The sequence below is a fragment of the Vibrio sp. ER1A genome, assembly GCF_000733315.1.
GTDB lineage: Bacteria > Pseudomonadota > Gammaproteobacteria > Enterobacterales > Vibrionaceae > Vibrio > Vibrio mediterranei.
The window spans coordinates 1-57671 of record NZ_JPJA01000004.1; the positions used below are offsets into that span (position 1 = coordinate 1).

At 45.3% G+C, this 57671-nt stretch carries 60 protein-coding genes; 23 read left to right on the forward strand and 37 right to left on the reverse strand.

The features are described 5' to 3' along the window. The first annotated feature begins 326 nt into the window (after positions 1-326). Positions 327-875, forward strand: a complete 549-nt coding sequence (locus HW45_RS01250; protein WP_038224114.1) for a gamma carbonic anhydrase family protein — start codon at positions 327-329, stop codon at positions 873-875. Here the strand turns inward: HW45_RS01250 and HW45_RS01255 are convergent. The 4 genes from HW45_RS01255 to HW45_RS01270 form a co-directional block, all read right to left on the reverse strand. After that, the gene (locus HW45_RS01255; RefSeq protein WP_038224116.1) at positions 872-1135 is read right to left on the reverse strand and encodes a DUF1488 domain-containing protein; all 264 of its coding nucleotides are present in this window, start codon (positions 1133-1135) and stop codon (positions 872-874) included. The genes HW45_RS01250 and HW45_RS01255 overlap by 4 nt on opposite strands. 3 nt (positions 1136-1138) lie before the next feature. Beyond that, positions 1139-1966 carry a shikimate dehydrogenase gene (gene aroE, locus HW45_RS01260; RefSeq protein ID WP_038224195.1) on the reverse strand — a complete coding sequence of 276 codons (828 nt, stop codon included), beginning with the start codon at positions 1964-1966 and terminating at the stop codon, positions 1139-1141. Positions 1967-2045: 79 nt separating this feature from the next. Next, a complete protein-coding gene (gene hemF, locus HW45_RS01265; protein WP_038224118.1) occupies positions 2046-2951 on the reverse strand; it encodes an oxygen-dependent coproporphyrinogen oxidase in 906 nt (301 codons plus the stop codon). Positions 2952-2961: 10 nt separating this feature from the next. After that, positions 2962-3519 (reverse strand): L-threonylcarbamoyladenylate synthase, encoded by a 558-nt coding sequence (locus HW45_RS01270; RefSeq protein WP_006072995.1) that lies wholly within the window; start codon positions 3517-3519, stop codon positions 2962-2964. A gap of 183 nt (positions 3520-3702) precedes the next feature. Here HW45_RS01270 and purE point away from each other — a divergent pair, with 183 nt between their 5' ends. Continuing rightward, positions 3703-4188 (forward strand): 5-(carboxyamino)imidazole ribonucleotide mutase, encoded by a 486-nt coding sequence (gene purE / locus HW45_RS01275; RefSeq protein ID WP_006072996.1) that lies wholly within the window; start codon positions 3703-3705, stop codon positions 4186-4188. A gap of 2 nt (positions 4189-4190) precedes the next feature. Further along, positions 4191-5321, forward strand: a complete 1131-nt coding sequence (locus HW45_RS01280) for a 5-(carboxyamino)imidazole ribonucleotide synthase (protein WP_038224121.1) — start codon at positions 4191-4193, stop codon at positions 5319-5321. Positions 5322-5371: 50 nt separating this feature from the next. Here the strand turns inward: HW45_RS01280 and HW45_RS01285 are convergent, their stop codons facing one another. The 4 genes from HW45_RS01285 to HW45_RS01300 are packed head-to-tail and all read right to left on the reverse strand — an operon-like array spanning position 5372 to position 8641. Continuing rightward, a complete protein-coding gene (locus HW45_RS01285; RefSeq protein WP_038224123.1) occupies positions 5372-5944 on the reverse strand; it encodes a DNA topoisomerase family protein in 573 nt (190 codons plus the stop codon). Positions 5945-5980: 36 nt separating this feature from the next. Then, positions 5981-6457: a DUF494 family protein gene (locus HW45_RS01290; RefSeq protein ID WP_006072999.1), complete on the reverse strand. Its 477-nt coding sequence runs from the start codon at positions 6455-6457 to the stop codon at positions 5981-5983. A gap of 2 nt (positions 6458-6459) precedes the next feature. Then, positions 6460-7560 (reverse strand): DNA-processing protein DprA, encoded by a 1101-nt coding sequence (gene dprA / locus HW45_RS01295; RefSeq protein WP_038224125.1) that lies wholly within the window; start codon positions 7558-7560, stop codon positions 6460-6462. Next, positions 7553-8641, reverse strand: coding sequence for a LysM peptidoglycan-binding domain-containing protein (locus tag HW45_RS01300; protein WP_038224127.1), 1089 nt, complete (start codon positions 8639-8641; stop codon positions 7553-7555). The genes dprA and HW45_RS01300 overlap by 8 nt, the downstream gene beginning before the upstream one ends. 115 nt (positions 8642-8756) lie before the next feature. Here HW45_RS01300 and def point away from each other — a divergent pair, with 115 nt between their 5' ends. From def to HW45_RS01325, 5 genes are all read left to right on the forward strand, one after another. Continuing rightward, the gene (gene def / locus HW45_RS01305; protein ID WP_006073002.1) at positions 8757-9266 is read left to right on the forward strand and encodes a peptide deformylase; all 510 of its coding nucleotides are present in this window, start codon (positions 8757-8759) and stop codon (positions 9264-9266) included. Between the two features lie 17 nt (positions 9267-9283). After that, the gene (gene fmt / locus HW45_RS01310; protein WP_031494025.1) at positions 9284-10231 is read left to right on the forward strand and encodes a methionyl-tRNA formyltransferase; all 948 of its coding nucleotides are present in this window, start codon (positions 9284-9286) and stop codon (positions 10229-10231) included. Between the two features lie 90 nt (positions 10232-10321). Then, the gene (gene rsmB / locus HW45_RS01315) at positions 10322-11599 is read left to right on the forward strand and encodes a 16S rRNA (cytosine(967)-C(5))-methyltransferase RsmB (protein WP_038224129.1); all 1278 of its coding nucleotides are present in this window, start codon (positions 10322-10324) and stop codon (positions 11597-11599) included. A gap of 67 nt (positions 11600-11666) precedes the next feature. Next, on the forward strand, positions 11667-13043 hold the full coding sequence (gene trkA, locus HW45_RS01320; protein ID WP_006073005.1) for a Trk system potassium transporter TrkA: 1377 nt from the start codon (positions 11667-11669) through the stop codon (positions 13041-13043). A gap of 9 nt (positions 13044-13052) precedes the next feature. Beyond that, positions 13053-14498: a TrkH family potassium uptake protein gene (locus tag HW45_RS01325; RefSeq protein ID WP_038224131.1), complete on the forward strand. Its 1446-nt coding sequence runs from the start codon at positions 13053-13055 to the stop codon at positions 14496-14498. Here the strand turns inward: HW45_RS01325 and trhA are convergent. Together trhA and HW45_RS01335 are read right to left on the reverse strand one after the other, a co-directional pair. Continuing rightward, positions 14495-15148, reverse strand: a complete 654-nt coding sequence (gene trhA, locus HW45_RS01330; protein WP_038224132.1) for a PAQR family membrane homeostasis protein TrhA — start codon at positions 15146-15148, stop codon at positions 14495-14497. The two genes, HW45_RS01325 and trhA, sit on opposite strands and share 4 nt — an antisense overlap. A 68-nt stretch (positions 15149-15216) precedes the next feature. After that, complete coding sequence (locus tag HW45_RS01335; protein WP_038224133.1) at positions 15217-16017, reverse strand: sporulation protein; 801 nt, start codon at positions 16015-16017, stop codon at positions 15217-15219. Between the two features lie 271 nt (positions 16018-16288). Here HW45_RS01335 and HW45_RS01340 point away from each other — a divergent pair, with 271 nt between their 5' ends. From HW45_RS01340 to HW45_RS01360, 5 genes are all read left to right on the forward strand, one after another. Further along, positions 16289-16486: a hypothetical protein gene (locus HW45_RS01340; protein ID WP_006073009.1), complete on the forward strand. Its 198-nt coding sequence runs from the start codon at positions 16289-16291 to the stop codon at positions 16484-16486. A 116-nt stretch (positions 16487-16602) separates the two neighbouring features. Further along, a complete protein-coding gene (locus HW45_RS01345) occupies positions 16603-16869 on the forward strand; it encodes a YihD family protein (RefSeq protein WP_006073010.1) in 267 nt (88 codons plus the stop codon). A gap of 226 nt (positions 16870-17095) precedes the next feature. Further along, positions 17096-18514 (forward strand): cytochrome c oxidase accessory protein CcoG, encoded by a 1419-nt coding sequence (gene ccoG / locus HW45_RS01350; RefSeq protein ID WP_038224134.1) that lies wholly within the window; start codon positions 17096-17098, stop codon positions 18512-18514. A gap of 61 nt (positions 18515-18575) precedes the next feature. Next, the gene (locus tag HW45_RS01355) at positions 18576-19559 is read left to right on the forward strand and encodes a serine/threonine protein kinase (RefSeq protein WP_038224136.1); all 984 of its coding nucleotides are present in this window, start codon (positions 18576-18578) and stop codon (positions 19557-19559) included. Between the two features lie 51 nt (positions 19560-19610). Beyond that, positions 19611-20210 (forward strand): thiol:disulfide interchange protein DsbA/DsbL, encoded by a 600-nt coding sequence (locus HW45_RS01360; protein ID WP_038224138.1) that lies wholly within the window; start codon positions 19611-19613, stop codon positions 20208-20210. Positions 20211-20255: 45 nt separating this feature from the next. Here HW45_RS01360 and HW45_RS01365 read toward each other — a convergent pair whose 3' ends face one another. Further along, the gene (locus HW45_RS01365) at positions 20256-21140 is read right to left on the reverse strand and encodes an acyltransferase (protein ID WP_038224140.1); all 885 of its coding nucleotides are present in this window, start codon (positions 21138-21140) and stop codon (positions 20256-20258) included. 198 nt (positions 21141-21338) lie between these two features. Here HW45_RS01365 and HW45_RS01370 point away from each other — a divergent pair, with 198 nt between their 5' ends. Together HW45_RS01370 and HW45_RS01375 are read left to right on the forward strand one after the other, a co-directional pair. Then, positions 21339-22325 carry a DUF2860 domain-containing protein gene (locus tag HW45_RS01370; protein ID WP_038224142.1) on the forward strand — a complete coding sequence of 329 codons (987 nt, stop codon included), beginning with the start codon at positions 21339-21341 and terminating at the stop codon, positions 22323-22325. A gap of 143 nt (positions 22326-22468) precedes the next feature. Continuing rightward, on the forward strand, positions 22469-23443 hold the full coding sequence (locus HW45_RS01375; protein WP_038224143.1) for a DUF2860 family protein: 975 nt from the start codon (positions 22469-22471) through the stop codon (positions 23441-23443). Here HW45_RS01375 and HW45_RS01380 read toward each other — a convergent pair. Beyond that, positions 23440-24963, reverse strand: a complete 1524-nt coding sequence (locus tag HW45_RS01380) for a YifB family Mg chelatase-like AAA ATPase (RefSeq protein WP_038224144.1) — start codon at positions 24961-24963, stop codon at positions 23440-23442. The genes HW45_RS01375 and HW45_RS01380 overlap by 4 nt on opposite strands. Positions 24964-25446: 483 nt before the next feature. Here HW45_RS01380 and ilvG point away from each other — a divergent pair, with 483 nt between their 5' ends. From ilvG to ilvA, 5 genes are read left to right on the forward strand one after another with little or no spacing between them, the layout of a single operon-like run. After that, complete coding sequence (ilvG, locus tag HW45_RS01385; RefSeq protein ID WP_038224147.1) at positions 25447-27093, forward strand: acetolactate synthase 2 catalytic subunit; 1647 nt, start codon at positions 25447-25449, stop codon at positions 27091-27093. Continuing rightward, positions 27093-27374 carry an acetolactate synthase 2 small subunit gene (gene ilvM, locus HW45_RS01390; RefSeq protein WP_006073039.1) on the forward strand — a complete coding sequence of 94 codons (282 nt, stop codon included), beginning with the start codon at positions 27093-27095 and terminating at the stop codon, positions 27372-27374. Before ilvG ends, ilvM begins: the two co-directional genes overlap by 1 nt. Before the next feature lie 14 nt (positions 27375-27388). Further along, a complete protein-coding gene (locus tag HW45_RS01395) occupies positions 27389-28342 on the forward strand; it encodes a branched-chain amino acid transaminase (RefSeq protein ID WP_038224149.1) in 954 nt (317 codons plus the stop codon). A gap of 12 nt (positions 28343-28354) precedes the next feature. Continuing rightward, positions 28355-30196, forward strand: coding sequence for a dihydroxy-acid dehydratase (ilvD, locus tag HW45_RS01400; protein WP_038224151.1), 1842 nt, complete (start codon positions 28355-28357; stop codon positions 30194-30196). 5 nt (positions 30197-30201) lie between these two features. Then, positions 30202-31740 (forward strand): threonine ammonia-lyase, biosynthetic, encoded by a 1539-nt coding sequence (ilvA, locus tag HW45_RS01405; protein WP_038224153.1) that lies wholly within the window; start codon positions 30202-30204, stop codon positions 31738-31740. Positions 31741-31771: 31 nt separating this feature from the next. Here ilvA and punR read toward each other — a convergent pair whose 3' ends face one another. Next, positions 31772-32671 (reverse strand): DNA-binding transcriptional activator PunR, encoded by a 900-nt coding sequence (gene punR / locus HW45_RS01410; protein WP_038224155.1) that lies wholly within the window; start codon positions 32669-32671, stop codon positions 31772-31774. Between the two features lie 91 nt (positions 32672-32762). On the opposite strand from punR, the gene punC reads away from it, so the two are divergent. Next, positions 32763-34016: a purine nucleoside transporter PunC gene (gene punC, locus HW45_RS01415; protein ID WP_219906997.1), complete on the forward strand. Its 1254-nt coding sequence runs from the start codon at positions 32763-32765 to the stop codon at positions 34014-34016. A gap of 37 nt (positions 34017-34053) precedes the next feature. Here punC and HW45_RS01420 read toward each other — a convergent pair whose 3' ends face one another. Further along, positions 34054-34830: a transporter substrate-binding domain-containing protein gene (locus HW45_RS01420; protein ID WP_038224159.1), complete on the reverse strand. Its 777-nt coding sequence runs from the start codon at positions 34828-34830 to the stop codon at positions 34054-34056. Between the two features lie 92 nt (positions 34831-34922). Here HW45_RS01420 and HW45_RS01425 point away from each other — a divergent pair, with 92 nt between their 5' ends. Further along, positions 34923-35666, forward strand: coding sequence for an amino acid ABC transporter permease (locus tag HW45_RS01425; RefSeq protein ID WP_038224161.1), 744 nt, complete (start codon positions 34923-34925; stop codon positions 35664-35666). A gap of 57 nt (positions 35667-35723) precedes the next feature. On the opposite strand, the gene glmU is transcribed toward HW45_RS01425, so the two are convergent. The 23 genes from glmU to HW45_RS01535 all read right to left on the reverse strand — a co-directional run bounded on the left by glmU (position 35724) and on the right by HW45_RS01535 (position 55805). After that, positions 35724-37085: a bifunctional UDP-N-acetylglucosamine diphosphorylase/glucosamine-1-phosphate N-acetyltransferase GlmU gene (glmU, locus tag HW45_RS01430; RefSeq protein WP_038224163.1), complete on the reverse strand. Its 1362-nt coding sequence runs from the start codon at positions 37083-37085 to the stop codon at positions 35724-35726. A 153-nt stretch (positions 37086-37238) separates the two neighbouring features. Beyond that, positions 37239-37661, reverse strand: coding sequence for a F0F1 ATP synthase subunit epsilon (locus HW45_RS01435; protein ID WP_006073053.1), 423 nt, complete (start codon positions 37659-37661; stop codon positions 37239-37241). Between the two features lie 18 nt (positions 37662-37679). Continuing rightward, positions 37680-39083: a F0F1 ATP synthase subunit beta gene (gene atpD / locus HW45_RS01440; RefSeq protein WP_006073055.1), complete on the reverse strand. Its 1404-nt coding sequence runs from the start codon at positions 39081-39083 to the stop codon at positions 37680-37682. A 35-nt stretch (positions 39084-39118) separates the two neighbouring features. Continuing rightward, positions 39119-39985, reverse strand: coding sequence for a F0F1 ATP synthase subunit gamma (atpG, locus tag HW45_RS01445; RefSeq protein ID WP_006073057.1), 867 nt, complete (start codon positions 39983-39985; stop codon positions 39119-39121). A 41-nt stretch (positions 39986-40026) separates the two neighbouring features. Then, positions 40027-41568, reverse strand: a complete 1542-nt coding sequence (gene atpA / locus HW45_RS01450; RefSeq protein WP_006073059.1) for a F0F1 ATP synthase subunit alpha — start codon at positions 41566-41568, stop codon at positions 40027-40029. A 13-nt stretch (positions 41569-41581) separates the two neighbouring features. Next, complete coding sequence (atpH, locus tag HW45_RS01455; protein WP_006073061.1) at positions 41582-42115, reverse strand: F0F1 ATP synthase subunit delta; 534 nt, start codon at positions 42113-42115, stop codon at positions 41582-41584. A gap of 14 nt (positions 42116-42129) precedes the next feature. After that, the gene (atpF, locus tag HW45_RS01460; protein ID WP_006073063.1) at positions 42130-42600 is read right to left on the reverse strand and encodes a F0F1 ATP synthase subunit B; all 471 of its coding nucleotides are present in this window, start codon (positions 42598-42600) and stop codon (positions 42130-42132) included. An 82-nt stretch (positions 42601-42682) separates the two neighbouring features. Continuing rightward, the gene (atpE, locus tag HW45_RS01465) at positions 42683-42937 is read right to left on the reverse strand and encodes a F0F1 ATP synthase subunit C (RefSeq protein ID WP_006073065.1); all 255 of its coding nucleotides are present in this window, start codon (positions 42935-42937) and stop codon (positions 42683-42685) included. A gap of 60 nt (positions 42938-42997) precedes the next feature. Beyond that, positions 42998-43804 (reverse strand): F0F1 ATP synthase subunit A, encoded by an 807-nt coding sequence (atpB, locus tag HW45_RS01470; protein ID WP_006073067.1) that lies wholly within the window; start codon positions 43802-43804, stop codon positions 42998-43000. An 8-nt stretch (positions 43805-43812) separates the two neighbouring features. Beyond that, positions 43813-44202: a F0F1 ATP synthase subunit I gene (locus HW45_RS01475; RefSeq protein ID WP_006073069.1), complete on the reverse strand. Its 390-nt coding sequence runs from the start codon at positions 44200-44202 to the stop codon at positions 43813-43815. Between the two features lie 191 nt (positions 44203-44393). After that, the gene (locus HW45_RS01480) at positions 44394-45275 is read right to left on the reverse strand and encodes a ParB/RepB/Spo0J family partition protein (RefSeq protein WP_006073071.1); all 882 of its coding nucleotides are present in this window, start codon (positions 45273-45275) and stop codon (positions 44394-44396) included. A 23-nt stretch (positions 45276-45298) separates the two neighbouring features. Further along, entirely contained in the window at positions 45299-46072 is a 774-nt protein-coding gene (locus HW45_RS01485; protein ID WP_038224165.1) for a ParA family protein, read from the reverse strand. 13 nt (positions 46073-46085) lie between these two features. Continuing rightward, complete coding sequence (rsmG, locus tag HW45_RS01490; RefSeq protein WP_038224167.1) at positions 46086-46721, reverse strand: 16S rRNA (guanine(527)-N(7))-methyltransferase RsmG; 636 nt, start codon at positions 46719-46721, stop codon at positions 46086-46088. Further along, on the reverse strand, positions 46718-48613 hold the full coding sequence (gene mnmG, locus HW45_RS01495) for a tRNA uridine-5-carboxymethylaminomethyl(34) synthesis enzyme MnmG (protein ID WP_038224170.1): 1896 nt from the start codon (positions 48611-48613) through the stop codon (positions 46718-46720). The genes rsmG and mnmG overlap by 4 nt, the downstream gene beginning before the upstream one ends. A gap of 472 nt (positions 48614-49085) precedes the next feature. Beyond that, positions 49086-49523 (reverse strand): FMN-binding protein MioC, encoded by a 438-nt coding sequence (gene mioC, locus HW45_RS01500; protein WP_038224172.1) that lies wholly within the window; start codon positions 49521-49523, stop codon positions 49086-49088. 9 nt (positions 49524-49532) lie between these two features. Then, a complete protein-coding gene (mnmE, locus tag HW45_RS01505; RefSeq protein ID WP_038224196.1) occupies positions 49533-50894 on the reverse strand; it encodes a tRNA uridine-5-carboxymethylaminomethyl(34) synthesis GTPase MnmE in 1362 nt (453 codons plus the stop codon). A gap of 111 nt (positions 50895-51005) precedes the next feature. Next, a complete protein-coding gene (yidC, locus tag HW45_RS01510; protein ID WP_006073083.1) occupies positions 51006-52628 on the reverse strand; it encodes a membrane protein insertase YidC in 1623 nt (540 codons plus the stop codon). Positions 52629-52630: 2 nt separating this feature from the next. Then, on the reverse strand, positions 52631-52888 hold the full coding sequence (yidD, locus tag HW45_RS28595) for a membrane protein insertion efficiency factor YidD (protein WP_081836355.1): 258 nt from the start codon (positions 52886-52888) through the stop codon (positions 52631-52633). Beyond that, positions 52855-53211, reverse strand: coding sequence for a ribonuclease P protein component (gene rnpA / locus HW45_RS01515; protein WP_081836356.1), 357 nt, complete (start codon positions 53209-53211; stop codon positions 52855-52857). The genes yidD and rnpA overlap by 34 nt, the downstream gene beginning before the upstream one ends. A gap of 9 nt (positions 53212-53220) precedes the next feature. Next, on the reverse strand, positions 53221-53358 hold the full coding sequence (gene rpmH, locus HW45_RS01520; RefSeq protein ID WP_004400210.1) for a 50S ribosomal protein L34: 138 nt from the start codon (positions 53356-53358) through the stop codon (positions 53221-53223). A 207-nt stretch (positions 53359-53565) separates the two neighbouring features. Continuing rightward, positions 53566-54303, reverse strand: coding sequence for an amino acid ABC transporter ATP-binding protein (locus HW45_RS01525; protein ID WP_038224174.1), 738 nt, complete (start codon positions 54301-54303; stop codon positions 53566-53568). Continuing rightward, positions 54300-54971 carry an amino acid ABC transporter permease gene (locus HW45_RS01530; protein ID WP_038224176.1) on the reverse strand — a complete coding sequence of 224 codons (672 nt, stop codon included), beginning with the start codon at positions 54969-54971 and terminating at the stop codon, positions 54300-54302. The genes HW45_RS01525 and HW45_RS01530 overlap by 4 nt, the downstream gene beginning before the upstream one ends. Before the next feature lie 69 nt (positions 54972-55040). Beyond that, on the reverse strand, positions 55041-55805 hold the full coding sequence (locus HW45_RS01535) for an amino acid ABC transporter substrate-binding protein (RefSeq protein WP_031493906.1): 765 nt from the start codon (positions 55803-55805) through the stop codon (positions 55041-55043). Between the two features lie 391 nt (positions 55806-56196). Here HW45_RS01535 and dnaA point away from each other — a divergent pair, with 391 nt between their 5' ends. Beyond that, positions 56197-57603 (forward strand): chromosomal replication initiator protein DnaA, encoded by a 1407-nt coding sequence (dnaA, locus tag HW45_RS01540; RefSeq protein ID WP_038224178.1) that lies wholly within the window; start codon positions 56197-56199, stop codon positions 57601-57603. Positions 57604-57671 lie beyond the last annotated feature (68 nt).

Here is a 57671-nt window from a genome sequence, read left to right on the forward strand (position 1 = left end):
ATAGGTTTATATTGTTAAAGAGCTTGTTTCGAGCTTTGCTCAAAACGGACGGCCATTTTAGCGAGATAAGTTGTCGTGTCAACCACTTTTTTCAACTTATTTTGCTAAGCTTCTTAGAAGCTTGAGACCTTCTGACTGGATGCGAACTTTCGTCTGCGTTCCCGTGTCAGCGAGGGGGCATTATAGAGATCGAAATCTTCTTGGCAATACCCAAAATGCATTTTTTTCTGTTTTTTTGTTTGGATGATTATATTTTGCTCTTTAGCTCTATAAATAGCCTTAAATTAGCGCCAAACTAACTAACAAATATCGACTTAGGGAACACTATGACTTCAATACGCAGCTATAAAGGCATCTCTCCTCAACTTGATGACTCGGTCTATATAGATAAGACGAGCGTGATTGTTGGAGATGTACGTTTAGGAAAAGACGCCAGTATCTGGCCTTTAGTTTCTGCTAGGGGTGATGTGAATCATATCGTTATTGGCGAGCGCACCAATATCCAAGATAACAGTGTTCTTCATGTTACTCACAAGAACAGCGATAACCCGGAGGGTTATCCGTTACTTATCGGTAATGATGTAACCATTGGTCATAAAGTAATGCTTCATGGCTGTATTATTGAAGATCGCGTTTTGGTAGGTATGGGGGCTATTATTCTCGATGGTGCAATTGTTGAGTCTGAGGTAATGATTGGTGCCGGAAGTTTGGTACCACCAAATAAGAGACTCGAAAGTGGTTATCTATATGTAGGGAGCCCGGTAAAACAAGCACGAACTCTTACGGATAAAGAACGTGCTTTTTTACAGAAATCAGCTGATAACTATGTTCAGAATAAGAACGACTATATGCACAAGGTGCATTCCATTCGTTAACGAATGACTATCTTACCTTGCTCATCAAAGCTCTCATCTTCTATGAGAGCTTCTGCTATTTCTTCTATATCAAAGCGAACAGAATCAAACATTGGTATAGCTTCTTGTTTAGAGACCTCTTTCTGGTAGGCGAGTTGAGCTAGCTTTTCTAAACTCACCAAACAAACAATAAGCATACCCGACTGGTGTGCATGAAACTCAACCATTCCAGTTGCTTCATCCCACGTCACTTGGTCGGAGAATAGAATAGATTGATTCATTACTTAAGCCTCGAGGTTCTTTCTTAGCTCTCTAAGAATTTGTTTCGTCCCTGGTCTTAGTCCACGCCATAACAAAAAGCTTTCTGCAGCTTGTCCCACCAGCATACCTAATCCATCATAAACACAAAGAGCACCGGACGTTTTTGCCCACTGGTTAAATGTCGTCAGCCCTTGGCCATAAGCCATATCATAGCTGACAGTATTGGCACCGAAGATCGCATCACTAATATCTGGTACTTGTTTATATAAACTAGCAGATGTCGAATTGATTACCACATCATAGGCACAGCCAACACTGTTTATTTCCGCTGCTTGTATAGTTCCAAAAGGCGAAAACAATTCGGCCAGTTGCTGAGCTTTTTCATAGGTACGATTAGTAATGGTTATGGAGCTTGGCTGTTGATCGAGTAACGGCTTAAGTACACCTCGAGCTGCGCCGCCAGCCCCTATAACTAAAATTGAAGCGCCCGCTAATTGCACTTGATGCTGCAACAAGTCTTGAACCAACCCTTCTCCGTCAGTGTTATCACCAATGATTTCACCATCATCCAATTTCTTGAGTGTGTTGACCGCTCCGGCTAGTTCAGCACGCTCGGTTAATCGACTAGCGAACTGGAAGGCATCTTCTTTAAATGGCGCAGTAATATTGCAGCCTCGACCACCATCAGCAAAAAACTGACTAGCAGCTTGAGTGAACTCTCCCTCCTCTGGCTGCAAGCGCCCATATTCAATATGTTGAGAAGTTTGACGTGCGAAGAGTGTATGTATGTAAGGAGACTTGCTTTGTGAAATGGGGTTTCCAAAAACGACGTACTGATCGGGCTTGCTCATGTCCTTGCCTGCTGCGTGCCAAAGTGAATAGTTCGACACTATCACTTCGACACTCATTCGCCAAGCTATGCCTGTCGCTTTACCAGTCTCGCGGCTGAAGGTAGTGCGCGTAAAGCTCGTTTTCTGGTGAGCCTTCTTCTGGTTGATAACTATATTCCCAGCGAGCTAGTGGTGGCATCGACATTAAAATGGACTCCGTGCGACCACCACTTTGCAAACCAAACAATGTACCTCGGTCATAGACCAAGTTAAATTCGACATAGCGACCACGTCGATAAAGTTGGAACTGACGCTCTCTCTCTCCGAATTCTGTATGCTTTCGTTTCTGTACTATCGGTAAATACGCATCGGTATAACTAGAACCAACGGCTTTCATATAGGCAAAGCTGCGCTCGAAACCCCATTGGTTGAGATCGTCAAAAAACAAACCACCGACACCTCGAGTTTCGTTACGATGAGGAAGGAAGAAGTACTCATCACACCATTTCTTGTGTTCGCTATAGACTTGCTCTCCAAATGGCGCACAAATATCCTTGGCCACTTGGTGCCAGTGTTGACAATCTTCTTCAAATGGATAAAACGGCGTAAGGTCAAAGCCACCACCAAACCACCAGATAGGTGCTTCGCCCTCTTTTTCAGCAATAAAGAAACGTACGTTGGCATGGGATGTTGGAATGTAAGGATTTTTAGGATGAATAACTAAAGACACGCCCATTGCTTCAAATTTTCGACCCGCTAATTCAGGTCGGTGAGCTGTCGCGGAAGCTGGCATTTTGTCTCCAAAGACATGAGAAAAGTTAACACCACCTTGCTCGAAGACCACACCATCTTTTAATACTCGACTACGACCACCGCCACCTTGCTCGCGCAGCCATTCATCCTGCTGAAATGTTGCACCACCATCTTCATGTTCAAGCTTTTGGCAAATATCATCCTGGAGCTGTAATAAAAAAGCTTTGACCTGATGTTTATCCACTTGTTGCATCTAATTACCCTCAGCCTTGTCTCAATACTTTTAACGTTCTTGCATCTCGAATTTCACTCGGTTTATTACGACCGCCAGTTTCACCATCAAGAATTTCCGCCAATCGATCACCTAGCTGCGATTTGACTTCTTCGGTTGTCATGCAGGAAGGCATTCCTGACAAGTTGGCACTGGTCGAGGTAATCGGCTTACCATAAGAAAGGCAAAGTTGCTGTACTAACTCGTGATCGGTAACTCGAACCGCAATCGTATCGAATGCACCACTAAGCCATGATGAGACTCTGTCACTCGCTGGCATAATCCAGGTATAAGGTCCTGGCCAAGTATTTTGTACACTTTCGAGCTGCGTCGCTGTCAACTTAGTCTCGTCAACATAAGGTCGAAGCTGTTCATAGTTGGCAGCGATTAGGATCAGTCCTTTCTCTACTGGACGTTGTTTCACTGCCAGTAGTTTTTCAATGGCACTGACATCATCAGGATCACAACCGACACCAAATACTCCTTCAGTCGGATAAGCAATCACTTCACCAGATTTAAGTGCGGCAACTGTACTTTGAAAATTATCCACCGAGCCTTCCTTTTATTAAAACCTAAACAATTAATTTACATTTCAACGGCACTATGCGGAAAAGCGACATGAGAATCCAGAAAAAAACACAAAAATCACTCACGCAAACGTTTTCCTTAGAAAAAAATCCTCGTATAATGCGCGCAAATTAGTCCATTTGCACACGCCTTGAAGGAGCTTCGGATGAAAGTCGGCATTATTATGGGTTCAAAATCAGATTGGCCAACCATGAAACTAGCAGCAGAGATGCTTGATCAGTTTGGTGTAGATTATGAAACCAAGGTTGTTTCTGCGCACCGCACGCCTCAACTATTAGCAGACTATGCAACGACTGCAAAAGAGCGTGGCATCAAAGTTATTATTGCGGGAGCAGGCGGTGCGGCGCACCTTCCGGGCATGGCGGCAGCATTTACCAGTGTTCCTGTCCTCGGAGTTCCTGTACAGAGCCGAGCACTAAAAGGCATGGATTCTTTGCTGTCTATTGTGCAAATGCCAAAAGGCATTGCAGTTGGCACACTCGCTATTGGTGAAGCCGGTGCAGCAAATGCGGGAATCTTAGCAGCGCAAATCATTGGTGTTCATAATGATGCCGTGATGGAGAAAGTCGAAGCATTCCGCAGCCAACAGACCGAAACCGTTCTTGCTAACCCAGATCCGTCTGAGGACTAATAATGAAACACGTATTGGTACTTGGTGCAGGTCAGTTAGCACGAATGATGTCGCTGGCTGGCGCGCCTCTCAATATCAAGATCTCTGCCTTTGACGTGCGCAGCGAAAACATTGTGCACCCCTTAACTCTGGAAGTGCTTGGGCAAGGTCTACAGCAAGCCATATCGCAAGCTGACGTTATTACTGCAGAATTTGAACATATTCCCCTCGATGTCCTAGCTACCTGTGAAGCAAGTGGGAAGTTTTTGCCATCGACAGAAGCGATTAAAGCCGGTGGTGATAGACGAATTGAAAAAGCGCTGCTTGATAATGCTGGGGTTAAGAACGCAACCTATGCGGTTATTACCGAACGTAGCGATCTTGATACCGCTATCGCCACCGTAGGTTTGCCTATGGTACTTAAGAGTGCGTTAGGCGGCTATGACGGCAAAGGACAATGGCGACTCAAAACATTAGAGAATATAGAGCAAATCTGGACTGAAATGGCTCAGTGCATTGCGGATTCAGATAATCAAGCCATCGTGGCTGAAGAATTTGTGCCGTTCCAACGTGAAGTATCGCTTGTGGGTGCTCGCAACCAACACGGTGATATTGCGATTTATCCACTGGCAGAAAATGTACACACTGACGGAGTACTTACTCTGTCTACTGCTATCGATGAGCCTGAGCTACAAGCACAAGCTGCGCAAATGTTTACCGCTGTCGCCGAGTCTCTCGAATATGTCGGTGTATTGGCACTGGAGTTTTTCGATGTAAACGGCCAACTTCTCGTTAATGAAATTGCGCCGCGCGTACACAACTCAGGACACTGGACTCAGCAAGGTGCCGATACGTGTCAGTTCGAAAACCACCTACGTGCAGTTTGCGACATGCCTCTTGGTTCCACGGAAGCCGTTAGAGCCACCTCTATGGTTAATATCCTTGGTGAAGACTCCGTTCCTGATGCTGTTTACGCTCTAGCTGGATGTCATGTTCATTGGTATGGCAAAGAAAAACGTGCTGGACGCAAAATGGGGCATATTAATGTGTCGGCAGCAAGTCAACGCGAGCTAAAAGCAACACTCGTTCAGCTTGCAGACTTACTGGATGAGTCAGCCTACCCTGCTCTAAAACCCGCAGCACTTGCGCTGTAAGTATTAGCTAGCCTAAATACAAAAAAACGGCTCCAATTAGGAGCCGTTTTTTATTCCTGTACTTTCTGGCACCGTCTCGATGCACATTCCAACACCGTTCCTGCTGCGCGTTTTTTCTCAACCAGCAACGTGTAGCCACAATACTGACACACTCCGGGAACCGGAACATGATTCACGGCAAACTTGCACTTAGGGTAACTGTCGCACGCAAAAAACACTTTTCCAAAACGTGATTTACGCTCTTTTATCGCCCCTTTGCTGCACTCTGGACAGCTAACGGAGTCTTTTGCTTCTTGCTCTGGCTCATCTTGTTTATTTGGCGACTGAATGAAATGGCAGTCTGGGTAATTGCTACACCCAATAAACATACCAAAGCGTCCTTGACGTAACAGCAATTCTGAACCGCAATCGGGACAAGCGACACCAAGCTCTTTGATAATATGCCCATCATTTTGATGCAAAGGTTTAATATAATCGCAGCTTGGATACTGATCGCAGCCTAGAAACGGACCGTGTTTGCCATTCTTAAGTAGCAACTTGCCTGAATGACACTGTGGACAAGGCTCATGATCCAACGCATGTTCATGAGCCGAGAAAAGTTGGTTATCGATTTTACCACTCATGGGTGTCTCTTAACTTATCGCCAAATTTGGCTTAGCTTAGTGGACTACACCCCTCTCTGCGGTGTAGATCAGTTCTTCCATGAGAGTGTAAGCGTTTTCGTTGCCAGGAACATTGAACAAAACCATCAAAATGATCCATTTTAGGTCGTCCAATTCAAAATCATTGGTTTCCAGTCCCATAACACGATCAATAACCATTTCACGAGTTTCAGCTGTCAACACACCTATCTGCTCCAAGAACAACAGCAAGCCACGGCTTTTCACATCCATACGTGACATTTCTTGCGCCGTATAAATGCGTGTCGATGTCGCGGCGCTGGTTGCAATGGCCGATTGATTATCCGCATTTTGCAGTTCGGCTAAATCCTCTAGCCATTCTAACGCTTTATAAATATCTTTTTGCTTAAAGCCTGCTCGCAGCAGTTCATCCTCAAGTTCGTCTTGGTCTACCTGCAGATCTGCATCACTATGCACGTAGGTTTCGAACAGGTACATCAGTATGTCCATCATCATAGCTAGCCTCTCCCCTTAAGAATATAACCACCGTTAACTGCAACAACATGCCCTAATAACTCGAGCTCTAGTAGCTGTTGCATGACCTCTTGCACAGGAATATGGGTCTTTTGCGCTAAAATATCAACTGGTGTTGCCTCTATTCCTACGTTAGCCAACAGATCGGGAAATGGCAATTCTTCTTTATCAATAACTTGGTCAAAAAGTGTCGGTTGTACTTTTTTAGACCAGTTGGTGAGAGATTCTATTTCACTAAGAAGATCATTAGGAGACTGCACCAAACAAGCTCCCAATTTGATCAACGAGTGACAACCACTATGGAAAGGGTGGCGAATTGAACCTGGAATGGCAAAAACATCTCGCCCTTGCTCAGCCGCGTATTTAGCAGTAATCAACGAACCACTTTTCTCTGTCGCTTCAACCACCAATACAGCTAAAGACTGTCCACTTACGATTCGGTTACGACGCGGGAAGTGCTCAGCCCTAGGTTTTACCGAAGGTAAATGTTCACTGACTAACGCACCTTGCTCTGCAATGCGAGAGGCCAATGACTTATGACGTGCCGGATAGATTTGCGATAAACCAGAACCCAATACGGCAATAGTAGGACCTTGTGCATCCAGCGCTCCTTGATGAGCGTGACCGTCAATGCCCAAAGCTAAACCACTCGTTACGCAGTAATCATGCTTTGCAAATGTACTGGCATAGCTGCGAGCAATCTCTAGCCCTTCCAAAGTAGCATTGCGACTTCCCACCATGGCAATTTGAGGGGCCGCAAGTAACGATAACTGCCCCTCAACAAATAAAACCGGCGGCGCTCCCTTGGTTTCGCTCAATAGCGGCGGATACGCCTTATCGCCACTGGTCACAATGTAGCGACGCGCCCCCGACGCCCAAGCGAGAGCCTGTTCAGCAAGCGCTATCGATTGGTGATGGATAAACGCCACTTGATGCGACTTCAAACCAATAGAGGCCAGTTCCTGTGGTGTATAGCTAACAATGTTGAGCGGACTATCTATCGCTCGTAACTTTTCAAACGTGATAGCACCGATGCCGGGGCACAGAGAAAGCCGCAACCAAGCTAGAGTGCGAGCGTCACTCACGATACACCCTATCGCTGCTTGGTGGCACAATAATGGTTTGCTTGGTGATGGGCTCTGGAGACTCAGTAACCAGTGCGACACTGAAACGTTGATAACTGTGAATCACCATCAAGCGCCCTATGTCTACTAATGGAAACTGAGACGTAGCTACATGAGACTCGTCACGACCACTTAAGCCATGCTGACCATCGGAATAAACGAATGTTTCACTGGGCCTTTTTAGTATGTAGCTGCTGCCTTCAACAACAGAAGCGTCTTGCCCTGCATTCAACACTACCGTATGTCCTTGAACCGCAAAATGCAGAGAATTGAGCATTCCTACGATACGAAGATCTTCTACATTAGGCCCTGCTTTGGGCTCAATAAGCGTTGATGATTCATCCCGAGCTAGCTCGGAGATAGGAATGGCAATGTCTCCTCGCTTGAGCTCATGATTAAAATCCGTCAACTGCAAAACGGCAATATCATTTACCTGTTTCATCAAACGGGCTGTCGCCAGTCGTTTAATTTCTCTCATAGTAAAATGCTCATCATCGTTGCGATAAAGCTTCCCCACTCGATAAATGACCCAGTTTTGCTCATGGCCTTGATAATCAATGTAAACCTCATCTTGATTGGAAATGTAATCCAAGCCACGACTAGAGCCTACTATCTTAGGATAAGTGGCTAACTCACTCGCAAGTATCAATCTCTCTTGTTCTCTATAACGAGCAATGGCACGAGGATTTAACCAACTTGACGGCTGTTTTAGCGTAACGTCTATCACTGGAGAAAGGCGCCTTAGCGCTTTCTTTATCAATTGCGGTTGCCCTGCTACCCAGACTAATAACAGCGTATCTCCCGGGTAAATTTTATGAGGATTAGCGATATGAGAGTTATGTCGCCAAAGCTCTGGCCAGCGCCAAGGAGAGGATAAGTATCGCCCTGAAACTGCCCATAAAGTATCGCCAGACTTAACAACATAATGTCGAGGCGCATCTGGTTTGAGGAAGTCGCTTACGCTAGCGTGAGATTGAAACGCCCATAAGGTGATAGAAAAAAGAGATGAAAGAGTCAATAACAGACATATTCCCTGTTTCATACACCGCAATCCTTCGCTTTGTTTCAAGGGATGCTGTCATTTAGGTGCGAAAATGTCTAGAATTGAACCAACGAAGTCCATGCCTATTCGGCACAGTTCAACATTTTGAGTGTATATGTCTGTATTACAAGTATTAACTTTCCCGGATGATCGCCTAAGAACGGTAGCTAAGCCCGTTGAAGCCGTAACGCCGGAAATCCAAAAAGTCGTCGATGACATGATTGAAACCATGTACGACGAAGAAGGAATTGGCCTTGCAGCAACGCAAGTTGACTTTCATCAGCGAATTGTTGTGATTGATATTTCAGATACTCGCGACCAACCGATGGTACTTATCAACCCAGAAATTACCGAAAAGCGCGGTGAAGATGGAATTGAAGAAGGCTGCCTTTCGGTCCCTGGTGCTCGCGCACTAGTGCCACGCGCCGCTGAAGTGAGTGTCAAAGCGCTGAACCGCGATGGTGAAGAGTTTACGTTTGATGCAGATGACCTATTGGCTATCTGTGTACAGCATGAGCTTGACCACTTAGAGGGTAAACTGTTTGTTGATTACCTTTCTCCTCTAAAGCGTAAACGCATCAAAGACAAACTCGAGAAAATTAAGCGCTTCAACGCTAAACAATAATATTAAGTGAGGTTTCCGTGAGCCAATCATTACGTATTGTGTTTGCCGGTACTCCAGACTTCGCCGCCCGTCACTTGGCGGCGTTATTGTCTTCGGAGCACGAGGTTATCGCTGTTTACACCCAGCCTGACAGACCAGCAGGCCGAGGCAAAAAGCTAACGGCAAGTCCGGTCAAAAATATTGCCCTTGAGCATGATATTCCGGTTTATCAACCCGTCAATTTCAAGTCTGACGAAGCTAAGCAAGAGCTCAAAGACCTCAATGCCGATATCATGGTGGTTGTCGCTTATGGCCTGTTGTTGCCACAAGCCGTTCTTGATACGCCAAAGCTAGGTTGTATCAATGTTCATGGTTCAATCCTGCCTCGCTGGCGTGGTGCTGCACCTATTCAACGCTCTATTTGGGCTGGGGATGCACAAACCGGTGTGACAATTATGCAGATGGATATTGGCCTAGATACCGGTGATATGCTGAAAATTGCCACACTACCAATTGAAGCCACCGATACCAGTGCGACCATGTACGATAAGCTGGCAGAGCTTGGCCCACAAGCTTTAGTCGAATGTCTTGCTGATATTTCCTCAGGCAATGCTGCGCCAGAAAAGCAAAATGACGATGAAGCGAACTACGCCAGCAAGCTAAGCAAAGATGAAGCGAAGATCGATTGGAGTCAGCCAGCAGAATTCACTGAACGCTGCGTTCGTGCTTTCAACCCATGGCCTATGAGCTTCTTCTCTGTAGAAGAGAACAACATCAAAGTTTGGCAATCGCGGGTAGAAGACAATGCGACAGAATCAGTAGCCGGGACTATTCTTAAGGCTGATAAAACAGGAATTTACGTCGCAACCGGTCAAGGTACTTTGGTGTTAGAACAAATTCAAATACCGGGTAAAAAGGCCATGCCAGTGAGCGATGTATTGAATTCTAAAGCCAGCTGGTTTGAAGTGAGTAGCGTTCTGAGCTAAAGACGCAAATGCTCATTGATAGTTAGGGCCAGCACGTTGAGTGCGGGCCTTATTTTATTTTTAATGTCGATAAAAATTTAGGTAACCAACATGAATGTTCGCGCTGCTGCGGCCAATATCCTTTTCCAAGTGGTTGATAAAGGTCAATCTCTATCGAGCGCCCTTCCATTAGGCCAGCAACAAGTAAAACCTAGAGATCAAGCCTTATTACAAGAGATTTGCTTTGGTGCGCTGCGCATATTGCCTCGTTTGGAGTCCGTTGCATCCGAGCTAATGGATAAACCATTAAAAGGTAAACAACGTGTATTTCATCACCTAATTTTGGTCGGCATCTATCAAATTGGCCACATGCGAATTCCTGCTCATGCAGCGGTAGGGGAGACTGTAGAAGCAACCAAAACGCTGAAAGGTCCGAGGCTGCGCGGCCTTATCAATGCAGTACTACGCAACTACCAACGCAACCAAGAGCAGCTAGATGAGATTTCCGTCAGCCACAATGCTGGAAAATACGGCCACCCTAGTTGGTTACTAAAGCTACTGCAAGAAAGCTACCCACAACAATGGGAAACGATTGTAGAAGCTAATAACACCAAAGCACCTATGTGGCTGCGCGTGAACCACCAGCACCTCAATCGTGACGATTATCAAGCACTACTCAAAAATGAAGGCATAGATTCCACCGCTCACTCTGAAGCCTTGGATGCTCTAAAATTGGCCGCCCCTTGCGATGTCAACAACCTTCCCGGTTTCGATAAAGGTTGGGTATCGATACAAGATGCCGCAGCACAACTTTCTATCAACTACTTAGAGCCTAAAGATGGTGAGTTGATTTTGGATTGTTGCGCCGCTCCCGGAGGCAAGACTGCACATATCCTGGAGCGTACTAAAGATAGCCAAGTGGTAGCTATTGATTGTGATGAGACCAGATTGAAGCGTGTTCATGACAACCTTAAGCGCCTACAGCTACAGGCTAAGGTAGTGTGTGGTGATGCAAGAACACCAAGTGAGTGGTGGCAAGGTGAACAATTTGACCGCATTCTATTAGATGCGCCATGTTCTGCAACCGGGGTGATTCGTAGACACCCTGATATCAAATGGTTGCGCCGCGCCGATGACATTGAAGCACTCGCAGAGCTACAACGTGAGATCTTCGATGCTATGTGGCAGCAATTAAAAGTAGGTGGAACATTGGTGTACGCCACTTGTTCAATCACACCACAAGAAAACAAAGAGCAGGTAAAAGCATTCCTTGCTCGCACAGACAACGCACAGCTTATTGATTCAGACATCGATAACCCAGGACGTCAGATTCTTCCTGGAGAAGAAGATATGGATGGTTTCTATTACGCTGTGCTAAAAAAGGCGTAGAATGCTAACTTATTGATAGCTATGCTAGTGACTCGTTAAGTCGAATTTATCAAAAGAGCGCAATGTTATGAAAATCATCATTCTTGGAGCAGGTCAAGTTGGTGGCACACTCGCAGAGAACCTTGTGGGTGAAAACAACGATATCACCATCGTCGATCGCAACGGTGACCGTCTAAGGGAGCTGCAAGATAAATACGATTTGCGAGTCGTCAATGGCTACGCTAGCCATCCTGATGTATTACGTGAAGCTGGCGCACAAGATGCTGACATGCTAGTGGCGGTGACCAATATGGACGAAACCAACATGGCTGCATGCCAAGTTGCGTTCTCTTTATTCAATACGCCAAACCGTGTCGCTCGAATTCGTTCTCGTGAATACCTGATTGAAAAAGAAAGTCTGTTCAACTCAGGTGCCATCCCTGTTGACCACCTGATCGCTCCAGAAGAGTTGGTGACCAGCTATATAGAACGATTGATCCAATACCCCGGGGCATTGCAAGTCGTCAGCTTTGCGGATGAACGCGTAAGCTTAGTCGCGGTCAAAGCCTATTATGGTGGTCCGCTCGTAGGGAATGCACTGTCGACTTTGCGTGAGCATATGCCTCACATTGATACCCGAGTAGCGGCTATTTTCCGTCAAGGACGTCCGATTCGACCACAAGGCACCACTATTATCGAAGCGGACGACGAAGTCTTCTTCGTAGCAGCAAGTAATCACATTCGTTCTGTAATGAGTGAATTGCAACGACTCGAAAAGCCATACCGCCGCATCATGATTGTTGGGGGTGGTAATATCGGTGCTAGTCTTGCTAAGCGTCTAGAGCAAACTTACAGCGTGAAGCTTATCGAGCGCAGTTATAAGCGTGCCGAAAAGCTGTCGGAAGAGTTAGAGAACACCATCGTCTTTTGTGGTGATGCTGCGGATCAAGAGCTGTTAACCGAAGAGAACATCGACCAAGTAGACGTATTTATTGCACTCACCAATGAAGATGAAACCAACATCATGTCAGCGATGTTGGCGAAGAAAATGGGCGCAAAAAAGGTCATGGTACTGATTCAGCGTGGGGCTTATGTTGACCTTGTGCAGGGCGGCACCATAGACGTGGCGATTTCACCTCAGCAAGCGACTATTTCCGCTCTACTTACCCACGTTCGTCGTGCCGATATTGTAAACGTCTCATCACTGCGCCGCGGAGCCGCAGAGGCGATCGAAGCAGTTGCTCATGGTGACGAAACCACATCTAAAGTGGTTGGCAAAGCCATTGGTGACATAAAACTACCACCAGGTACCACAATTGGCGCTATTGTACGTGGTGAAGAAGTACTTATTGCCCATGATCGCACCGTGATTGAGCAAGATGATCACGTAGTGATGTTCCTCGTGGACAAAAAATACGTGCCTGACGTTGAGGCATTGTTCCAACCAAGTGCATTCTTCCTGTAAGGCACTCCAATGGTTAACGCCCGTCCTGTTTCCTTTGTTATAGGGTTAGTGCTCTCTAAGCTAGCCCTATTTATGTACGTCCCAACATTGGTTGCTTTCTTTACTGGTACCGATGGTTTCCTTGATTTTGGCTTAGCGGTTGTTATTACCCATTTTGCCGCCTTTGTTTGCCTGTCACTTGGACGCACAAAAAACTTCAAACTCAGTGTGCGTGATATGTTCCTAATCACTAGCTTGGTTTGGACTATTGCCAGTGCCTTTGCCGCGCTCCCTTTTGTTTTTATCAACCATATCAGCTTCACCGATGCTTACTTCGAGACCATGTCTGGCATTACGACAACAGGGTCGACAGTACTTAGCGGATTAGACAACATGGCTCCCAGTATTTTACTGTGGCGTTCTATTTTGCAATGGTTAGGCGGTATCGGATTTATTGTTATGGCGGTTGCCATTCTTCCAATGCTTAACGTCGGTGGTATGCGCTTGTTCCAGACTGAATCTTCAGATTGGTCAGATAAAAGCAGCCCGAGAGCAAAAACGGTCGCTAAAAACATTGTATTGGTTTACCTAGTATTAACAGGGCTCTGTCTACTGGGCTACATAGTGACAGGAATGGATCTGTTTGATGCAATTAATCACTCGTTCACTACACTTTCAACGGGTGGCTACTCCACTTCCGATGGTTCTATGAACCATTTCTCAGAGGGCGCACACTGGGTTGGTACCATCTTTATGTTTTTAGGCGGGCTACCTTTCCTACTGTTTGTTGCTGCGCTAACAAAACGCGATCCGAGAATATTACTTAGGGATGCTCAGGTTCGAGGCTTTGGATATCTGTTTTTGGTATCGAGCACCGTTGTGGCGTTATGGCTATTTTGGGAAGACGGTTATGCACTAAATGATGCGTTCCGCGTCTCCATGTTCAACATCGTATCCGTTGTAACAACAACAGGCTTTGGACTGGAAGACTTTACGGCTTGGGGGCCGCTACCTTCGGTTATTTTTGCTTTTATGATGATGGTAGGAGCGTGTTCAGGTTCAACCTCGGGCGGCATCAAAATATTCCGTTTTCAGATAGCAGTTACCTTGCTTAATAAGCAAATGATGAAGCTTATTCATCCGTCTGGCGTTTTTGTCCAACGCTACAATAACCGTCCCGTCAATGACGATATCGTGCGCTCAGTTGTCGCATTTGTATTGATGTTCTTCGTGACTATTATCGTTATCGCCGCAGGATTGAGTGCAATGGGCTTAGACCCAGTTACCAGTATCTCCGGCTCTATCACCGCAGTCGCGAACGTAGGGCCTGGGATGGGTGATATCATTGGCCCAACAGGTAACTTTGCGCCACTTCCCGACGCCGCTAAGTGGCTGCTTAGCTTTGGTATGTTAATGGGCCGTTTGGAAATCCTGACCCTGTTAGTACTCTTCTTCCCTGCATTTTGGCGCCGCTAAACCGGCGCTACATACCAGTACACGGCAAAAAAGTGACAAGCTGCTCCTGCAAGCACAAAAAGATGCCAAATAGCATGGTTATAGGGTATCCGCTTATTGGCATAGAACACGACACCCAAGGTGTAAATCGCACCACCCAATGCCAATAGTATTAAGCCCGAAGGCTCCAAATGCTTAGCCAATTGATAGATGACTATCACCGATAACCACCCCATGACAAGATAAGTAATCAGTGAAGCACGTTTAAAGCGATAAACGAAGAACAGCTTCATAATTATGCCAATGACAGCCAGCGCCCAAATAACAACCATTAAGCCAATTGCTAGTGGTGTTCTCAAACTCACCAGCATAAACGGTGTATAGCTGCCTGCTATTAACAAGAAAATAGCGCAATGGTCGAAAGTTTTCAGCCAGCGTTTACTGTTAGGGTTAGCAGTAGAGTGATACAAGGTTGAGGCCAGAAATAGCGTGATCATGCTCGCGCCATAAAGACTCATACTAGTAATCGTAAGAACATCGGCATGCGCACCAAGTGCTTTTTGCAGCAGTAGTATCAAGCCTACGATGGACAGCAGCACTCCAATACCATGAGAGATGCTATTCGCCCACTCTTCACGAGCGCTGTAATTGGAAGTAGTTGCTGAGGACATTAAGGCATACTCTAAAAAGACAGTGATTAAAGAGTATGCCACATTCAGCTAACATGCGTTAGCTGAAATTAGGTTGTTTGCTCTAAGTAAGCCAGGACTTGCTGACCCGCTTCTTCACCAGACAGTGAACTTGGGATCTGCATTTCTCGTTTCAGTTGCCCTAAACCAATGAGACTTGAGAGCATGCCTTTTACTCCCTCTTTATTCCTATCGATTTCAAACCATAACTTGAGTTCATCTTCACTACGGTAAGCAATGATCTCAAGCTCACGCCAGCGACCATGGTAAGGCCCTGTGGTTGGAACAAACTCAAACTCTTGAACAAACGGCATAACAAAGCCCTTTGCCGCTTCGCACTCAACCTGACGAATACGTAACCCATCCTCTTCCAAAGCAGAGAATATGCCGTCCACTAATGGATCTGGCCTCACTGTCAGCATATCTTTATCTGTTGGATCAGCTGCTAGCGCGATATCCAATCCAGTTTCCAACCATACTTTAGAATCACCAATTGTCACTGGAGTATTCCAAGGCACGTCAAGCTCAACCTCAAAGTCTCGTGTTTCTCCTGGCTCAATGGTAAATGCGTAAGGCAGCTTCCATGTTTGCAGCTCAAAGGTTTTCGATACTCTTTTTTTCGGTGCGCCCGGTTGATTGCTATTGTCGTGGTTACTACGTGCTACCTCATCAATATAGCGACAACAAAGCCTCATATTGATGTTATCCACCGTCTGGGCAGTGTTACCACCGTAGACGTGAATCGTAACTTTCGCTGTCTCGCCGGGATAGAGATATTCTTGGTGAAGAACAGAATCCACTCGCGCGGCGCCGATACCAAAACTTGCTAAGGTTTTCTTAAAAAAAGACATACGCACATCCATTTATATCCCAAGATAGTGCTACCGTTTTATCGCAAAATGATCGAGAAAACAAATATCCAACGCACAAATCTATTGTGGAAAAAGTGACCAATAATTCACTGCAAACTATCGTATCCACACAAACTTGGTGGTATTCTATTCGTGATATGCATGCATATCATTATTCCTGATTACTTATTTGGAGTGGCATAAGTCAAAAAAGAGTGACATTGAGAGTTATTTCAGTGTTCTCATAAGTAATCAGGCCATTAGATTGGCAATGGAATTGCCTGACTTGTTAGGTAAAACAATGCGCCCAACACCCGTCAGGTTTTCGTACTCAAATCGTGGTGCGTCGCGTCGTCGCAGTGGTTTCGTTTCTGCGCCTGTCGCAAAAAAAGTCGCTCCTTCAATGACGCTCGTTGAACAAAGTGTTCGTATGGCACCAGCTCCAACCAGAGTTGTTAAAGCGGCATAATAAAAAGCGCAGTTATCCTGCGCTTTTTTTTGTGTCCAATTCCTTCATATATTGGTATTAGCTCCGATTTTTGGTACTTTTACTCAAAAATACTTATAAAAATTGTGGAGAAAGTTATGAAGTGTCACCGCGTCAACGAACTCATTGAGTTAATACATCCAGAATGGCAGAAAGAACCTGACCTTAACTTACTGGAATTTATTATAAAACTGTCCAATGAAGCTGGGTACGAAGGTAAGCTTGAAGATCTCACTGATGATGTTCTTATCTACCATCTAAAAATGCGCAATAGCCAGAAAGACGAAATGATTCCAGGATTGGCGAAAGACCAAGAGGATGACTTCAAAACCGCACTCTTAAAGGCTCGCGGCATCATCAAATAACCAAATATTATAAAAACGACCCTCTAAGGGTCGTTTTTTATATGAGCCGACGCTAATTTTGTTGTTAAAGGTTGATAGCCTTAAAGAAATGAAATTGTTATCAAGGTTATAATCGCTGGGTTTTAATACTGCGTACTGATTAGTAAGTGACTTACCAGTCGCAGCAATGTCGGAATAGATAGAGTGCGTCAAAACGCACCGTCAGCCCAAGAAGGACAGCCTCAGCATGAGTCAGGATAAAATTGACGTAAAGGATGTAACACCCAAAACGTTCAACCCCAAAACCCACAAAGGCAACGGAGATCGGTTTAACCCAAGCAATCGCATCTACGTTCGTGAAAGTAAAGGAACCTTTCAAAAGCTTAGACGCTACGGCGGCTGGTTTTTACTCCTATTGTTCGCACTGGTACCTTGGATACCTTATGGCGAGAGACAAGCGGTATTGCTTGATATTGGTAATCAGCAATTTAACTTTTTTGGCACCACTCTTTATCCGCAAGATCTCACCCTACTCGCGTTACTATTTATGGTAGCCGCATTTGGCCTGTTTTTTATCACCACGTTTTTAGGTCGAGTATGGTGTGGCTACTTATGCCCACAAACCGTCTGGACCTTTATGTACATTTGGTTTGAAGAAAAACTAGAAGGCAGCGCCAACAAACGACGCAAGCAAGACAGTGGAGAACTCAGTCCAAACCTCATTTTGCGTAAAGGTCTCAAACATGTCGCTTGGTTAGCTATCGCGTTAGCGACTGGCTTTACCTTTACCGGTTATTTTGTGCCAATTGGCGCGCTCGTTAGTGATTTTTTCACCTTTAATGCCAGCTTCTGGCCCGTATTCTGGGTGTTGTTTTTTGCCGGTTGTACATACGCAAACGCAGGGTGGATGCGCTCCATCATGTGTATCCATATGTGCCCTTACGCTCGCTTCCAGTCTGCTATGTTTGATAAGGACACCTTTATTGTTGGTTACAACAGTCAACGAGGTGAAACTCGCGGTCCTCGCTCTCGTAAAGCAGACCCGAAAAAACTGGGCTTAGGTGACTGCATTGACTGTGATCTTTGTGTACAAGTATGCCCGACAGGCATTGATATCCGAGATGGCTTGCAGTACGAATGCATCAACTGCGGCGCTTGTATTGATGCGTGTGACAAGACTATGGACAGAATGGGCTATGAGAAAGGTCTCATAAGCTACACCACGGAGCACCGTCTCTCAGGTAAACACACCAAAGTAATGCGACCAAAGCTGCTAGGTTATGGCTCGGTATTACTGGTGATGATTGCCCTGTTCTTTGTGCAGGTTTCGGCCGTCGACCCCGCGGGGCTGAGTGTTCTTAGGGATCGTAACCAACTGTTCCGAGTTAACAGTGATGGTCTGGTCGAGAATACCTACACCTTGAAGGTCATCAATAAAACACAACAAGAGCAACAATATACGCTAAGTGTTTCTGGACTAGAAAATGCCACTTGGTATGGACGACAAACCATTTCCGTTGAACCAGGTGAAGTCTATAACTTGCCGATCAGTTTAGGTGCTGATCCAGAGCAACTCAGTTCACCTGTGTCGACAATTCAGTTTATACTGAGCGACAGTAATGACTTCTCAACAGAAGTAGAAAGTCGATTTATTAAGAAGCTCTAACCGACGTGTTAGCTACCTATTATAGGAAAAGGGCTCAGCAATGAGCCCTTTTATTTTATACATGACAGATAAAGCCTTTAACTTTGATGCCCTAACTCCCGATTTTATGTGGTATGCCTTAGAAAGCATCGGTGTTCGAGCAGAATCCGGCTTGCTTGCTCTTAACAGTTACGAAAACCGCGTCTATCAATTTACTGATGAAGATAGAAAACGCTTTGTGGTCAAGTTTTATAGACCACAGCGTTGGAGCCGTGAGCAAATCCAAGAAGAGCACGACTTTTCCAATGAACTGGTGGAAAACGAAGTACCTATTGCAGCGCCACTATCGATTAACGGAGAGACCATTCATGAGTACCAAGGTTATCTGTTCACTCTGTTTAATAGTGAAGGTGGCCGCCAGTTCGAGGTTGATAATATAGAACAACTAGAATGGGTGGGGCGATTTATGGGCCGTATCCATCAGGTCGGAGCTCAAAAGAACTTCATCCATCGTCCGACAATTGGTCTGGAAGAGTACGTATATCAACCAAGAAAGCTGCTGCAGTCATCTACATTCATCCCTGCGCATTTAGAAAATGCATTTTTTAGCGACTTAGATTTACTGATCTCGCAAATTGAAGCGCATTGGCAACCGAGTGAAACCATTCGTCTGCATGGCGACTGCCACCCGGGCAACATTCTTTGGCGTGACGGTCCGATGTTTGTGGACCTAGACGACGCTCGTAATGGACCTGCTATTCAGGATTTATGGATGTTGCTCAATGGCGATCGACAAGACAAGATGATGCAACTTGATGTTCTGTTGGAGGGATATCAAGAATTTAGTGACCTAGCCAACGATCAATTGAAACTAATTGAGCCTTTACGCGGTCTACGTATGGTGCACTACATGGCTTGGTTAGCGAAACGCTGGCATGATCCTGCCTTTCCACAGGCCTTTCCTTGGTTCAATGATGCCAAATACTGGGAAGGACAAGTGCTAGGTTTTAAAGAACAGATAGCCGCGCTAAATGAAAAGCCACTTTCATTACAACCGCAGTGGTGACAAACTATCCCCATTCCTGATAAGGATTTGGTTTTACACATGGAGAAAATAATGAAAAAAATCATCGCATTATTTGCGACGCTTCTAGTCAGCCTGGGAGTCAGTGCAGCACAATTTCAAGAAGGTACTCATTACAAGGTTTTAGATTTAGAGAAATCGTCTAAGCCAGTGGTGACTGAATACTTCTCTTTCTACTGCCCTCACTGCAACAGCTTCGAGCCTATCATTGCGCAGCTTAAGAAAAAGATTCCAGCAGACGCTAAGTTCCAGAAGAACCACGTTTCTTTTATGGGTGGCAACATGGGCCTTTCAATGAGCAAAGCCTACGCGACTATGGTGGCGTTAAAGATTGAAGACAAGATGGTTCCTGTGATGTTTAACCGTATCCATAACATGAACAAACCGCCTCGCAATGACGAAGAACTGCGTCAAATCTTCTTAGATGAAGGTGTGGACGCGAAGAAATTTGATGCCGCATTTAACGGCTTTGCTGTCGACTCTATGGTGCGTCGTTTTGATAAACAGTTTAAAGACAGCGGACTTTCTGGTGTCCCTGCTGTCATCGTCAATAACAAGTACCTAGTCGAAGCTGGTGGCATTCAGTCATTGGATGAGTACTTTGAGCTGGTAAACTTCCTATTGAAGAAATAAGCCGCTCTAAAATGTAAAAACCGAGCCCATATGAGCTCGGTTTTTTTATTTGGAGTGAATATCTTCGAGTACTTGGTCCTTGTCCTTCCATACTTCACCTAACCACTTTTGGAACTCTCGCTTGTAAGGCTTATCGTTGAAGTAATCACCCAGAATTTTCTCATCTACAGGCAGAATACGAACCTTTACAACGATTTTTTTCATATCACCCTTTAATACCGCTTTAAAAGGCTCATCCGTATTTTCCGGATACGCCAGAGTGACATCAATAATATTCTCAAACTGGTCACCCATCGCTGCCAATGTATAAGCGATGCCACCGGATTTAGGTTGTAATAGATAGTTGTAGTCCGCGCTACCTTTCTTCTGCTTATCGGCAGTAAAGCGCGTTCCTTCTACATAATTCACCACTGTCGTCGGAGTATCTTTAAACTTTGCACATGAACGGCGAGTCGTGGCGAGATCTTGTCCTCGCTTTTCTGGGTGACGAAGCAGATACTCACGTGAATAACGCTTCATAAACGGCATATCTAGCGCCCAACAAGCCATGCCGACAAAAGGGACATACAAAAGCTGTTGTTTCAGAAAAAACTTAGGCATTGGAATGCGATCTTTAAACACGCTGCAGAGCACAACAATGTCAGTCCAGCTTAGGTGGTTACTGATCATCAAATACCAACCATCTTTTCGCAGTGATTCTAACCCTTCAATGTCCCACACCACCTTGGGATTGACCAAATGAAGAATACCGTGATTCACCGTCGCCCATAACCACATAAAACGATTTGCTAAAGACGTACACAACCGCTGAAGAGGCTTGATCGGAATTAGAAGTTTGATCAATCCAAACCCAAGTATAGGAATCGAACAAAATGCCGTATTAATGATGACCAGAGAGGCACTAATAATAAAAAGTAGGTATCCAAGCATAACCAACTATCTATGATTCGTTTGTGACAATTTTATGGCGGTTAATTGTACAAGGCATACTGCCTTGTGCAATGATTTTATCATTGGTCTGATTTGTGTTGTAACTCAAAAAAACGAGCTTATTCTGAACTAATAACATAGCATAAACATATAATTACAATCGTTACCAAAATAATCAGAATATGATAAGGATCAGTTATGAAACAGGCATGGAGTGTCTTGGCAGTGTCCCTTGGTCTTGTCTCGCAGGTAGCAGTAGCTAAGTTGGGAGAAAGCAATGGTTTTAGCGGTGAAATTGCATTAAACGCGGCTTACGCAAGCAAAACATCGAATCTGACTAATACCGACGATGAATTTCGCAACTACACTGGTAGTCAACAAGAAGACAGCGGCGCATTGGTACTTCCTCTCGGTAGTCTTCAATATACCTTTGGAGCGCAATCAAACCATCAATTGTTTTTAGGTACATCACGAGCCGATATTGCCGTTGGTACGGTAGCACTTGAGGCGGGCTACAAATATCTATTTCGCGATAAAACCAAAGTGAGTGTTTCTTTCTTGCCAACCATTCTGGAAGGTGAAGTCTGGCAAGACCCCTACACGACAGATACTCGCAATACTACCAAAGAAAAAGGCAACGCTTATCGTCTGCAATTAGACAATATTGCCGGATCGTTATTCAGCTTGGACCTTGCCTATGGCAAACGTGAACTGGATGAGGAGCGCTCTGGTACAGGGGTCCCCGCCCTATCTCCACAGGAAGTACAACTCCTAAGCCGCAATGCTGACATCTTCTATGGTAAATTCAAAATGATGTTACCTGTGAATCGACAAGTGTTGCTCTATCCCGCCCTGATTTACACCCAGCAGGATGCGGATGGCAATGCGATGAAACACAATACTTATGGTGCAGAGTTATCCTCTTTCATGTCGTTTGGAAATCACAAGCTAGCACTGACATTAGGCTATTTAAAACGTGATTACGATGCAGCCAATCCAATCTATGACAAGACGCGTGGCGATGACGAGTGGAAGGCATTCCTAGCGTATGAGTATCCGGGAATTTTCTACTCCGATAACTTATCGCTTGTTGCCTTTGCCGGTGCGACTAATAGCGATTCCAACATCGACTTCTATGATGAGAAAGACTGGATCACCGCAGTTGGCCTAAACTGGAAATTCTAATAGGTCATGGGCACACCCATTACCTTCCGTTATACGTGGCTTAGCGAAGCATTTTGCTAAGCCATTTTTTATCGCTACAGTACCCGCCAATTTTATAAGGAAATAACCTCTTTACCCACAACCTACTGATTTATGGATATGTCATGGCTATTCGATACTTCTTGCTTTCGCTTATAGCATTTACTGCGACCTACAGCTCTCTATCTGTCGCTTCACTAGCTCAGAGTAAAGGCTTTAGTGGTGAAATATCAATCAGCAATACACTGGTAGGAGAAAAATCCAATTTGGTGGCCAGTACCGATCCTAAAATCAGCGCCTCTCAAGAAGCATACGATGAGTTTTGGATGCCATTAGGTGTAGTCAATTACACTTTTGGATCGCAACGCAATAAACAATGGTTCATTGGAACTTCCCGTAACGATATTGCCGTCGGAACCTTTGTATTAGAAGGCGGTTATAGACAACAACAAAACGATGGTTCTATTTGGAGTGTTTCTTACTTACCGACCGTCCTTGGAGAACCGATTTGGAATAATCCATACGTCGGCGCCGAACAACTGCAAGCAGCGGAAGCAACAGGCGATGCGTATCGTTTTCAAATGGAGAACATCGCAGGCTCACTGTTTACCCTAGATTTGGCATACGGTACCCGAGTTGTTGATGAAGAGCTTTCGGCAAAAAACCTTAATCTTGACTCAGATTATGATAGGAATAGCCATCTCTACTATGCGAAAGGCTCCTACACGTTAGCGGTTAATAATCACTGGCTGTTGTTTCCATCGGTGATTTATGTGGTTGATGATGCTAAAGGTCAAGCCGTCAGAAACCAAGGGGCTGGCAGTGAACTTACTGCCCTATTCACCTACCAGCAACACAGCATTGCCGCGACCATGAGCTATATGAATCATGAATATCGTGGCGAGAATGTCATTTTCGATCAGAATCATCGTATCGATGAAAAATACAGTGCATTTCTGGCTTATGAATACCTCTCTTTATGGAATATTGATGCATTATCCTTAATATCCCTATCAGGATACAACGCGACAGATTCTTCCATCGCCTTTTATGAGTCCGCCGATTGGATAACCTCCGTCGGTATGAACTTCGCCTTCTAAACCGCTTGCGCAGTCAATTGTTTTAGCAACCTATCCATAGCGCGATATCCTAACGCTTCAGCTAAATGTTCTCTTTGAATATCATCCTCACCGCCAAGATCAGCAATAGTACGTGCTACTTTGATGATTCGATGATAGGCGCGAACAGAGAGCCCTAAACGGTGTAGAGCATTCTCAAGAAACTCTGCATCTGTTTTCTTTAAGCGACAATAGTCCTCGATTTCACCGCTGTGAAGGAGTGCATTCACCTTACCATTGCGGCTTAACATCACATCACGCGCTCGATGAACACGCTGACGCACGACTTGAGTTGACTCCCCTCGCTCTCCCCCTTCAGACAATGTGCCTTTGGGTAATGAAGGTATTTCAATCGACATATCAAATCGGTCGAGCAAAGGCCCCGATAATCGACTGAGGTAGCGTAGAATTAGCTGAGGATTGGTACGTGACTGATTGCCTTCATAGTACCCTGTAGGACTCGGGTTCAATGCACCGACGAGTTGGAATCGAGCTGGAAAACGGGTTTTCCCTTGGGCTCGGGAGATAATAATTTCGCCTGACTCAAGCGGCTCTCGAAGTGAGTCCAAGACTTTTCTTTCAAATTCGGGCATTTCGTCGAGGAATAGTAATCCATTATGTGCCAGAGAAATTTCTCCTGGTCTTGGTATCGAACCTCCGCCAACTAACGCAGCCATAGAACTCGAATGATGAGGGGCACGAAAAGGCCGCGTTTTCCAATTGTCTTCATTGATTTCTTGCTGCGTCAACGACGCGACCGAGGCAGTTTCCATCGCTTCTTGTTCGCTCATTTCAGGTAATAGGTCGCAAAGCCGTGAGGCCAACATGGTTTTTCCGGTTCCAGGAGGACCGAGAAAGAGTAGGTTGTGATTTCCGGCTGCGGCAATCTCTAAAGCTCGCTTTCCCTGTTGTTGGCCGATGATATCCTGTAAATCGCGTGTTTTCGGCACCACCTTTATCTGTTTAGTGTCGGTATATAGGGATAAAGCTTGTTGGCCCATCAAATACGCACAGACATCGAGTAGACCTGATGCTGATTTATGGTGCTCTCGGCCAACCAACGCCGCCTGATTACCATTGCCTTCTGGCACCACTAAGCATCGACGGCTTTTGTTAGCGGCGAGTGCAGCAGGTAAAACACCTTTGACGACCCTTAGCTCTCCAGAAAGCGCTAGCTCGCCAACAAATTCATGTGAGAGTAGCTTATCGTGAGGTAACTGATCAGACGCCGCCAAAATACCTAACGCAATAGGAAGATCAAATCGCCCCCCCTCTTTAGGCAGATCCGCAGGAGCGAGATTCACCGTGATTCTCTTCGCCGGAAACTCAAATCGTGAATTGATGATGGCACTACGTACTCGGTCTTTAGATTCCTTAACTGTCGTCTCTGGAAGTCCTACCAGTGTAAAACCGGGCATACCATTACTGATGTGGACTTCAACCGTAACCAAAGGTGCTTCAACACCAACGCTCGCTCGACTATAAATAATCGATAATCCCATGAAATCCCTTTTTCCTTCCAATTTCTCTCACTTAGATGGTTAAAAGTCAGAGTTTTATATATACCCCATGTTATACAGCCATATTTAATGCTGAGTAAATGTGAAAAAAGTATGATTTTTTGCTTGTCAGGTAACAGAAATTTGTGATACCACTAGTGACGCAAACATTTTCGTTAGAAACAACACAACGATTTAGAAACAAGATAATGACTTTTAACGCTCACTCTCACACTCTGATTAGCCTGATTATTGTGGTCCTGATTGGTACCGCACGGGGGCATGTGGGCGGAAAATAACCACGAGATTCAAAAAACCCCCGCACTGAAAAGTCCGGGGGTTTTTTTACAAACTCAAAATATAAATTTGATAGTGATCACTCATAGAAACCTTCTCGGTGGATATGACAGGAAGAAATGGAGCACACAATGTGCAATCGAACGACAAACAGTCACGACAGCAAGCGTGACACCCAAGGAGGCTATAATGACAGGTGCTGAATTAGTTGTAGCCGCATTGAGACAGCAAGGCATTGAAACAGTATTTGGCTATCCTGGTGGAGCCATCATGCCAATCTACGATGCTCTGTATGATGGTGGTGTAGAACATATCCTCTGCCGACACGAGCAAGGCGCTGCAATGGCTGCCATTGGACTGGCAAGAGCCACCAAAGACGTTGCTGTTTGTATGGCCACCTCCGGCCCCGGCGCCACCAATCTCGTAACCGGCCTCGCCGACGCTTTTCTCGATTCGATCCCTCTCGTAGCTATCACTGGTCAAGTTGCCAGCTCCCATATCGGTACTGATGCATTCCAAGAAATGGATGTGATTGGTATGTCTCTCTCATGCACGAAACATAGCTATCTGGTCACGGATATTGAAGAGTTAGCTCCAACTCTTGCCGAGGCATTTGAAGTTGCTAAAACAGGCAGACCTGGCCCTGTTATTGTCGATATTGCTAAAGATGTCCAACTTGCTAATGCTCCGGTTGATGTCCTTCCCCCGTTTACGCCACCAGCGATCCCTGTTGCCTCGTCAGAGCAAGTCCAGTTAGCACAGCAACTGCTTGATCAAAGCTCTCGCCCAGTTTTGTATGTAGGTGGTGGTGTGCAACTTGCCGATGCCACAGAGTCTGTACGTGAGTTTTTACGCCTCAACCCTATGCCAAGTGTCAGCACACTAAAAGGCTTAGGTACTATTGAGAGACATGACCCACACTACTTGGGAATGTTGGGCATGCACGGTACCAAGGCCGCAAACTTAGTCGTTCAAGAATGTGACCTTTTAATCGTGGTTGGTGCTCGTTTTGATGACCGCGTGACCGGAAAACTGGATACCTTTGCTCCTCATGCAAAAGTGATTCATATCGATATTGATGCTGCGGAATTTAACAAGCTCAGACAAGCTCATGCTGCATTACGTGGTGACATAAACGTCATCTTGCCACAGCTTGAACTGTCAAAAGATATTGCTCCTTGGGTACATCACAGCGAAAGCTTACGCAGTGGTTTTAAATGGCGCTATGACCATCCAGGAGATTTAATTTTTGCTCCACTGCTCCTTAAACAGCTATCAGACATGATGCCTGAGTCTTCGATTATCTCAACGGACGTTGGCCAACACCAGATGTGGGCAGCACAACATATCCAGCCTAGATTGCCTGAGAATTTTATTACTTCGGCTGGTCTCGGCACTATGGGCTTTGGTCTACCAGCAGCAATGGGAGCAGCAGTTGGTCGCCCTGACGACCAATCAATTCTAATTACTGGTGACGGTTCGTTCATGATGAATGTTCAAGAACTAGGCACACTGAAGCGCCGTCAAATACCCGTCAAAATTGTGCTGTTAAATAACCAACGTCTTGGTATGGTTAGACAGTGGCAATCACTGTTTTTTGATGGTCGACACAGCGAAACGATTTTGGATGATAACCCTGACTTTGTCATGCTTGCTAAAGCATTCGATATCCCAGGTAAAACCATTACTCGTAAAGAAGAAGTTGAGCCTGCTCTCAAAGAAATGCTAGAGAGCAAGACCTCGTACATGCTTCACGTGTTAATAGATGAAGAAGAAAATGTATGGCCTTTGGTTCCGCCAGGCGCCTCAAATAGTGACATGTTGGAGAATACCTAATGGACAGATACTTATTAGACATCAAAGCCGATGACAAACCTGTCTTGCTAGAGCGCGTATTACGCGTTATTCGCCACCGTGGCTTTATCATTAAACAAGTGGCTGCAACACAAAACCATGAAAGTAAGATTGCCAGTGTTGAGATCATTGTTGATAGCGATCGCCCTATCACGACCTTGATCAATCAGATTGAGAAGCTTTGGGATATTCGTACCATCGAGGTGACAGAGCTTAAACACAACGAACTGACCAATCACAACCTACAAGAACAAAGTGCATAAGGAAGGAATGCTAAATGGCTAAAAGTACAGCAGATTTTATTTGGTTTAATGGTGAGATGGTTCCATGGGCTGAGGCGAACGTTCACGTCTTAACTCACGCAATGCATTATGGTACTTCTGTTTTTGAAGGGGTTCGTTGTTATAACACACCTAACGGCCCTGTGGTTTTCCGTCACCCTGAGCACGCCAAGCGCCTTAAAGATTCCGCTAAGATTTATCGCTTCCCAATTCCTTACACAGAGGAAGAAATCATGGAAGCAACCCGTGAGACACTACGCCAAAATAAGCTTGAATCCGCTTATATTCGTCCATTAGGTTTTGTCGGTAACGTTGGTCTAGGTGTTTGCCCTCCAGAAGGCACGCAAATGGAGCTCATCATTGCTGCTTTCCCTTGGGGTTCTTACCTAGGTGAAGAAGCACTAGCAAACGGTGTAGACGCAATGATATCAAGTTGGAACCGCGCCGCGCCAAATACCATTCCAACTGCAGCAAAAGCTGGTGGTAACTATCTTTCTTCATTGCTTGTTGGCGGTGAAGCACGTCGTCACGGTTATGACGAAGGTATTGCTCTCAGTGTCGATGGTTATCTATCAGAAGGCGCTGGTGAAAACATTTTCGTAGTCAAAGATGGCGTCATCACGACACCACCAGCAACCAGCGCGATCCTACCTGGTATCACTCGCGACTCAATAATGACGATTGCCAAAGATATGGGCTACGACGTTCGTGAAGCTAACATTGCTCGTGAAGCACTTTACCTAGCAGACGAAGTATTTATGACCGGTACCGCTGCTGAAATCGTTCCGGTACGCAGCATTGATAAAATCGATGTTGGTACAGGTAAACGCGGTCCAATTACCAAAGTTATGCAAGATACGTATTTTGGCCTATTCAATGGCACCACTGAAGATAAGTGGGGCTGGCTAGATTACGTATACCCAGAACAGAAACCAGCATCAGCAAAATAAGGAAGAAGTACAATGCCTAAATACAGATCAGCCACCACAACTCATGGTCGCAACATGGCTGGTGCTCGTGCACTTTGGCGTGCAACTGGAGTCAAAGAAGAAGATTTCGGTAAGCCAATTATTGCTGTTGTAAACTCGTTTACTCAATTTGTACCGGGACACGTTCACCTTAAAGACCTTGGCCAACTAGTCGCCAAAGAAATTGAAGAAGCGGGCGGTATTGCCAAAGAATTCAATACCATTGCTGTTGATGATGGCATCGCAATGGGTCACGGCGGTATGTTGTACTCACTGCCTTCACGTGAGCTCATTGCCGACTCTGTAGAGTATATGGTCAACGCTCACTGTGCCGACGCCATGGTGTGTATCTCCAACTGCGATAAGATCACTCCGGGAATGCTGATGGCTTCAATGCGCCTAAATATTCCAGTGATCTTCGTTTCTGGTGGCCCAATGGAGGCTGGTAAAACTAAGCTTTCTGATCAGATCATCAAACTCGATCTGGTTGATGCCATGATCCAAGGTGCCGATCCTACGGTTTCTGACGAACAAAGCGAGCAAGTTGAACGTTCAGCATGTCCAACTTGTGGTTCTTGCTCGGGCATGTTCACTGCTAACTCGATGAACTGTTTAACAGAAGCTTTAGGTCTTTCTCAACCAGGTAATGGTTCACTACTTGCGACTCACGCAGACCGTGAGGTGCTATTCAAAAATGCTGGTAAACGTATCGTTGACCTAACTAAGCGCTACTACGAACAAGATGACGCGACTGCCCTTCCACGCAATATCGCCACCAAAGACGCTTTTGAAAACGCGATGGCGCTTGATATCGCGATGGGGGGCTCAACCAATACGGTGCTTCACCTATTAGCAGCCGCTCAAGAAGGTGAAGTGGATTTCGATATGGAAGATATTGACCAAATGTCTCGTCGCGTCCCTAACCTCTGTAAAGTGGCACCTTCCACACCTAAGTATCACATGGAAGATGTACACCGTGCTGGTGGGGTTATCGGTATTCTGGGTGAACTAAATCGTGCAGGCTTGCTTAATAGCCAAACTAAGACTGTTCTTGGCCTTACGATGGAAGAACAACTCAATCAATACGACATCATGTTGACGGATTCCGAGGAAATTAAGTCGTTCTACCGCGCAGGTCCTGCTGGTATTCGCACCACTCAAGCATTCTCTCAAGATTGTCGCTGGGATACCTTAGATGATGATCGTGAGAATGGCTGTATTCGCACAAAAGACAACGCCTATAGCCAAGATGGGGGTCTCGCAGTGCTGAAAGGTAATATTGCTCTAGATGGCTGTATTGTTAAAACAGCAGGTGTAGATGAAGGCAGCCTGGTATTCCAAGGCCCTGCTGTTGTTTTTGAAAGCCAAGAAGATGCGGTTGATGGCATTTTGGGTGGCAAAGTAAAAGCAGGCGACGTTGTAGTTATTCGCTACGAAGGGCCAAAAGGTGGCCCGGGTATGCAAGAAATGTTGTACCCAACCACATACCTAAAATCGATGGGCCTAGGTAAAGAGTGTGCACTTCTTACTGATGGTCGATTCTCTGGCGGTACTTCTGGCCTATCTATTGGTCACGCCTCTCCGGAAGCGGCAAATGGCGGTACTATTGGCCTTGTCAAAGACGGCGACACTATTAGCATTGATATCCCGTCACGCAGCATCACATTGGATGTCGCTGAATCTGAGCTTGCTACTCGACGCGCAGAGCAAGACAAGTTGGGCTGGAAACCTGCTGCTCGCGAACGTACGGTCTCTTTAGCACTTAAAGCTTACGCTAACCTTGCAACCAGTGCAGACAAAGGTGCGGTGCGCGATAAGTCGAAACTCGAGGGCTAACAACAATGAGTGCAGCAGATAATCATCCTGAGTCTGGCGCAGATTATCTGCGCCAGATACTCAGAGCACCAGTTTATGAAGTGGCGACCGTAACGCCACTTCAAGAAATGCCAAGATTGGCAGCACGCATCGGCAACCAGGTTCAAATCAAGCGTGAAGATCGCCAGCCTGTGCACTCGTTCAAGTTGCGCGGCGCCTACAACATGGTGGCTAATCTAACTGATGAGCAAAAACGTGCAGGTGTGATTGCCGCCTCAGCGGGTAACCATGCTCAAGGCATGGCACTATCTGGCACGAAACTGGGCATCAATACCACCATTGTGATGCCTAAAACCACCCCTGATATCAAGGTTGAAGCGGTTCGTGGCTTTGGTGGTAACGTCGTTCTGCATGGCAGTAATTTTGATGAAGCCAAAGCCGAAGCACAGCGTCTGTCAGAAGAACATGGCTACACCTTTGTGCCGCCTTTCGATCATCCATTGGTGATTGCGGGGCAAGGCACCATTGGTATGGAAATGCTGCAGCAAAATGGTCACCTCGACTATATTTTCGTTCCTGTTGGCGGTGGTGGTCTAGCTGCGGGTGTTGCGGTCTTGGTCAAACAACTGATGCCTGAGATAAAAGTCATTGCTGTTGAACCGGAAGATTCTGCCTGTCTTAAAGCTGCGATGGATGCTGGAGAACCTGTAGTACTCGATCAGGTCAGTATGTTTGCAGACGGTGTTGCGGTTAAAATCATTGGTAATGAAACCTTCCGACTGTGCCAGAAATATATTGATGGCCACATTACGGTTTCTAGCGATGAAATCTGTGCCGCAGTGAAAGACATCTTTGAAGATACTCGCGCTATTGCCGAGCCATCCGGTGCACTGGCACTTGCTGGTCTGAAAAAGTTTGCTGAGCAAAATCAACTGCAAGGTAAGCAGCTAGGCACAGTGCTTTCGGGTGCTAATACCAATTTCCACGGCTTGCGTTATGTCTCTGAACGTTGTGAACTCGGTGAAAAACGTGAAGGTATACTAGCGGTGACCATTCCAGAGCGCCAAGGCGCCTTCTTCGAGTTCTGCAATATTATTGGTGGCCGAGCAGTTACTGAGTTTAACTACCGATACAACGATGACAAATTGGCCAACATTTTCGTCGGTGTGCGTCTCGTAGGTGGTCAAGAAGAATTGGATGGCATCATTAGTGATCTCAGAGCGAGTGGCTACCCTGTGGTTGACCTCTCTGACGATGAAATGGCAAAACTGCACATTCGCTATATGATTGGTGGCAGACCGTCAAAACAGCTTAAAGAACGCCTATATAGTTTTGAGTTCCCAGAGTATCCAGGAGCGCTACTTAAGTTCTTAAGCACGTTAGGGACACATTGGAATATCAGCTTATTCAATTATCGTAACCAAGGCGCAGATTACGGTCGAGTTTTATGTGGTTTTGAATTGGAAGATAGTGATTTGAATGAGTTCTCGGCTCATCTGAGAGAACTGGGCTACCAATGCAAAGACGAGACCGATAATCCATCTTATAAGTTCTTTTTATCTTAATCAGAAAATGGGAAGTGGCTGCTTCCCATTTTTATTTCAACCAATCGCGATACAGCTGAGCTTCATCCCCTAGGTACTCTACCATCCAATCCAATAGATTATGATTATCGTGCTTTCTCCACACCAAGCAACACTCACTTGGCGCTTGAGCATCTTCGAGAGTTCGCTCCACCAGCATGCCGTAGTCGATAAGTGGCTGAGCAATGTGCCTAGGCATGTAACCAATGCCTACGTTCTTTTTCAAACACTCGATGGCAGTAAACCAATTGGGTAACAATAACCGCCGCTGTTGCGGGTAGTGCTCATTGTGACGCTTAGGTAATACTCGCGACGTATCATCAATGCAAATGGCGGTAAATTGACTGACGAAATCTTCATCCAGTTGCGCCTGATTGGCACATGGATGCGAGGGCGACATAACCAGAGCCCAGTCTAGGCTGCCTATTTTCTTAACGCCATATTCACCACTGACAGGAATCGCACTCGTCGCGCCAATCACAATGTCTGCTCGTTGCTGGGAAATAGCCTCCCAAGAGCCGTTATAGACCTCCATATTGATCTGCAGCTCAGCAAACTCAAACTCCTGATAGAAATCTTCAATCAGATCAGACAGCTTATCTACTCTAACCACATTATCTAAGGTCAGCTTTAAGCTATTTTGCCACCCCAGAGCTGTACGTCGTGTCTGGTGAGTAAGTTCATCCATTTTGCGCAGCATTTGCCGAGCTTCCACCATGAAGACTTCACCGGCCGAGGTTAACTCAACCTTTCTTGGTAGCCGAGTAAACAGTTTTACCCCGAGTTCTTGTTCAATCTGTCGCACACTGTAGCTAATCGCAGAAGGCACTTTATGCAATACCTCAGCGGCAGCGCTAAAGCTTCCTAATCGAGCAACCACATCTAGCATTTCTAATGATGAGCGAGAATACATACTTTAGCTTTCAAATTTTTTGATAGATAACTACAAAATATAGCGTTTTATTTTTCTAAGATCCAAAAATAGAATACACACCATCAGCAGTATGGGCTGGCGCCAATTCATTCCTGTGAAAATATTTCAAGGAATAACAATGAAAATAACTAAACTACAACTCATTTATCTTGCGACCTTATCCATGTTGGGCTTCATAGCTACCGACATGTATTTGCCTGCGTTTAAACTCATTGAGCAAGATTTTGCGACTGGACCAGAACAGATTGCTCTGTCATTGACGGTCTTTTTAGTCGGTATGGGGCTGGGTCAGTTCCTATGGGGACTAGCCAGTGACCGTTTCGGACACCGTAAAACCCTATTTGCAGGACTCGTTATCTTTACGATTGCCTCGGTAGGCTTAGCTTGGAGCCAAGAAGTATGGCACCTGCTGGCACTGCGCATGCTACAAGCTATTGGTGTCTGTGCGCCAGCTGTGATTTGGCAGTCTATGGTGATCGACAAATTCGATAAAAAAACAAGCCAGCAGATATTTGCCACTATTATGCCTCTCGTCGCCCTGTCTCCGGCACTAGCTCCTCAACTTGGCGTGTTATTAACTGAATTATGGGGATGGCATAGCATTTTTGTCGTACTGGCGATCACTGGCGCTCTACTAGCCATGATCACCTTATCGATGAAAGATCATAAAAAAGCAGAGCGTAAACAATCATCTGTTGGTGCTGATCTTAAGAGTTTATTAGGGTCACGTGAGTATGTGGGCAACGTGATGCTGTTCTCTGTCGCTTCTGCTGCGTTTTTCGCCTACCTAACCGGTATGCCAGAGATTATGAGCCAGCTGGGCTATTCGGCAAAAGACATTGGTTTGAGCTTCATTCCACAAACCATCGCATTTATGCTCGGTGGCTATATGGGCAAGAAATTGGTGGCTAAATTAGGTGATGACGCGGTACTGAAACAGCTACTAGGACTGGAGACGGTCGCTATACTGTTAGTATTTGCTGCGTGTCAGTGGGAGCTAACCAGCGTATGGCCAATTCTAGCGCCATTCTGCTTACTTGCAGTCGCTAATGGGGCACTGTATCCAATTGTTGTTAACCGTGCACTATCAAGCGCACCACATTGTTCAGCAACTGCGGCAGGTCTACAAAATAGCTTACAGATTGGTATTAGTAGTTTAGCCAGTGCGCTAGTTGCAGCATTTGCCGTTGTCGCTCAATCAGCGGTAGGCTATGTGATTCTTGGTTGTTTAGCATTAATGTGGGTCGGTTACCTGATCGCAACACCAGCACTAACCGAAGAACTGACAATACCAGATAACTCACGAGTAGTGAGCGACGAGTAATCAAAAATGGGTGACCAAGTCACCCATTTTTCTAATATTAAAGACTTTTCAGCCCCCACTTTTTCGCAGTTTCTTCAAAGAAACCCTGCGTTTTTTTCAGCTCTACCCAATGATTCACATAGTTAATCCAAACTTGGTCACTTTGTGGTAACAGCATCGAAATCGGTGTCGGCTTGCGAGGTTCCTCAACAGGTACAATGGCAAGTTGCTTGAACTTGGTTACTAACGTTGCCGCTTCCACATTTGACGTCACTGACACATCGGCACGACGCGCGAGTAATTCTTGGAAGTCACGAGCAGGAGCTTCAATCACGATGTGCTCAGCATCAGGAAAAAAGTCTTTCACCATTTTCTCTTGTACAGTACCAAGTGTGGCAGCCACTTTGACATCAGGTTTGTTAAAATCAGCCCAATCAGAGAATTTCTCTAAATCTTTCTTTTGAACTACGGGGACAAATGCCAGATAGAAATAAGGCTGGCTGTATCCCGCCACTTTAGCACGAGACATGTTAAGTGACGCACTACCCGTCATATCGTATTTGTTGGCAGTAATCCCGTTTACTAACGTTTTCCAATCCGTTGCCACATACTCCACTTTAACACCAAGATCTTTTGCAAGTTCTGTCGTCACATCAATATCGAAACCACGATACGAATTGGTCGCAGGATCTTTCATGGTCATCGGGTTCCAGTCACCCGTTGTACCCACACGCAATACACCTGAATCTAAGATCTTCTGCAGACGACTGGTTTCAGCCGCTACCTGACCGATAGAAAGAAAAGTAATAATAAAACCCAGAATCCACTTCTTCATTGAATAGTCCCTAAAATTATTAAACATTAGTGGTACATCCTTGATAACATAGCAGTAACAGATGGATTTTTCAGGAATAATTAGGGACGATTGTGAGCTATCGATTACTTGCTGTTGTTTTGTGCCTACCACTATTAAGTGGCTGTTCTGAGTATGAATGGGGTTGGTATGTGCTTGATCCCTCTACTGAACAAGGAAAAACTAACCTCGCTTTCCTACTAGCGGGCTTCAAGGACACTATCTATGTCTCCTTGCTAAGTATGGTGTTTGCCATGCTTATAGGCCTGCTTGTTGCCTTTCCAGCCTTGTCAGAGAAGCCTTGGCTGCGCGCTATTAATCGAGTTTATGTCGAAGTGATTCGCTCCATCCCGGTTCTAGTTTTGTTACTTTGGGTGTACTACGGCATGCCCACGTTATTAGACATTTCTCTCAACCATTTTTGGGCAGGAGTGATAGCACTTACTATCGCGGAAAGTGCCTTTATGGCAGAAGTGTTCCGTGGCGGTATTCAGGCGGTGACTCGTGGTCAGCATGAAGCTGCTGAATCACTCGGTCTCAATTATTGGCAGAAGATGCGACTGGTTATCTTGCCACAAGCCTTTCGTCAGATACTACCACCGATGGGTAACCAGTTTGTCTATATCCTCAAAATGTCATCATTAGTTAGCGTTATTGGACTAAGTGACCTAACTAGACGCGCCAATGAGCTGGTTGTAAATGAGTACTTACCTTTAGAAATCTATACGTTTTTGGTGCTCGAGTACTTAGTGTTAATACTATTGGTATCACAAGCTGTACGCTGGCTAGAAAAGCGTATTGCTATTCCAAGCCACTAACAATAAGTATCAAGAGACAAAAAAGGGCCTCAATGAGGCCCTTTCTAATGGAAGAGTTTACTTCTGTTTGGTTGGACGCTGCCATCCTGTGATTTTGCGCTCTTTTGCGCGAGTAATCACTAACTCACCTTCTGCTACGTCTTTGGTTAACGTGGTGCCCGCACCAATCGTCGCCCCATCAGCGATAGTCACAGGAGCAATTAGTTGACTGTCAGAACCGACAAACACGTCATTACCGATAATCGTCTTAAACTTATTTGCACCGTCGTAGTTGCAAGTAATAACACCTGCACCAACGTTAGTACGCTGGCCAATGTCGGCATCACCTAGGTAAGTTAAGTGATTAGCTTTCGAACCTTCACCTAGACGCGCATTTTTCACCTCTACGAAATTGCCAACGTGCGAATCATTACGTAAATCCGCTCCAGGGCGTAAACGTGTAAATGGACCAACAGTACACTCCTCACCAACTGTCGCGCCCTCGATTACGCTGTAGGGGCGTACAAGGGTGTTATCGTCGATTTCACAGTCTTTCAGTACGCAACCCGCACCAATAACTACGTTATCGCCAAGAGTAACACTGCCTTCGATGATGACATTGGTATCGATTTCTACATCCATACCACACTGTAGCTGACCACGAACATCAAAACGTGCAGGGTCGCGTAGCATAACCCCCTGCTCTAGTAGTTTCTGCGCTTGCATGGATTGAAACGCACGCTCTAAACGAGCCAGCTGAGCACGGTCATTTACACCTTCCACCTCAATCGGGTTTGCCGGGTGAACAGCTTCTACCGCACGACCTTCATTATGAGCGGCAGCAATCACATCTGTCAGGTAGTACTCACCTTGTGCGTTATCATTGCTTAGACCGGATAACCAACGCTTAAGATCGCCACCAGTTGCCACCATCACACCCGTGTTGATCTCTTTAATCAGCTTTTGCTCTTCTGTGGCGTCTTTTTGCTCAACGATCGCAACGACAGGACCATTCTTACGCACGATACGACCATAACCCATCGGGTTATCAAGAACGACGGTGAGCAAAGCGATACCACCTGTAGGCTGAGCATCTAATAGGTTTTCAATAGTCTCTTCGGAAATAAGAGGTACATCACCGTAGAGAACCAGCACTTTTTCATCATCTGCAAAATGAGGAGATGCCTGATCAACTGCATGACCGGTACCTAACTGATCAGCTTGTAGCACCCAGTTTACCTTTTCTTGCTGCAAAGCTGATTGCATCATTTCACCACCATGGCCATAAACAAGGTGGATATTCTGAGAACCTAGGCTTTCACAAGTATCGATGACATGCTTTACCATCGGCTTGCCGGCAAGTGTATGCAACACTTTTGGCTTATTGGAATACATGCGGGTTCCTTTCCCCGCAGCAAGAACAACTGCACTGAATTTCATTATTATCAAACCATTGACGTTAATTAAGCTAACGTCATTCTAACGATGAATCACAGCAGTGTTAAATGGATTGAATAAATTTCTGATAAAAATTAAGCAAAAAGGCGACCCTTAGGTCGCCTTTTTCATCGCGGTTAGTTCAGTTTAACTGAATTAACGACGTTTTTTTGTCAGCTCGATTACTCGAAGCTGAGCAATGGCTTTAGCCAGTTCACTGGCCGCTTGCGCGAAGTCCATGTCGCCATGCTGATTCTGGATATGCTCCTCAGCTTTGCGCTTGGCTTCTTCCGCCTTCGCTGCGTCTAGTTCTTCACCACGAATTGCTGTATCAGCCAACACAGTCGCTGTGCCTGGCTGAACTTCAACAATACCACCAGAGACATAAATGAACTCTTCATGGCCGTGCTGTTTAACGATACGCACCATACCAGGCTTGATAGCGGTCAGCAGCGGTGTGTGACCATGGAAAATACCAAGTTCACCTTCGCTACCGGACACCTGGAACGTTTCTACGCGACCAGAGAAAAGCTTTTTCTCAGCGCTTACTACGTCTAGGTGAAAGGTTATTGCTGCCATATCGCCTCCTATTTAGCCTTATAGCTTCTTAGCATTCTCGATAGCATCGTCGATAGTACCGCAGTACATGAACGCTTGCTCTGGAATGTCATCGTAGTCACCAGCTAGTAGACCTTTGAAGCCACGTAGAGTCTCTTTAAGAGGTACGTAGATGCCTGGGTCGCCAGTAAATACTTCCGCTACGTGGTAAGGCTGAGTTAGGAAACGCTCAATCTTACGAGCACGAGATACAACTTGCTTATCTTCTTCAGATAGCTCGTCCATACCTAGGATCGCGATGATGTCTTTCAGCTCTTTATAACGCTGCAGTGTTTGCTGCACACCACGAGCTACCTCGTAGTGCTCTTGACCAACGACTAGTGGATCAAGCATACGAGATGTTGAATCTAGTGGGTCAATCGCTGGGTATAGACCCATAGCAGCGATGTTACGGTTAAGTACAACCGTTGCATCCAAGTGCGCGAACGTTGTTGCTGGAGACGGGTCAGTCAAGTCATCCGCTGGTACGTATACCGCCTGTACAGACGTGATAGACCCAGTTTTTGTTGACGTGATACGTTCCTGTAGTACACCCATCTCTTCTGCAAGAGTTGGCTGGTAACCTACCGCAGATGGCATACGACCTAGAAGTGCCGATACCTCTGTACCTGCAAGTGTGTAACGGTAGATGTTATCAACGAACAGCAGTACGTCACGACCTTCGTCACGGAACTTCTCTGCCATTGTTAGACCAGTCAGTGCAACACGTAGACGGTTACCTGGTGGCTCGTTCATCTGACCGTAAACCATTGCTACTTTTGATTCTTCAGGCTTCTCAACGTTTACAACGCCCGCTTCCTGCATCTCAAAGTAGAAGTCGTTACCTTCACGAGTACGCTCACCTACACCCGCAAATACGGATAGACCTGAGTGTTGTAGTGCGATGTTGTTGATAAGCTCCATCATGTTAACGGTCTTACCTACACCTGCACCACCGAATAGACCGATTTTACCACCCTTAGCGAATGGACAAACCAAGTCGATTACTTTAACACCCGTTTCTAGAAGAGCGACTTCGTTAGATTGCTCTTCGTAGCTTGGCGCTTCACGGTGAATCGCATAGCTTTCTTCTGCACCGATCTCACCACACTCGTCAATCGCATCACCAAGTACGTTCATGATACGACCAAGAGTCTTAGTACCTACTGGTACTGAGATTGGCGCGCCTGTGTTCTCTACTGTTACGCCACGACGTAAACCATCAGAGCTACCCATTACGATACAACGAACTACGCCACCGCCTAGCTGTTGTTGAACTTCAAGAACAAGACGCTCTTTAGAGTCCGTTACGTTTAGAGCATCGTATACACTTGGTACGTCACTCTGTGGGAACTCTACGTCGACTACCGCACCGATGATCTGTACGATCTTACCTGTAGCCATCGTTAATCCTCTAATCTATTTCGTTTTACCTAAGCTTAAACCGCAGCTGCGCCGCCAACGATTTCTGATAGTTCTTGTGTGATAGCCGCTTGACGCGCCTTGTTATACACAAGCTCTAGATCATCAATCAAGTTGGTCGCATTGTCCGTTGCAGCTTTCATTGCAATCATTCGAGCCGCTTGCTCACAAGCAAGGTTCTCTACCACACCTTGATACACTTGAGATTCGATATAACGAAGCAATAGTGCGTCTAGTAGTGGTTTTGGCTCAGGCTCATAAATGTAGCCCCATGAATGTTCGCGCTGCATCTCTTCACTGTCAGATTTAGGCAGAGGTAGCAATTGATCGATCGTTGGTTCCTGAATCATAGTGTTCACAAAGTGGTTATACACTACGTACAGGCGATCCAATTCGCCTTCGTCATACTTCTTCAGCATAACGCCTACCGTACCGATTAGGTCTTCTAGACTTGGCTCATCACCCAGACCAGATACCTGTGCCGCTACTTTTGCGCCGCTGTTGTTAAAGAATGCTGTCGCCTTTGAGCCGATAATAGCTAACTCGATTTCAGCACCTTTATCTTTCCAACCTTGCATCTCTACAATGGCTTTTTTAAACAAGTTAATGTTCAAGCCACCACAAAGACCACGGTCAGTAGAAATAATGACATAACCAACACGCTTGGCTTCACGCTCTTCTAGGTACGGATGTTGGTACTCTAGGTTTGCGTTTGCCAAATGACCGATCACTTTACGCATAGTTTCAGCGTATGGACGAGAAGCTTCACGCGCATCTTGCGAACGACGCATTTTTGAAGCTGCTACCATTTCCATCGCTTTCGTAATTTTCTGAGTGCTTTTAACACTACCGATTTTATTACGTATCTCTTTTGCGCCGGCCATCGTTACTCTCCATAAGTGGTGACCAAAAGGTCACCCACCAATTACCAAGTCTGAGTTGCTTTGAAATCGTCAGTCAGTTTCTTAAGCTGAGCTTCGATATCATCGTTGTAAGCACCCGTAGTGTTGATCTCTTTTGCAAGATCAGCATATTGACTGTGAGCATACGATAGAAGCGCTGCTTCGAAGTCTAGAATCTTGTTGATTTCAACATCATCTAGGTAGCCGCGCTCAACAGCAAAGATAACTAGTGCTTGGTCAAATACAGACATTGGAGCATATTGCTTCTGCTTCATTAGTTCTGTAACTTTTTGACCGTGGCTTAGCTGACGCTTAGTTGCTTCATCTAGATCAGATGAGAACTGTGCGAATGCCGCTAGTTCACGATAAGCAGCTAGTGCAGTACGGATACCGCCAGATAGCTTCTTAATAATCTTAGTCTGTGCTGAACCACCTACACGAGATACTGAGATACCTGGGTCAACCGCTGGGCGAACACCCGCGTTGAAGGCTTCAGTTTGTAGGAAGATCTGACCATCGGTAATCGAGATTACGTTTGTCGGTACGAATGCAGAAACGTCACCTGCTTGAGTTTCAATGATAGGAAGAGCAGTCAAAGAACCAGTCTTACCTTTCACTTCACCGTTAGTGAAACGCTCTACGTACTCTTCGTTTACACGAGCTGCACGCTCTAGTAGACGTGAGTGGAGGTAGAATACGTCACCTGGGAATGCCTCACGGCCTGGTGGACGTTTAAGTAGTAGAGAGATCTGACGGTAAGCTACCGCTTGCTTAGATAGATCATCATAAACAATCAGAGCGTCTTCACCGCGGTCACGGAAGTACTCACCCATTGCACAACCAGAGTATGGCGCAAGATATTGCAGTGCAGCAGATTCAGATGCAGATGCTACAACAACGATAGTGTTTTGTAGTGCACCGTGCTCTTCCAGTTTACGCACAACGTTTGCAATTGTAGATGCCTTCTGGCCAATCGCTACGTAGATAGAGAAGATACCAGAGTCTTTCTGGTTGATGATTGCATCGATCGCCATAGCGGTTTTACCGATCTGACGGTCACCGATGATAAGCTCACGCTGACCACGACCGATTGGGATCATTGAGTCAACTGATTTATAACCAGTTTGTACTGGCTGATCAACCGATTTACGGTCGATTACACCCGGTGCAATCACTTCAACTGGTGACGTAAGTTTAGCTTCAATTGGACCTTTACCATCAATTGGCTCACCTAGCGTGTTTACAACACGACCAAGCAATTCTGGACCAACTGGTACTTCAAGAATACGACCAGTACCTGTTACTTTCATGCCTTCCTTAAGGTCAGCATATGGGCCCATTACTACCGCACCAACCGAGTCACGCTCAAGGTTAAGTGCTAGTGCATAACGGCCACCCGGTAATTCAATCATTTCACCTTGCATCACGTCCGCTAGGCCGTGAATGCGAATGATACCATCGCTTACCGATACGATAGTACCTTCATTACGAGCTTCACTCACAACATCGAAAGATTCGATACGCTGCTTGATTAGGTCGCTAATTTCTGTGGAATTAAGTTGCATGCTCCAATCCCCATCAAGACTGCATTGCTTCACTCAGGCGGTTCAAACGACCACGTGCTGAGTTGTCAATTACAAGATCTCCGGCTCGAATAATAACCCCACCAAGTAGGGTCTCATCTACACTGCAATTCAGCTTAACTTTGCGTTCTAGACGCTTCTCAAGTTTGTCGCTGATCGCTGCAAGTTGCTCGTCGTTTAGAGCTGACGCTGAAATCACTTCAACATCAATTTGTTTTTCTAGCTCTTTTTTGAAAGCTACAAACTCTTCTAACACATACGGCAAGGCTGCTAGTCGACCATTTTCAGCCATAACTTTAATCAAGTTTTGACCGAATTCATCAAACTGTTCACCACCAACGGCAATGAAGATATCAGCGACTTTTTTCGCCGTTACAGAACCTGATAACAGGTCTGCAATCTCTTCATTCTTGGTAATTTCAGCGGCAAAAGTTAACATTTCAACCCATTGGTCTAATGCTTGCTTTTCTACCGCAAAGTCAAATGCTGCTTTAGCATAGGGGCGTGCGATTGTAGTCAATTCAGACATATGCGCCCCTCGCCTTAAAGTTTCGCAGTAATATTGTCGAGAATATCTTTTTGCGCATCCTTATCGATACTACGCTCAAGAATCTTCTCAGCACCAGCTACAGCCAGAGTTGCAACTTGTTTGCGCAGCTCATCACGGGCACGGTTACGTTCAGCTTCAATTTCTGCTTCAGCTTGAGCAAGAATCTTTTGGCGTTCTGCCAAAGCTTCTTCACGAGCTTCATCAACAATTTGTGCTTTACGCTTGTTTGCCTGTTCAATGACCTCTGTTGCAGTGCGCTTCGCTTCCTTCATTTGGTCAGAAGCGTTGGCTTGTGCTAGATCCAAGTCTTTAGCAGCGCGCTCAGCGGCTACTAGACCGTCAGCAATTTTTTTCTGACGTTCTTCAATCGCATTCATGATTGGTGGCCATACATACTTCATGCAGAACCACACAAATAGTGCGAATGAGATTGCTTGACCTAGCAGAGTTGCGTTCATATTCACAACAGCTACCCCTCTAATGGTTCATTGACGAGCTAAAGTTTAATCAGGTGACAAGTCCGAAACTTGTCTGAGAAAAAGCTGATTAACCTAGCTGACCAACGAATGGGTTCGCGAATGTGAATAGCAGTGCGATAACAACACCGATCATAGGAACCGCATCAAGTAGACCTGCGATGATGAACATCTTAACTTGAAGCATCGGAGCCATTTCAGGTTGACGAGCCGCGCCTTCAAGGAATTTACCACCTAGAAGACCAAAACCGATCGCCGTACCAAATGCTGCCATACCGATAATGATACCTACGGCGATTGCAGAAAAGCTCAGTAAAGTTTCCATTACTATCTCCAATTTATAGTTGTTGGCTTAAATTTGCCCAAATAAAAAGCGTTAATAAAGTTAGTGATCGCTGTCTTCGTGTGCCATTGATAGATAAACAATCGTTAGCATCATAAACACGAAGGCTTGAATCGTAATAACCAGAATATGGAATATCGCCCATGGTAGTGAGCCCATCCATTGTAAATACCATGGTAGCATTGCAGCACAAAGAATGAAGACCACCTCACCCGCAAACATGTTACCGAACAGACGCATACCGAGAGACAGTGGCTTTGAAAGCAAAGACACGACTTCGATCAGCATGTTGAAAGGAATCATGATTGGATTGTTAAATGGGTGTAGCGTCAATTCTTTTGTAAAGCCAACTAGACCTTTTACTTTGATGCTGTAGTAAATCATCAGAGCAAAAACACCTAGCGCCATAGCCATGGTGATATTGACATCAGCAGAAGGAACCACTTTGAGATAAGGGATGCCCATCTGCTCTGCAGGGTAAGGTAAGAAGTCAATTGGAACAAGGTCCATGACGTTCATTAAAAATACCCAACAGAAGATAGTTAGTGCTAAAGGCGCGATTAGCGCGTTGCGTCCATGAAACGTTTCTTTGACGTTGTCGTCAACGAATTCCACGATCATTTCAACAAAACACTGCAGCTTGCCCGGCACACCAGCTGTTGCTTTCTTAGCTACTGAACGAAACACTCCTAGGAATATCAGACCAGTAAACACAGAAAAAAACAGGCTATCGATATGTACGTTCCAGAAACTCGTCTCCTCCACTAAACCGAGACTTCCTAAAGAAAGGTTGGTCAAGTGGTGAGTGATATATCCGGCCGATGTTAGCGCTTCACCTGGCGCAGCCATAACTCATCCTATTTTTTGTTGTTGACGAATATTACTGGTGCCATAAGGTTAATTAAGACGGCCAGTAAAAAAGTGAGATTCAAGGGAATCACTTCCACCTGAATATACATGTAAGCAATCGAGAATAGAGCAACCGTAATGAGGATTTTCAGAGTCACTCCTGCGTAGAAAGACGCGGCAACCTTTTTCGCTGCTCGAGCCCCACTAAACAAAAATGCACACAATGCAAAAACCGCATTAGCGATAACAAAACTGCCACCACCAATGAGCGCTGAAATTCCCCACTCAGCATTTACAGCTACTGCCATTCCAACAGCTACCAATGTAACCGCGCTGGCTTGAATCAGTAACAATCGCTTTGCAAGCTCTCGTCCTGGTCTAGCTAGCACAGCTACCATGTATTCTTACCTATAGTTTTTTCCACAATGCACCTAAATTACTACTGTGCTGGGAGATTCGCGAAAATTATACTTTCCGACAAAGTTATTGCAATCAAACAGCACCAAAAAGGTGCTATTTCGTTCACAAAACCATAACTTTCGCACAAAATTTCAATTTATAAATAATTGACCTACATCAATTATCTCATTTAGCTCTCAAGCTTGGCAATAAGTTGCTCCAATTTGTGAGGTTCATCAAGACTTATCGTTACTTTTGCTTTTCCGCTTGCATTTCGTACAAGAGACACTTTTGCACCCAGAATTTCACTTAAACGATGTGAAATTTCTTTAGCATCACGGTCTTCTGACTGTTTTTTCTCTGAAGAGTTCGGTTTTAAGCACTTTTTCACTAAATCTTCGGTTTGACGAACCGTCAGCTGCTTCTTAGCTACGGTGTCTGCAACCTCACATTGAACTTCACCTTCCAATGCTAATAGTGCACGAGCGTGACCCATATCTATCTGTTTCGCTTCAACTAGCTTCTTCACAGATGGCTCTAATTGATTCAAACGCAGCAAGTTACTAACCGCAGTACGTGATTTACCAATCACATCGGCCACTTGCTGGTGGGTCAATTCAAATTCGTCTTGTAGCCTTTCCAGAGCCTGAGCTTCTTCAATGGCGTTTAGGTCTTCACGTTGAATGTTCTCAATCAGCGCCATCGCAACCGCAGCACGATCCTGAACGTTCTTCACCAGACAAGGCACCATTTTCAGGCCAGCTTGTCTTGCCGCTCGCCAGCGTCTTTCACCAGCAATAATTTCAAACTGCTCATGACCAACACTTCTGACCACAATAGGTTGAATAATACCTTGCGATTGAATGGAAGCTGCTAGCTCTTCAAGTGCTTCAGGAGCCATATCTTTACGCGGCTGGTAAATACCAGGGCGCAGACTATTGATTGAAAGTTCAGCCAGGTCACCATCGGTAGATAGGCTTTGGCTTTGCGTTGCGACTTGTTGTTTTTCTCTGGCAATAGAGCTCGTCGACAAAAGCGCGTCGAGCCCTTTGCCTAAACCACGTTTAGACATTGAATCTATTTTCCTTAAGAGCGTTAAGCCAATACTTCTTCGCGTCGTAGCATCTCACCAGCAAGGGCAAGATAAGCTTTGGCACCGGCGGAATACTTGTCGTAGTACATCGCTGGTTTACCATGACTTGGCGCTTCTGCGAGGCGTACATTCCTAGGGATAACGGTTCGATAAACCTTGTCTCCGAAGTGTTTTTTCAATTGTTCGGACACTTCGTTAGCAAGACGATTTCGAGGGTCGTACATGGTACGTAGTAGCCCTTCGATCTTCAGGTTTTCATTGACTACCGCTGCCAACTTACTGATGGTATCCATCAATGCCGTCAGTCCCTCTAAGGCAAAGTATTCACATTGCATTGGCACTAACACAGAGTCAGCAGCAGCCATTGCGTTTATTGTAAGTAGGTTCAAAGAGGGAGGACAATCGATAAAGATGAAATCATAGTTATCGCGGATTGGCGCAAGTGCATGTTTTAAGCGCACTTCTCTAGCAAACACTTCCATGAGCTTAATTTCAGCTGCCGTAACGTCTCCATTGGCAGCGATGAGGTCAAACTGACCAGAAGTGTCCTGACAAACTACCTGTTCAAAAGGAAGCTCATCAACCAGCAAATCGTAAGCAGTTGTTTCAACTTGATACTTATCGACGCCACTGGCCATCGTCGCATTTCCCTGCGGATCAAGATCTATCACTAATACCTTACGCTTAGTGGCAGCCATTGATGCCGCTAAATTTACACACGTGGTAGTTTTACCAACGCCACCTTTTTGGTTCGCAATAGCGACAATTTTTCCCACGACAACTTCTCCATTATCCCTTCTTGGATAAGATTACAAGATGACGGTCACCTTCCAACTCAGGAACTTGCAAAGGTTTGATATCGATCACAGAACACCACTCCGGTAGCTCTGAGACTTCCTGTTCATGAAGTTGACCTTTTAATGCATAGAAGCGACCACTCTGTGATTTTGGTAAATGTTCACACCAATTCACCATATCGGTCATAGAGGCAAAGGCTCGGCTCAGAACACCATCAAAGCCACCTTCAGGATCAAACTCTTCGACTCGAGATTGAACCGCAGTCACATTAGACAGTTTAAGCTCGTGAACCACCTGTTTGATAAAACGAATACGCTTACCTAAGCTATCAAGCAAAGTGAATGAACGGTTTGGATGCATGATCGCCAAAGGAATCCCTGGTAGTCCCGGTCCCGTTCCAACATCAATAAAACGCTCACCTTCGAGGTGCTCGCCAACAATGATGCTATCAAGGATATGTTTCACTAACATATCTTCAGGTCGACGCACCGAAGTCAAGTTGTAAGCCTTATTCCATTTATCAAGTAATTGGACATAGCCCACAAGTTGTTGCTTCTGAAGTTCAGAGACCTCTAATGAGGTCTCTGATAATAATTGTTCAAGTTTTGCGGTTAAGTTGTTGCTCACGCGGCTTCACCTTTTTTAAGCATTCCTTGTTTCTTCAAATAAACCAACAGGATGGAAATCGCGGCGGGTGTAATACCAGAAATACGGGAAGCAATTCCAACCGTTTCAGGTTTTGCTTCTGTCAGCTTGGCAACGACCTCGTTAGACAGCCCTTTCACATCGCTGTAATCAAGATCGGCTGGGATCTTGGTGTTTTCATGGCGAAGCGACTTAGCTATCTCATCTTGTTGGCGCTGAATATAACCTTCATATTTCACCTGGATCTCAACTTGCTCACTGGCTTGTTGATCTTCCATCGCAGGTGCGAATGCGTCTAATGACGTCAATTGTGAATAGTTCAATTCAGGACGACGTAGTAGATCTTCACCGCTTGCTTCGCGAGAAATAGGGGTCTTCAGTAGCACATTAAGTGCTTCGATACCTTCAGATTTTGGATTAACCCATGTTTCTTTTAGGCGTTGACGCTCAGTCGCCATGTTATTCAGTTTTTCGTTGAATCGCGACCAGCGTTTCTCGTCAATTAAACCGAGATTATGCGCATGCTCAGTCAAACGAATATCCGCATTGTCTTCACGCAGCAATAAACGATATTCCGCACGAGATGTAAACATGCGATACGGCTCTTTGGTACCCATGGTTGATAAATCGTCAATCAGTACGCCCATATAAGCCTGATCACGACGTGGGCTCCAGCCTTCTTTGCCTTGCGAGTAGAGGCTAGCGTTTAGACCTGCCATTAGACCTTGTGCCGCCGCTTCTTCGTAACCGGTGGTGCCATTAATCTGGCCAGCAAAGAACAAACCAGAAATAAACTTGGTTTCGTAAGTCTGTTTTAGATCACGAGGGTCAAAGAAATCGTATTCGATAGCATAACCAGGGCGAACAATATGCGCGTTCTCAAAACCCTTCATTGAACGAACGATTTGTACCTGTACATCAAACGGTAAACTGGTTGAGATACCGTTTGGATACAGCTCATGCGTGTTTAAACCTTCAGGTTCGATAAAGATCTGATGGCTATTTTTGTCCGCAAAACGCATGACCTTATCTTCAATAGAAGGGCAATAGCGCGGTCCAATACCTTCGATCACGCCGGCATACATTGGGCTTCGATCGAGGTTATTGCGAATCACCTCATGCGTGGACTCATTGGTGTGCGTAATGAAACACGGAATCTGCGTTGGATGTTGGTTGCGGTTACCCATGAAAGAAAAAACAGGCGTAGGGTTATCACCATGCTGCACTTCTAGTGCAGAAAAGTCGACGCTTCGAGCATCAATACGTGGGGGTGTACCTGTTTTTAAACGATCCACGCGGAATGGTAACTCTCGCAAACGAGCCGCGAGTGCAATGGATGGTTGATCGCCCATACGACCACCAGAAGAGCTCTCCATACCAATATGGATCTTACCACCTAAGAAAGTACCGACCGTTAATACAACGGATCTCGAATGGAATTTCAATCCCATCTCAGTTACTACACCACGTACTTGATCTTGTTCCACGATCAAGTCATCCACCGACTGTTGGAATAGTGTTAAGTTTGGTGTGTTTTCTAGGGCGTTACGCACATAAGCCTTGTATAACGCACGATCTGCTTGAGCGCGTGTGGCACGAACTGCTGGACCCTTTGACGCATTCAGCGTACGAAATTGAATACCTGCATGATCAATGGCCTCTGCCATCAAACCACCCATAGCATCCACTTCTTTAACCAAATGTCCTTTACCAATACCACCAATGGCAGGGTTACATGACATTTGACCTAACGTATCAATATTATGAGTTAGCAGTAGTGTCTTTTGCCCTGTACGAGCAGATGCGAGTGCGGCTTCCGTTCCTGCATGTCCGCCACCAACTACGATGACATCAAATGTTTCGTGATAAAGCATGAACCGACCTCAGTATTCAATCGAGAAATTTAGACAAACCAAAAGGAGCAGTATTCTACCGCTTTTCTTGAAGTGAGAAAAACGGTTTTCACATTTTTTGGATCCAAGAAATAAGTAATATAAAGATAAGATCTATATATATGATCTTTTATTAGATCTATTATTAGGATCCTCGATCTCTGTGGATAAGTCGAAAATGATCAACAAATCCATGGATCTTTTTGTGATCGCTTGTTGTGATCTAGTGTTGATCTGGCACTGTATTAGCTGGGATCAAAAAGGCTAGTTATGCACAGGGGAAGGAGACCATGAAAGTTGTTCTTTGGATAAATATAGGTTTTTCACCGAAAAGATCATATTTTATCCACAGATTGATTGGTCAGAAATTACTCGTTATGAGTGAATTGAAGTTGAAGAGTTACTCACAGGCATAAAAAAAGCGGCCAAAGCCGCTTATTATTAATGTTTGCTTCTAGCTAAACTTGCTCATGTGTTCATTGAGCCAAACTTCCGCAGCGTCTTCAGGTACGGGATCGTTGAGAACATCGATTTGCAGGCAGTCTGTCAGTGGTGTCGCGCCGATGTCTTCAAGTAACTCGTAAGCGTGTTTACCGGCTGCACAAAACGTATCATAGCTAGAGTCACCTATGCCAACGACAGCGTATTTCACGTTCGACATGCGAGGTGGTGTATCTTGCAGAGCTGCGATGAAAGGCTGGATATTATCTGGGTAATCTCCAGCTCCATGCGTTGAGGTGATTAAAAGCCAAATCCCTTCGGCCTCAATGTCACTCAACTCAGGCTGATTGTGGATTGTGGTTTCTAGCCCTTGTTCTATAAGTAGGTCACTCAAGTGGTCACCGACATATTCCGCACCGCCAAGTGTGCTACCTGTGATGATATGAATCATTAATGTTCCTTATTTACCAATACAGAATGAAGAGAAGATACGACCAAGCAGATCGTCGGAGCTAAACTCTCCAGTAATCTCATTCAGATGTTGCTGGGCAATACGAAGTTCTTCAGCCAGAATTTCGCCCGCCATATAACCTTCTAGCTGCTGCTGTCCGATATCGAGATGCTCAGCAGCTCGCTCTAACGCATCAAGGTGTCGACGTCTTGCCATAAAGCCACCTTCATTGGCACCAGAGAAGCCCATAATAGCTTTTAGGTGTTCTCGTAAAGCTGGCACACCCTCGCCAGTGCGTGCAGAAAGTCGAATTAGGGTTGGATCATTAACATGGCAGATCCCTAGCGTTTCGCCTGTTTCGTCAACCTTATTGCGGATCACGGTAATGCCGATCGAACTTGGTAGGCGATCGATAAAGTCGGGCCAGATTTCTTTTGGATCCGTAGCATCTGTTGTGGTGCCATCTACCATGAAGAGAACGCGATCGGCCTGCTCAATCTCTTCCCAAGCTCGCTCGATACCAATACGTTCTACCTCATCGGAAGCGTCACGTAGACCTGCGGTATCAATGATATGCAGTGGCATTCCGTCTATATGGATATGCTCTCTCAGGACGTCTCGAGTCGTGCCTGCGATATCGGTAACGATAGCAGACTCTTTCCCAGATAGGGCATTGAGTAGGCTAGATTTACCTGCATTAGGGCGACCTGCAATAACCACTTTCATCCCTTCGCGCATAATGGCACCTTGATTGGCTTCCTTACGAACGGACTCTAAGTTATCAATGATATGTTGCAGGTCACCAGCGACTTTGCCATCCGCTAGAAAGTCTATTTCTTCTTCTGGGAAGTCGATAGCCGCTTCGACATAAATACGTAAATGGATTAGCGATTCCACCAGCACCTGAATGCGTTTAGAGAATTGCCCTTGAAGAGATTGCAGTGCCGATTTCGCGGCCTCTTCTGAACTGGCATCAATTAAATCGGCAATGGCTTCTGCTTGTGTTAAGTCCATTTTATCGTTGAGGAATGCGCGCTCACTAAATTCGCCAGGTCTTGCTGGACGAACGCCCGGAATGAGCAAGATACGCTTAATCAGCATGTCCATAACAACAGGGCCGCCGTGTCCTTGTAGTTCAAGAACGTCCTCACCAGTAAACGAATGTGGGTTAGGGAAGTATAGAGCGATCCCTTGGTCAAGCTCGCTGCCATCCTGTGCTTTAAATGGCAGATAGTCGGCGTAGCGCGGTTTAAGCGTTTTCCCTGTCACTTGTAAGGCAACCTCAGCAGCAAGAGGGCCTGATACTCGTATAATACCCACGCCACCGCGGCCTGGGGCTGTGGCTTGTGCCACAATAGTGTCTGTTGTCATTGTGTTGCCTAATCGCAGTACTTTAGCCAAATTGTAATCATGGTAAATGAAAAAGGCGACCATTTAGGCCGCCTTTTATTCTATTCGCGTATTGTTTACCAATCAGCAGGACTACTTAGAGTGTAATCCTTTCTTCTCCAGCGCTCGATAAATCAAGGTTTGCTGAATCAGAGTAACGATGTTCGATACCAACCAGTAAAGAACTAGACCTGATGGGAACCATAGGAAGAAGAAGGTAAACATAACCGGCATAAAGGTCATGATCTTCTGCTGCATTGGATCGGTTACTGTTGTCGGGCTCATTTTCTGGATCAAGAACATACTTGCACCCATTAGTAGAGGCAGAATGTAGTATGGGTCTTGAGCTGAAAGGTCATGAATCCAACCAAAGAACGGTGAATGACGCAGCTCAACCGACTCCATTAGTGCCCAGTAAAGTGCAATGAAGATTGGCATCTGTAGCAAGATTGGTAGACAGCCACCTAGAGGATTTACTTTCTCTTTCTTGTACAGTTCCATCATTTCTTGGCTCATGCGTTGGCGGTCATCGCCGATACGCTCACGCATTGCTTGCAGCTTAGGCTGAAGCATACGCATTTTCGCCATCGAGGTGTATTGCGCTTTTGTTAGTGGGTACATGGCACCACGAACAATGAAAGTCAAACAGATGATAGCTAGACCCCAGTTAACAACGATACCTTGAATGAACGATAGTAGCGTGTGAAGTGGTTTTGCAATGAACCATAACCAGCCGTAGTCTACTACTAGATCTAGGTTTGGCGCAGTTTCAGCCATTTGCTTCTGAAGTTTAGGACCAGCCCAAAGTGTAGCTTTCAGTGTTGCTGATTGGCCATCTGCAATTGTTGCGTTTGGCATACGAACACCAATATCACCTAGGTTACCGATTACACGAGTGTAAAGGTTAGTACCTGGTGCTTCACGAGGAATCCATGCTGCTGCGAAGTAGTGTTGGATCATCGCTGCCCAACCTTGACCGTCTGTCAGGTTAAGAGACAGGTTGCGATCTTGCATATCTTCGAAGCTGTATTTTTTATAGCGAACGTCTTGAGTTGAGTATGCGCCGCCATTGTATGTTGGCATTGTGATGCTGCCGCCTTTGTCTTGTAGATTTTGACGAAGGTGAGCGTACATGCCGAACGTTGCATTTTGGCCAGAGTTGTTGTCTACATCGTACTCAACATCAATTGCGTAGTTGCCACGTTTTAGAATGAAGGTTTTGGTGTAAGAGATGCCATTCGCTTCGAATGTCATTGGAACACGCAGTTCATCTTGACCGTCAGCAATGGTAAAGCTGTCAGCAGACACGGTATAAGCTGGACGGCTTGTGCTGCTTAGGTCAATACCCTGAGGACCTACCAGACCACTTTGAGCGATAAACTGGTGACCTTGATCGTCTTTTAGAAGTTCAAACGGTTCGCTAGATTCTAACTCAGTTGCGTACTCGTTTAATTTTGCTGTTACTACATCACCGCCAACGGTATTAATACCTAGCGTTAGTACGTCAGTTTTCACTGTGATGATTTTTTCTGCAGCAGTTTGGCTTTGACCAGGTGCAGGATCATGCTCATCAGCGAAAGATGGCGCAGGTAGAGTACTGCTTTGCGTCTGTTGGGTCGGAACTGGCGCTGGATTCTTATACGATTGCCATTGTTGGAACAGCAAAAAAGAAACTAAAGCCAAACCGATTAACAGAATATTACGTTGAGAATCCATCGTTATTTATCTCTGTCTTGTTTTTGGACTGGTGGAACGGGGTCAAATCCCCCTTCATTCAAAGGATGGCATTTTAATAGACGTTTGCCTGATAACCAACATCCTTTTACAAAACCGTGAGCTTTCAAGGCTTCTATAGCGTAAAGAGAACAGGTTGGGGTGAACCGACAACGAGGTCCGATAAGAGGACTGATAATCCACCTATATAGGTAGACGAGTCCGATAGCTAACCACGCGAAGGGCGAGACAGGCGATGCCATAACTTATCTAGAAGTTTGAACATTTCTTCATTGCTTAGAGTTTGCGCACTCTTCTTTGCAATTACAACAAAATCTTTGCTTGGAAGTTCATGTTGTTTGTTACGAAAACTTTCACGTACCAGACGCTTGAAGTGATTTCTAGCAACAGCTGTTTTTATCTGTTTTTTAGGAACCGCAAGACCAAGACGAGGGTGTGAGAGAGAGTTTTTACGAGCAATGATGGTGAAATGAGGGGAGCCAGCTCGATGAGCTTGCTTAAATACGTTTTGATAATGCTCGGGAGTTAACAAACGTAACTCCCGAATAAAGGCGTGCTTATTCAAAATAGAAAATTATTTTGATAGGCGTGCACGGCCTTTAGCACGACGTGCATTGATTACTTTACGACCGTTCTTAGTCGCCATGCGAGCACGGAAACCGTGAGTACGCTTGCGCTTTAGAACTGAAGGTTGAAAAGTGCGTTTAGACATGGTTATTACCTTTACTGATCAGTAGTTTTAGGTTCTCGTTGAACCCGGCGTGGGACATATTTCCCTACTCTATATATAGAGAGGAAATCCGACGCCTCTCAACAAAGAGGCGGAATTGTAATCACTGACTCGTCAAGAGTCAATAATCAGTTCAACTTCAATTCCGGTTGGCGAATTATACTTTTTGTGAGCCAGAGCGCAAGGATCCTATTCGATCCCAACTTGATTTAGAAATTTCTTCAGTTGGATATCTTGTGGATCGTTAAAAATTTGCTCTGGTGTACCTTGTTCCACTATATGGCCATCAGCCATGAAGATCACTCTGTCGGCGACTTCTTTGGCAAACTGCATTTCGTGTGTCACAACAAGCATGGTTTGATGCTGTGTAGCGAGCTTTTTCATAAGGTTAAGTACTTCACCTACCCACTCAGGATCGAGTGCTGAAGTTGGTTCATCGAATAACAGTAGCTCAGGTTGTAATGCCATCGCTCGGCCAATACCGACACGCTGCTGTTGACCACCGGAAAGGGAAGCTGGGTATTGATCCCCTTTGTCTCCTAGACCGATGTCATCGAGAATTTGTTGTGCTTTCTCAAGAGCTTGCTCTTTTTTCCAGCCCTTTACTGTGATCAAACCTTCCGCAATATTCTGACGCGCAGTCATGTGCGCGAACAGAGCGTAGTTCTGAAACACAAAGCCAGTCTTGCGTCTTAGTGCCAATACTTCTGCTTTAGTATGGCTTTTGCAGTTTACCGAGACATCGTCAATAGTGATATGGCCTTCATCTGCTTGCTCTAGGAAATTGACGCAACGTAATAAGGTAGACTTACCGGTACCACTAGAACCAATAATGACGATAATTTCGCCTTGTTTGATATCAATATCGATGCCTTTGAGCACTTCGGTGTCACCGAATCGCTTGTGGATATTTTTTAATGTAATCATCGTTGATAAGCCTTATTCAGTTTTTGCTCTGCGACAATTTGCACGCGAGTAAGTACTAACACAACACCCCAGTATATGAGCGCGACGGCAAGAAATGCTTCAAAAAATCGGAAGCTGGATGATGCTTCCATTTGGGCTTTCGCCATAATCTCCGCCACACCAAGTGTGAACGCTAACGACGTCGACTTAATCATATCAATGAAGTAGTTCATCAATGATGGTAGGGCTACGCGAGTTGCTTGCGGCAAAATAATACGACGCATGGCTTGGCTAGTTGTCATACCTACAGAAAGACTTGCTTCCATCTGACTGCGGTCAATGCCGATAATGGCGGCACGAATACTCTCTGCCATATAAGCGGCAAAGTGCAGAGTCAGGCCTATTACTGCGGCACTGAAGGCGTTGAGTCCAACCATCCAAGGAAAAATTTGTGGTAAGCCATAATAAAGCAGAAACAGCTGGACCAATAATGGAGTACCACGGAAAAAGCTTATATAGAGCTGACTGAGCTGATCCAATACCGGGATCTTGAACACGCGAATGTTGGCTAAAATAACCGATAGAATCAATGAGAACAGCAGTCCCCATACCGCCATTTCCATGGTTGTACCGAGATACTTCAACAGTATCGGCATCAACTCAAGCATGTATTGAAAATCAAATCCCATAACAGTACCAAACTCTTAGAAAAACAAACGCCCACTACCAAGAGTAGTGGGCGTATCAATAGTAATCACTTACTTTTTAGTGATATCAGCACCAAACCACTTCTCAGAGATTTTTGCTAGCGTACCATCAGCTCGCATGTCTGCCAGTGCGCTATTCACTTCTTGTTGCAGCTTTTGACCTTTTTCGTTGTTTACGAATGGCCAAGCATTCTCGATGGTTTCAAAAGGTTGACCTGCAAGTTGCAGTGGCAGGCCTGTTTTCTTGATTAGTTCAAGTGCAGAAAGGCGATCCATAACAAAAGCATCAGCACGGCCTAGTGCGACGTCATGTTCAATACCTGTATCGTAAGTTTTGATGGTGATTTTGCCGTCTTTATCGTAGCTACGTAGCAGTTGTTCGAAGTTTGAACCAAGGTTTACTGCGACTGTTTTACCTGCTAAATCATCAATACCTTGAATGCTGTCATTACCTTTTCGAACGGTAATTTGAGCACCATCAACAACATATGGGTCTGCGAACAGATACTTCGCTTTACGAGCATCTGTCATAGTGATTTGATTAGAAATCGTGTCAATACGACCGGTTTCAAGCAAACCAAACAAACCTGAGAAGTTTGCCGTCACGTACTCTACTTTATAGTCATTGCGACGACCAATTTCGTCCCAAAGGTCGACTTCAAACCCTTGTAACTTGTCTTGTTTAACAAACGTAAATGGGAAGTAGCGACCAGACATGCCGACTTTCACTTCTTGTTGTGTCGCAGCATATGCTGCTTGAGATACGGTTGCAGAAAGCGCTAAAGCGGTTAGAAGGCCTTTAATCCAGTTTTTCATTTTACTACTCCTGATATTTATGGAGAGGATGTTACTGGTAAACATGTCGATAAGTTAAATAACTAGTTGTTATTAACCATAACAAACTCGGGGTTGAATGCTGGCTTTTTCATCACTCTATCAATATCAAACAAAAAGATAATGACAGCTTGAGCGTTGATCTATGCACAAGTTAGATCAACATACTGCTTTTGTGGGTAGATCTGTGTTTTGTGCATTCATTTGTGAGTAAAATTAGGGCAAATTGTGTGGATCAAGCGAATTCAATCGAAAAAATTGTGAATAACTTAGATCTTATTCACTGGATCACTGATCATTTACTGGCGATCTTGGTTATCAACAGGTAAAATTACCAATCTTTTCCAATTCAAATAAATAGAGTGAGAGCACCGTGTCATCTTCGCTTTGGTTGCAATGTTCGCAACGACTACAAGAAGAGCTACCCGCTACCGAATTCAGCATGTGGGTCAGACCATTACAAGCTGAACTTAATGACAACACCCTAACTCTATTTGCGCCTAATCGCTTTGTATTAGATTGGGTACGTGACAGATACTTAAACAGCATCAACCGTTTACTCAAAGAGTATTGCGGTAATGACGTACCTAACTTACGTTTTGAAGTGGGTAGTAAACCAGTTTCTGCGCCACCAGCGCCTAAGCCTGTTAAGACGGCCGCTGATGTAGCGGCAGAATCTTCAGCACCAGCACAGCTGCAAGCACGTCAGCCTGTGCATAAAACGTGGGACGATGAGGCTGAAGTCTCAGATATCAATCATCGTTCGAACGTTAATATCAAACATAAATTCAATAATTTCGTTGAAGGTAAGTCGAACCAACTTGGCTTAGCCGCTGCGCGTCAAGTTGCGGATAACCCTGGTGCGGCATACAACCCGCTGTTTTTGTACGGCGGTACTGGTCTGGGTAAAACCCACTTGTTGCATGCGGTAGGCAATGCGATTGTTGATAACAAGCCAAACGCGAAAGTGGTTTACATGCACTCTGAACGTTTTGTTCAAGACATGGTAAAAGCACTACAAAACAATGCGATTGAGGAATTTAAACGTTACTATCGTAGCGTTGATGCATTGCTTATCGATGATATTCAGTTCTTTGCAAATAAAGAACGTTCTCAAGAAGAATTCTTCCATACCTTTAATGCTCTATTAGAAGGTAACCAACAGATCATCCTTACCTCTGATCGCTACCCTAAAGAGATAAATGGGGTAGAGGATCGTCTAAAATCCCGTTTTGGTTGGGGGTTGACGGTTGCGATCGAGCCACCAGAGCTTGAAACCCGCGTAGCAATTTTGATGAAGAAAGCAGAAGATCATCAAATTCACCTTGCTGATGAGGTGGCGTTCTTTATTGCTAAGCGTTTACGTTCTAATGTTCGAGAGTTGGAAGGGGCACTTAACCGTGTTATCGCCAACGCGAACTTTACTGGCCGTCCTATCACTATCGACTTTGTTCGAGAGGCACTGCGCGATCTATTAGCACTACAAGAGAAGCTAGTCACTATAGACAACATTCAAAAGACCGTTGCTGAGTACTACAAGATTAAAGTGGCCGACTTGTTGTCCAAACGTCGCTCTCGTTCGGTTGCGCGTCCTCGCCAGTTGGCGATGGCTTTGGCGAAAGAGCTTACCAACCACAGTCTTCCAGAAATTGGCGATGCATTTGGTGGTCGTGACCACACGACAGTGCTTCATGCTTGTCGTAAGATTGCTCAGCTACGCGAAGAAAGTCACGATATTAAAGAAGACTATTCGAACTTAATTCGTACGCTTTCTTCATAATAATGGCATAATCGCTATAATTAGCATTCAAGTTATTGTATTTCGCATATAAGTGGCATGGATTGCCA

What these genes read in the sequence shown, in the direction of transcription:
- HW45_RS01250 (WP_038224114.1), top strand. Translation starts at nt 327, where the DNA reads ATGACTTCAATACGCAGCTATAAAGGCATCTCTCCTCAACTTGATGAC.
- HW45_RS01255 (WP_038224116.1), bottom strand. Translation starts at nt 1,135, where the DNA reads ATGAATCAATCTATTCTATTCTCCGACCAAGTGACGTGGGATGAAGCA.
- aroE (WP_038224195.1), bottom strand. Translation starts at nt 1,966, where the DNA reads ATGAGCAAGCCCGATCAGTACGTCGTTTTTGGAAACCCCATTTCACAA.
- hemF (WP_038224118.1), bottom strand. Translation starts at nt 2,951, where the DNA reads ATGCAACAAGTGGATAAACATCAGGTCAAAGCTTTTTTATTACAGCTC.
- purE (WP_006072996.1), top strand. Translation starts at nt 3,703, where the DNA reads ATGAAAGTCGGCATTATTATGGGTTCAAAATCAGATTGGCCAACCATG.
- HW45_RS01280 (WP_038224121.1), top strand. Translation starts at nt 4,191, where the DNA reads ATGAAACACGTATTGGTACTTGGTGCAGGTCAGTTAGCACGAATGATG.
- HW45_RS01285 (WP_038224123.1), bottom strand. Translation starts at nt 5,944, where the DNA reads ATGAGTGGTAAAATCGATAACCAACTTTTCTCGGCTCATGAACATGCG.
- HW45_RS01290 (WP_006072999.1), bottom strand. Translation starts at nt 6,457, where the DNA reads ATGATGATGGACATACTGATGTACCTGTTCGAAACCTACGTGCATAGT.
- HW45_RS01300 (WP_038224127.1), bottom strand. Translation starts at nt 8,641, where the DNA reads ATGAAACAGGGAATATGTCTGTTATTGACTCTTTCATCTCTTTTTTCT.
- def (WP_006073002.1), top strand. Translation starts at nt 8,757, where the DNA reads ATGTCTGTATTACAAGTATTAACTTTCCCGGATGATCGCCTAAGAACG.
- rsmB (WP_038224129.1), top strand. Translation starts at nt 10,322, where the DNA reads ATGAATGTTCGCGCTGCTGCGGCCAATATCCTTTTCCAAGTGGTTGAT.
- trkA (WP_006073005.1), top strand. Translation starts at nt 11,667, where the DNA reads ATGAAAATCATCATTCTTGGAGCAGGTCAAGTTGGTGGCACACTCGCA.
- HW45_RS01325 (WP_038224131.1), top strand. Translation starts at nt 13,053, where the DNA reads ATGGTTAACGCCCGTCCTGTTTCCTTTGTTATAGGGTTAGTGCTCTCT.
- trhA (WP_038224132.1), bottom strand. Translation starts at nt 15,148, where the DNA reads ATGTCCTCAGCAACTACTTCCAATTACAGCGCTCGTGAAGAGTGGGCG.
- HW45_RS01335 (WP_038224133.1), bottom strand. Translation starts at nt 16,017, where the DNA reads ATGTCTTTTTTTAAGAAAACCTTAGCAAGTTTTGGTATCGGCGCCGCG.
- HW45_RS01340 (WP_006073009.1), top strand. Translation starts at nt 16,289, where the DNA reads ATGGAATTGCCTGACTTGTTAGGTAAAACAATGCGCCCAACACCCGTC.
- HW45_RS01345 (WP_006073010.1), top strand. Translation starts at nt 16,603, where the DNA reads ATGAAGTGTCACCGCGTCAACGAACTCATTGAGTTAATACATCCAGAA.
- ccoG (WP_038224134.1), top strand. Translation starts at nt 17,096, where the DNA reads ATGAGTCAGGATAAAATTGACGTAAAGGATGTAACACCCAAAACGTTC.
- HW45_RS01355 (WP_038224136.1), top strand. Translation starts at nt 18,576, where the DNA reads ATGACAGATAAAGCCTTTAACTTTGATGCCCTAACTCCCGATTTTATG.
- HW45_RS01360 (WP_038224138.1), top strand. Translation starts at nt 19,611, where the DNA reads ATGAAAAAAATCATCGCATTATTTGCGACGCTTCTAGTCAGCCTGGGA.
- HW45_RS01365 (WP_038224140.1), bottom strand. Translation starts at nt 21,140, where the DNA reads ATGCTTGGATACCTACTTTTTATTATTAGTGCCTCTCTGGTCATCATT.
- HW45_RS01370 (WP_038224142.1), top strand. Translation starts at nt 21,339, where the DNA reads ATGAAACAGGCATGGAGTGTCTTGGCAGTGTCCCTTGGTCTTGTCTCG.
- HW45_RS01375 (WP_038224143.1), top strand. Translation starts at nt 22,469, where the DNA reads ATGGCTATTCGATACTTCTTGCTTTCGCTTATAGCATTTACTGCGACC.
- HW45_RS01380 (WP_038224144.1), bottom strand. Translation starts at nt 24,963, where the DNA reads ATGGGATTATCGATTATTTATAGTCGAGCGAGCGTTGGTGTTGAAGCA.
- ilvG (WP_038224147.1), top strand. Translation starts at nt 25,447, where the DNA reads ATGACAGGTGCTGAATTAGTTGTAGCCGCATTGAGACAGCAAGGCATT.
- ilvM (WP_006073039.1), top strand. Translation starts at nt 27,093, where the DNA reads ATGGACAGATACTTATTAGACATCAAAGCCGATGACAAACCTGTCTTG.
- HW45_RS01395 (WP_038224149.1), top strand. Translation starts at nt 27,389, where the DNA reads ATGGCTAAAAGTACAGCAGATTTTATTTGGTTTAATGGTGAGATGGTT.
- ilvD (WP_038224151.1), top strand. Translation starts at nt 28,355, where the DNA reads ATGCCTAAATACAGATCAGCCACCACAACTCATGGTCGCAACATGGCT.
- ilvA (WP_038224153.1), top strand. Translation starts at nt 30,202, where the DNA reads ATGAGTGCAGCAGATAATCATCCTGAGTCTGGCGCAGATTATCTGCGC.
- punR (WP_038224155.1), bottom strand. Translation starts at nt 32,671, where the DNA reads ATGTATTCTCGCTCATCATTAGAAATGCTAGATGTGGTTGCTCGATTA.
- punC (WP_219906997.1), top strand. Translation starts at nt 32,763, where the DNA reads ATGGGCTGGCGCCAATTCATTCCTGTGAAAATATTTCAAGGAATAACA.
- HW45_RS01420 (WP_038224159.1), bottom strand. Translation starts at nt 34,830, where the DNA reads ATGAAGAAGTGGATTCTGGGTTTTATTATTACTTTTCTTTCTATCGGT.
- glmU (WP_038224163.1), bottom strand. Translation starts at nt 37,085, where the DNA reads ATGAAATTCAGTGCAGTTGTTCTTGCTGCGGGGAAAGGAACCCGCATG.
- HW45_RS01435 (WP_006073053.1), bottom strand. Translation starts at nt 37,661, where the DNA reads ATGGCAGCAATAACCTTTCACCTAGACGTAGTAAGCGCTGAGAAAAAG.
- atpD (WP_006073055.1), bottom strand. Translation starts at nt 39,083, where the DNA reads ATGGCTACAGGTAAGATCGTACAGATCATCGGTGCGGTAGTCGACGTA.
- atpG (WP_006073057.1), bottom strand. Translation starts at nt 39,985, where the DNA reads ATGGCCGGCGCAAAAGAGATACGTAATAAAATCGGTAGTGTTAAAAGC.
- atpA (WP_006073059.1), bottom strand. Translation starts at nt 41,568, where the DNA reads ATGCAACTTAATTCCACAGAAATTAGCGACCTAATCAAGCAGCGTATC.
- atpH (WP_006073061.1), bottom strand. Translation starts at nt 42,115, where the DNA reads ATGTCTGAATTGACTACAATCGCACGCCCCTATGCTAAAGCAGCATTT.
- atpE (WP_006073065.1), bottom strand. Translation starts at nt 42,937, where the DNA reads ATGGAAACTTTACTGAGCTTTTCTGCAATCGCCGTAGGTATCATTATC.
- atpB (WP_006073067.1), bottom strand. Translation starts at nt 43,804, where the DNA reads ATGGCTGCGCCAGGTGAAGCGCTAACATCGGCCGGATATATCACTCAC.
- HW45_RS01475 (WP_006073069.1), bottom strand. Translation starts at nt 44,202, where the DNA reads ATGGTAGCTGTGCTAGCTAGACCAGGACGAGAGCTTGCAAAGCGATTG.
- HW45_RS01480 (WP_006073071.1), bottom strand. Translation starts at nt 45,275, where the DNA reads ATGTCTAAACGTGGTTTAGGCAAAGGGCTCGACGCGCTTTTGTCGACG.
- mnmG (WP_038224170.1), bottom strand. Translation starts at nt 48,613, where the DNA reads ATGCTTTATCACGAAACATTTGATGTCATCGTAGTTGGTGGCGGACAT.
- mioC (WP_038224172.1), bottom strand. Translation starts at nt 49,523, where the DNA reads ATGATTCATATCATCACAGGTAGCACACTTGGCGGTGCGGAATATGTC.
- mnmE (WP_038224196.1), bottom strand. Translation starts at nt 50,894, where the DNA reads ATGACAACAGACACTATTGTGGCACAAGCCACAGCCCCAGGCCGCGGT.
- yidC (WP_006073083.1), bottom strand. Translation starts at nt 52,628, where the DNA reads ATGGATTCTCAACGTAATATTCTGTTAATCGGTTTGGCTTTAGTTTCT.
- yidD (WP_081836355.1), bottom strand. Translation starts at nt 52,888, where the DNA reads ATGGCATCGCCTGTCTCGCCCTTCGCGTGGTTAGCTATCGGACTCGTC.
- rpmH (WP_004400210.1), bottom strand. Translation starts at nt 53,358, where the DNA reads ATGTCTAAACGCACTTTTCAACCTTCAGTTCTAAAGCGCAAGCGTACT.
- HW45_RS01525 (WP_038224174.1), bottom strand. Translation starts at nt 54,303, where the DNA reads ATGATTACATTAAAAAATATCCACAAGCGATTCGGTGACACCGAAGTG.
- HW45_RS01530 (WP_038224176.1), bottom strand. Translation starts at nt 54,971, where the DNA reads ATGGGATTTGATTTTCAATACATGCTTGAGTTGATGCCGATACTGTTG.
- HW45_RS01535 (WP_031493906.1), bottom strand. Translation starts at nt 55,805, where the DNA reads ATGAAAAACTGGATTAAAGGCCTTCTAACCGCTTTAGCGCTTTCTGCA.